Genomic DNA, 49,331 nt, shown 5'->3' with positions numbered 1-49,331 from the left:
ACATGAGTATGTACCATAAAATGGATTATACTCATGTCTTTTTTATTATCTAAAAGGCAGAACACTGAAAAACAAGATGTTTTTCAGTGCCCTCGGTTTCCCTTGTCTTTTTATTATGCCATTTTCTTTTGCAATCTAATATCATTTCCATAAAACTTAAACAAATCAAAATTACCTATAAGCCTTGAAGTTATTCTTTCAGAATACATAGTAGTAAGGCCATCTAAAGCATAGTTAGTAGATACAAGCATCTTCTTTCCTTTTAAAAGTTTACCATTAAGTAAGTTAAATAATTCAGTTTTAGAAAAGTCTGAGGACATTTCTGTACCTAAGTCATCTATAATTAACAAGTCACAGTTAATTAGATGCTCTTCCAATTCTAAATTTCCGTTAAACTTTATTTCTTTTAAACTTTTAATTAAGTCTTCTGAGGTTTTATAAACCACAAAATATCCCTTATCTAATAGCTCTTTAGCAATGCAGTGTGATAAGAAGGTCTTACCAGTACCTGAATTACCATAAAAAAGAAGATTCTCATCACTGGTATTGAAGTTTTTTATAAAACCCCAAGCCTTGCTTACAATATTTTCAATGTTCTCTCTTGGGCTAAACCTTTCAGGACCATTATTTATTGAAGAATAATAATTTAAATTAAAGTTATCGAAGTTGTTTTTTTGTAAAAGACTAGATAAATCTGAGTTTGTGTAGTAAATCTTAACTAGTTTTTGTTTATAGCAGGTGCATTTTTCTTTTCCTAAGAATCCTGTATCTTTGCATTTGCTACAATGATACTTTAATTCTAGATAATCCATAGAATATCCATGGGATACAAGAAGCTCCGACTTTTCCATTCTGAGAGTAGTTATATTTTCTTTAACTTCCCTTAGGTATTCTTCTCTACTTTCTAAATTTCTAAGAGCATTTAAAGACATTTGAATGCAAAGCTTTCCGATTGTACTTTCTATCTCAATAACTTCAGGAAGCTTAGCTTCAATTTCTGCTCTTCTTTTTCTTAAGCTATCTTGCTCTTTAGTTCTAATATCCTCATAAATTTTCATTATTTCAAGGTGATGACTATTAATCATTATTATCCCATCCTAATAGTTTTCTTTCTAATTCATCAAAATCATAAGTACGTTGTTCATAGTTGTTAAAGTTACCTTTAGAAGGAGCTGAATTATTTGAGTTGTTTATAATAGGCTTATGAGTAAGTTTTTTTCTATCCTTCTTCTCAATATCTTCTAAACTTTTAATGTTATCCTTAAACCAACTGTTTAGTATACCATCAATATATTTAAAATCAGCTCTGTTTAATCTTTCAAAACATATATCACAGGCTTTGTAGATAACATCAATAGGAAACTTATAGACACTTAACCATTTCTCAAGAATTTCTTCTTGTGGCTTCATAATATCAGCATTTTTAATTCCTAGGTAGGTGAGTATTTTTCTTATCTTAATCCATTTGTCTTCATGCCTTTTTATAAAGCTTTGGGCACCTTCAATATCCTTTATATTTGAATCATGCCAAGCCATTGCAATTTTTTCTATGTATCTATAATCATTTTTCCCTTTAGATACACAATACTGGATTAATAAAAGAATTAACTCAGGGGAAAAATTAAAATCCTTTTGCCAACCTAAGTAAGAAGTCATTTCCTTAGGGGATAGAGGACGGCCAATAAGCTTTTCTATGTCTTGTAGCATTCCTTTAACCGAGGAGTTATCAAGCTCCCTTAAAAGATTAAGATTTTTTCCACCTTCTTCTTGAATATTAGTTAAGTTTAAAAATTCAATGTAGAAGTTACCCATGTTATCAATAGAAGACATCTTCACAATGCCCTCATCATGCCAATAATTCCAGGCATTCACAACGTCAGTCTCTAAAAGAGAAAGCGTTGAAGCAATTAGGCTTGAGTTTGCACCTAGCTCGCCACTAATGCAGTACTTAAGTCCAAGGAGATATACCTTTACGTATTCACCTCTAGCCTTTGCCATGTACTTATCTATGAACACATTACTTACTGGAGTATAATCTAAAGTTTTATTCTTAAACATAAAAGTGCTCATGGAATCTCTGCCTTTCTCAATGTATTGTTAATACTAAAATATTATAATGTTAAACATTATTAATATCAACAGGAAGTATTTTATAATAAATACTCTCCCAATTAACTTAATCATAGTATACCATATATTTTTTACATAAAACAAAGGTAAAAAATAAGAATATATAACCAATGTTTAAAAATACCTTCCAAGGGGAATATTATCACTAGAGATATGGAGGTATAATATGACAAGTTTTAAATCAATAGGTAAAGAGATTTTTGTAGTATGTATCACTATTATTTTTATCACAGTAATGATTATGTCAAATAGTAATAAAGTATATACAAAAATTGAAACAAATAAAGTTAGTGGAGTTGTGATGAAGTCAGATGGAGTGAATATTGGAGTTGTGCCTAGTGAAGAAATAGGAAATAAGGCAATAGAAATAGTAAAGGAAAGATATTTGGCTAAGACAAAAGTAAAGGGAATAAAAACTGTAGTTGTTAATAATAAAATAACCTATGAAAAAACCACTTGTAATGAAAGTGATGTATATAGTGCTGAAACGTTGAGCAATAAAATTATCGAAAATAATAACAACAAAAACAATGTAATATCCTTTACCATTGTTAAAGAAAGTGAAGCTATGCCAGTAGTAAGTTCTCCAAAGGAAAAGCTGGTAACACTAAATAGTTCTTTGCATACTCCAACGGTAGGATGGTTAACTTCCTATTTTGGTGTTAGAGATGGAATTATGCATAAAGGTATAGATGTAGCAGCAAACTTAGGAACACCAATAGAGGCTGCTCTTGATGGAAGGGTTTCTTTCTCAGGAATACAAAACGGTTATGGAAAAGTGGTAAAGATAGATCATGGCAATGGGATGGAAACAATTTATGCTCATTGTAATAAACTTTATGTAAACACAGGTGAAACTATAAAAAAGGGAACACATATTGCAGATGTTGGAAGCACAGGGGATAGCACGGGACCACACTTACACTTTGAAGTAAAAGTAAATGGAAACCCTGTAGACCCTCTTAAATATGGAAGTAAAAATCAATACTAAATTTACATATTGTAACATAGGTTACGGATAAATTTCTTAATTTAGATTATCATATAACTATAGAAAAAGTTATTACATAGATGTAAATATAAAGAGATAAAACCTTATGAAATGAAGGTTGAAATTTTTATAATGAAAAGGAGAATAGTTATATGAGCGCATTTTTAGCACCAATTCATAGCTGGTTATTTAATAAAGTACTTTTATTTCAAGATATAGAAATGGACTTAAGAAATAAATATCTTGAGATTTATGGTGAAGAGGCAAGAGAAATTATAGAGGAAACTAAAAATTATGGAGAGCTTATTGATAGAACAAAATCTATTGAAGAGTTAATTGATTTAAGCAATATACATGGATGGCTTCAAAATAAAATTCAAAATGGAGAAAGTAGAGTTGCTGTTATTTTATCAATATTTATAGATAAATATGGAAGTGATGCACTAAAGACTGCAGAAGATATATTCTACAATAATGGAATTAAACAAGGCCAAATGGCAAAAGAAAAAGAAAATCCTCAGAATGCTAAGGATATATTTTCAACTTTAAACAATTATATTCTTGAAGGTATGCCTTGTGATAGAGTTCAAAAGTTAATTCAAGCTGATGAACACATTGTAAGATGGATAAACACTTCTTGTGTTCATAGAGGAAACTTTGAAAGAGCAAATGCAGATATAAACTTATTCTACAAGTTAAGATTTTTATATTTAAAGGGTTTTGTGTCCTCAGCTAATGAAGAATATAAGTTCTTTGAAACAAATAATGAGGACGATTATATATACAATATAGAAAAAGCATAATAAAATATAACTCCTTACCCTAACTTTATAATAATAGATCATTGGAAAACTCTAATGATCTATTATTATTTTTTTGATTATGTACAACATGTAAAATAATTACAAAAATATAGTGGAATAATAAATTTTATATTGACATATAGTTTTATAAGTAATATACTTTGATTATCAAAATATTTGATTGTCAAAGTAAAGGGGAAGATTAAAAATGTCATCACCTTCTTCAAATAAAAAGGTAATAAATGAATTATTAGTAGAAATCTTTAATGATATTCTTCAAATTGAGCAAAATGCTCTTAAGGAAGGGGTTCTTAATGATTTATCTATAACAGAAATACACACAATTGAAGCAATAGGAATGTATAATTCAAGAACTATGAGCGAAGTTGCTCAAGATTTAAATATTACAGTAGGCACATTAACTACTGCTATAAATAAACTTGTGAAAAAAGAGTATGTTGAGAGACAAAGAGGGGAAGAAGATAGAAGAGCAGTAATGATAGCTCTTACTAGAAAAGGAAAACTTGCCTATAGAATTCATGATAAGTTTCATCAGACTATGGTAGAAGAAACTATAAATGGATTAAGTAAGGATGAAGAACAAGTTTTAGTTAAGTCTCTTGAGAAGTTAAATACATTTTTCAAATCTAATTATCACTTAGATAGCAAGTAAGGAGGCAACGATGAGAAGCATAGAAATTATCGGAACAGGCTCTTATGCTCCAAATCATATAGTTACTAATGAAATGTTGGAATCCATAATGGAGACATCTAATGAATGGATATTATCAAGAACTGGAATAGAACAAAGACATATTTCACAAGGAGAAGAGACTTCAGACCTAGCAACAAAAGCTGCAATGGAGGCTTTAAAGGACAGTAACCTAAAACCAGAAGAAATTGATCTTATTGTTGTAGGTACCTGTAGTCCGGATTCTTTAGTTCCTTCAGTGGCATGTAAAGTTCAGAAGAACATTGGGGCATGTAATGCCATGGCTTTTGACATCAATGCTGCGTGTAGTGGTTTTGTTTTTGGGCTAGATATTGCTACAGGATTTATAGCTTCAGGAAGACTAAAAACAGCCTTAGTTATTGGAGCTGAAGTTTTATCCAAAATAGTAAACTGGGAAGATAGAAGTACTAGTGTGCTGTTTGGAGATGGAGCAGGTGCTGCAGTATTAAAGGAAAGTACAATTGAAGGGTTATCTTATATTAACTCTAAAAGTGAAGGTGAAAAATGGGAAGCTCTAACTTGTGGCTCAGTAGCATTAAAAAACCCATTTATTATAGATACTATACCAGTGAACAATAAGATATCTATGGAAGGTAAGGAAATATATAAGTTTGCTGTTAAGGTTATGGAAAATGAATTCAATAGAATCTTAGAGGAAGCAAAGCTTACTAAGGAAGAAATAGATTTTATTGTTCCTCATCAAGCTAATATTAGAATGATAGAAACATTTAGCAAAAAAATTGGTGTGTCCTTAGATAAGTTTGTAATAAATTTAAATAAATTTGGTAACACCTCAGGAGCTAGCATACCAATAGCTCTAGATGAGGGAAATAAAAATGGAACTTTTAAAAAAGGAAATAAAATTATAGTTATAGGTTTTGGTGGTGGACTTACTTTTGGAAGTGCACTGATAACATGGAATAAATAATATTTAGTGAATTTTAGGAGGAATTGAAATGGTAGTAGAAAAGGTTAAAAAGGTTATAGCAGATCAATTATCAATGGAGGTAGAGGAAGTTAACTTAGAGTCAACTTTCACAGACGATTTAGGGGTAGATTCTTTAGAGATATTTGAAATAGTTATGAGTTTAGAAGAGGAATTTGAAATTGAAATTCCAAATGAAGATATTGAAAACATAAAAACTATAGGAGATATAGTTAACTACGTAAAGTCTAAGGTTGAAGAGTAAAGCTTAAGGTCAGATGGAAATACTATCTGACCTTAACCATAGGAGGTAAACATGATTAAATCAGATATATGCTCAATACTTGGAATAAAATACCCTATAATTCAAGGGGGAATGGCATGGATTGCTGATAGTAGTTTAGCAAGTGCAGTGTCTAATGCTGGAGGACTAGGAATTATTGCAGCAGGCAATAATATTCCCGAAAATGTAAGAAAAGAAATTAAAAGGGCAAAAGAACTTACGGATAAACCTTTTGGTGTAAATATAATGCTTCTAAGTGAAAATGCAGATGAAGTAGCAAAGATAGTGTGTGAAGAGGGCGTAAAGGTAGTTACAACAGGAGCCGGAAATCCAGGAAAGTATATGGACATGTGGAAGAGTCATAATATTAAGGTAATTCCTGTGGTTGCGTCAGTTGCTTTAGCAAGAAGAATGGAAAGAAGCGGTGCGGATGCTATTATTGCTGAAGGTATGGAAGCAGGAGGTCACATTGGAGAATTAACAACTATGGCACTGGTTCCACAAATAGTGGATAGTGTAAACATTCCAGTAATTGCTGCTGGTGGAGTTGGAGACGGAAGAGGAATGGCAGCTGCTTTTATGTTAGGAGCGCAAGGAGTTCAAGTTGGAACTAGATTTTTAATTGCAAAAGAATGTATTGTTCATGAAAATTACAAGAAAAAAGTTATTGATGCAAAGGACATTGATTCTGTGGTAACGGCAAGAAGCACAGGACATCCAGTAAGAGTTCTTAGAAATAAACTTTCAAGAGAGTTTATTAACCTAGAAAAACAAGCAGCATCCTTTGAAGAAATTGAAAGGTTAGGATCAGGAGCCTTAAGAAAGGCTGTTGTTGAAGGAGACATAGATAATGGTTCAGTTATGGCTGGACAAATAGCTGGGCTTATAAAAAAAGAAGAAAGCTGTGAAGAAATTATAAAGGATTTAGTAGAAGGTGCTAAAGAGGTTATAGAAAAAATTTCTTCAGTTAATTTTGGAGGATAGTATGAGAAAAGTTGGATTTGTATTCCCAGGTCAAGGAGCACAGTATGTAGGCATGGGAAAAGAATTATATGATAATTTTTCTGAAGCAAGGGAAGTATTTAATAAGGCTGATGAGATCTTAGGAAGAAATATATCTAACCTTTGTTTTCAAGGACCAATTGAAGAATTAACTAGTACAGATAATACTCAAGTTGCTATATTAACTACTTCCATAGCAGCTTTAGAAGTTCTAAAAAAACATAACATTAATCCTTCTCTAGTAGCAGGATTAAGTCTTGGTGAATACTCAGCTCTTGTTGCAAGTGGAGCTCTTTCTTTTGAAGATGCCTTAAGCTTAGTAGAAAAAAGAGGAAGATTCATGAGGGAAGATAGTGAGAAGAATAAGGGAGAGATGGCTGCAGTTTTAGGAGTTTCAGAAGAAGTTATTCAACAGGTTTGTAATTTGTGTAAAGATTTAGGGGTAATTTCTATAGCAAACTACAATTGTCCAGGACAAATTGTTATTGCCGGGGAAATGGAACCTTTAAACAAGGCTATAGAACTTTTAAGTGAGAAAGGTGCTAAGAAAATTATAAAACTTCCTGTTAGTGGAGCTTTTCATACAGAATTATTAGAAAATGCTTCTAATAAGTTAAGAAAAGAATTAGATATGGTAGATTTTAAAACTTTTAGTGTAACCTTTATACCAAACTTAACTGGAGATATTCTTGAAAGTGTAGAGAATTTAAAAGATATATTAAAAAATCAAGTTAAAAATTCTGTACAATGGGAAAAATCTATAAATACCATGATAAATGAAGGTGTAGATACTTTTATAGAAGTGGGGCCTGGAAAAGCATTAAGTGGCTTTGTAAAGAAAATAAACAGAAGCTTAAATGTTTATAACGTGGAAGATGTGGCATCCTTAAATAAGGCTTTAGAAGCTTTAGTAGAGAAATAGATTATTTTTGATGATTAAATTTGTTTATGGCTTAATAATTACATTATAGGAGAGTAGATTATGTTAAAAGGGAAAAATGCAGTTATCACAGGAGCAAGTAGAGGAATTGGCAGAGAAATAGCATTAGCTTTTGCTAAAAATGGAGCTAATGTAGTTATTAATTATAGAGGCAATGAAGAACTTGCAGATAGTTTAGCTAAGGAAATTGAAGCCTATGGAGTAAGAGCTATAAAGGTTAAAGGTGATATTAGTAAGTTCGAGGATGCGGAAAAACTTATCAATGTCACTATAGAGGAATTCAATTCTATAGATATTTTAGTTAACAATGCTGGAATAACTAAAGATGGATTATTCATGAGAATGAAGGAAGAAGATTTTGATTCAGTTATAAATACAAACCTTAAAGGAACTTTTAATACTTCTAAAGCGGTAATTTCTAAAATGATAAAGGCTAAGGGAGGAAGAATAATAAATATTTCCTCAGTAGTAGGTGTTATTGGAAATGCTGGGCAGGCAAATTATGCAGCATCCAAAGCTGGAGTAATAGGCTTTACTAAATCCCTTGCTAAAGAAGTTGGTTCCAGAGGCATAACAGTAAATGCTATAGCACCGGGTTTTATTGAAAGTGATATGACAGAGGTTTTAAGTGATAAGGTTAAGGAAACAATGCTTAATAGCATACCACTTAAGGCTTTTGGAAAAGGTGAGGATGTAGCAAATCTTGCTGTGTTTCTAGCCTCAGATATGGCAAGTTATATTACAGGTCAAGTTGTTCATGTTGATGGCGGAATGGTAATGTAGGATTAGGAGGAAGTAAAATGGGAAAAAGAGTTGTAATTACAGGCATGGGAGCTATGACTCCTATAGGTAACGATGTAAATACCTTTTGGGATGGAGTTAAAAATGGAGTTTGCGGAATTGACTTTATTAAAACTATAAATACTGAAAATTTTAAGGTGAAATTAGCTGCTGAAGTTAAAGACTTTAATCCAGAAGTTGCAATAGATAAAAAAGAAATTAAAAGAATGGATAAATACACTCAATATGCCATGGTAGCTAGTGAAGAAGCTATAAAGGATTCAAAGCTCGATGTTAACTCAGTGGAATCAGAAAGATTTGGTATAGTAGTAGGTTCAGGGATTGGAGGATTATACACTCTAGAGAATGAACATAGCAAGCTTTTAACTAAGGGACCTAATAGGGTTTCTCCATTTATGGTACCAATGATGATTGCCAATATTGCTAGTGGACATATTGGAATAAAATATAATGCAAAAGGCCCTTGCCTTTCAGTAGTTACTGCGTGTGCTACAGGAACTAACAGTATTGGTGAAGCTTTTGAAATGATAAAAGCAGATAGAGCAGATATCATGATTGCAGGGGGCTGTGAAGCACCTATTACTGAAACAGCAGTGGCAGGATTTACATCACTAACAGCATTAAGCAGAAGTGAAGATCCTAAAAGAGCTTCTATTCCATTTGACAAAGAAAGAAATGGATTTGTTATGGGAGAAGGTGCAGGAATATTAATTCTTGAAAGCTTAGAACATGCTCAAAAAAGAAATGCAAAAATATATGGTGAAATAGTGGGTTATGGAACTACCTGTGATGCTTACCATATAACTCAGCCAGCTAATGATGGTGAAGGTGCAAGAAAAGCTATGGAGCTTGCTGTAAAGGAAGCAAAAATAAACTTAGAAGAAGTTTCATATATAAATGCTCATGGAACAAGTACTCCATACAATGATAAGTTTGAAACTATAGCAATAAAAAATCTTTTTAAAGAAAAAGCTTATGAAGTTCCAGTGAGTTCTACAAAGTCAATGATTGGCCATCTTTTAGGAGCAGCAGGAGCTGTTGAAGCTATTGTTTGTGTTAAATCACTTCAAGAAGGTTTTATTCCACCAACTATAGGTCTTATTGAGAAGGATGAAGAGTGTGACCTTGATTATGTACCAAATGTAGGAAGAAAGGCTCAGCTTAAGTATGCTATGTCTAACTCCTTAGGATTTGGAGGACATAATGCCACATTACTATTCAAGAAGTGGGAGGAATAATCATGGATTATAAAGCTATAGAAAATCTTATAAAAGCACTAAGTGATTCTACAGTAAAAGAACTTGAAATTGAAACAAATGAAATTAAGATAAAAATGAGCAAAAACTCTGCTAAGGTAGTTTTAAGTGAAACAACCGTAGATAAATCCAGCTATACAGAAGGAAAAGAATTAATTGTGGCTTCAGATAATAGAGCAAGTGTAAGTAATGAAGAAGTAAGTTCTTTTATGCAAGGAGATGGAGAAGCTGTTAAGAAGGAAGTTGAAGATGAAAACTTATATACAGTTAAATCTCCAATGGTTGGAACTTTCTACTCATCACCAAGTGAAAACTCTGAGCCTTATGTAAAGTCTGGTGACAAGGTTAACAAAGGAAATGTACTTTGCATAGTTGAAGCTATGAAGCTTATGAATGAAATAGAAAGCGAAATAGAGGGGACTATAGTAGAGGTATTATGCAAAAATGGCCAAATGGTAGAGTATGGTGAACCTCTATTTAAAGTAAAGCTTTAGGAGATAATTATGAAAAATGTTGCGTTAGATATAAAACAAATACAAGAAATCATACCTCATAGATACCCTTTCTTATTCGTTGACTATATTGAATCTTTAGAAAGTGGTAAGAGTGCAATTGGATATAAAAATGTAACCATGAATGAGTATTTCTTTCAAGGACATTTTCCACAGGAGCCAGTGCTTCCAGGAGTAATAATAGTAGAGGCATTAGCTCAAGTTGGAGCAGTAGCACTGTTACATTCAGAAAAGTTCAGAGGTAAAATAGCTTACTTTGGAGGTATCAAAGAAGCCAGATTTAGAAAGAAAGTAGTTCCAGGAGATACCTTGAAATTGCAGGTTGAAATTATAAAAATGAAAGGTCCTGTTGGAATTGGCAAGGCATTAGCTACAGTAGATGGAGAAGTTGCTTGTGAGTGTGAACTTACTTTTGCTGTGGGAATGTAATTTTAATTTAGGATGGTAATAGTATGTTTAAAAAGATATTAATTGCAAATAGAGGAGAAATAGCCGTTAGAATAATTAGAGCTTGTAGAGAAATGGGAATACAAACCGTTGCTATTTATTCAGAAGCAGATAAAGATGCACTCCATACACAGTTAGCAGATGAAGCAGTTTGTGTAGGTCCTGCACCTTCAAGAGATAGTTATTTAAATGAAAAAAATATATTAAGTGCTACAATTTTAAAAGGTGCTGAAGCTATACATCCCGGCTTTGGATTCTTATCAGAGAACTCAAAGTTTGCAAAGATGTGTGAAGAATGTAATATCAAATTCATTGGGCCATCTTCAGATAATATAGAAAACATGGGAAATAAATCTAAGGCTAAAGAGATAATGGTAGGAGCTAAGGTTCCAGTAGTGCCAGGCTCTAAGGGAATTGTAAAAGATGAAAAAGAGGCCTTAAAAATTGCAAACTCTATAGGTTATCCTATAATGATAAAAGCTTCTGCCGGTGGTGGTGGAAAGGGCATTAGAATTGTAAGAGATGCTGAGAATGTTATAAAGGAATTTAATACTGCAAGAACAGAAGCTAAAGCCTCCTTTAATGATGATTCTATGTATATAGAAAAGTTTGTTGAAAAACCAAGGCATGTAGAAATCCAAATAATTGGAGATAGCTATGGAAATGTGGTTTACCTTGGTGAAAGGGAATGTTCTGTTCAAAGGAAAAATCAAAAGGTATTAGAAGAAGCGCCTTCAGTAGTACTAACTGAAGCCTTAAGAAAAGAAATGGGAGAAACTGCAGTTAGAGCTGCTAAGTCTATAGGATATAAAAATGCAGGAACTATAGAATTTTTAGTAGATAAGGATTTAAAATTCTACTTTATGGAGATGAATACTAGGATACAGGTAGAGCATCCAGTAACTGAAATGGTCACTGGTATTGACCTAATTAAAGAACAAATTAAAGTAGCTTATGGTGAAGCTTTAAGCTTTAAGCAAGAAGATATAGTACTTAGAGGCCATGCTATTGAATGTAGAATTAATGCAGAAAATCCATATAAAAACTTTATGCCATCCCCAGGGGAGATAAAAAATCTTTTAATACCTGGAGGAAATGGAGTAAGGCTAGACTCGGGAGTATATCAAGGGTATAAAATACCACCAGTATATGATTCTATGGTAGGAAAGCTTATTGTTCATGGCAAGGACAGAAATGAAGCTATAAATAAAATGAAAAGAGCTTTAAGCGAATTTATCATAGAAGGAATTCATACTAATATTGACTTACATCTAGAGATCTTATCAAATGAAAAATTTATTAGTGGTGATTTTGATACAAGTTTTATAAGTAGTGAATTAAAGTTATAATCTATAAAAGTTAAGCATAAGAATTTTAAGTATATATTTCTATATGGAATCAAAGCAAGGATTTAATTTATCCAGGAATTTAGTTTAATTCCTTAAGGCTTTCAGTAAGGCATCTTCAGAAAATAAATAAGTCAATCTGCTCATCTATTTTGTGATATACTGCGTCAACAGAACCCTTTGATAGCCCACTATCTGCGGAACCTGTTTCCTTGTCGGCACAAGCTTGCTTGTGAACACAAAATAGCCTTCATATCTTTGACTTGTTATTTATTTTCAGATGCCTAATGAAGAAAAAAGCTATTATAGACTTATAAGATAAAAAATTAACAATTAATATGGAATATATTTTAGGGGAGCTAGGAGATATTAAAAGTTCAAACTTAGTTCCATATCTATAGCCTAAGTGAGGTATTGTTTATGTTAGAGCTTAAGAGGTTATTCAAAAAAAATGTTTATATTGAAGTGAAAAATAATCCACAGCCTGTAGAAAATAAGCCTACCATTCCAGATGGATTGTGGGTAAAATGTGAAGGTTGTGGAAAGATTCTTTATAAAAATGATTTGGAAGAAAATAAAAAGGTATGTAATCTTTGCAACTATCATTTTAGATTGACAGCAAGAGAAAGAATAGAACAAATCATTGATATCGGAACCTTTGTAGAAATTAATAAGGGACTTATCAGTTCCAATCCACTAGATTTTAATGGATATGAGGAAAAGATTGAGAAGCTAAAGAGGACTACGGAATTAGAGGAAGCTGTAATTACTGGTTATGGGAAAGTAAATAATAACCCAGTAGTAATAGCTGTAATGGATAGCAGATTTTTAATGGGAAGCATGGGTAGTGTAGTAGGTGAAAAGATTACCAGGGCAGTGGAGTTTGCTACAGAAAAAAATCTCCCTATTGTTATATTTACATGTTCAGGGGGCGCTAGAATGCAGGAAGGAATATTTTCTTTAATGCAGATGGCAAAAACCTCAGCAGCTATATCAGCCCACAATGAAAAAGGACTTCTTTATATTACAGTACTTACAGACCCAACTACTGGTGGAGTTACGGCAAGTTTTGCTATGCTAGGAGATATAATTTTGTCAGAACCAAATGCACTAATTGGCTTTGCGGGTAGAAGAGTAATAGAGCAGACCATAAAAGAAAGTCTTCCAAAGGACTTTCAAAAGGCAGAGTTTCTTCAAAAGAAGGGATTTGTGGATAGAATAGTAAAAAGAAGTGAGCTTAAAGAAACCTTGGGAAAACTATTAAGGCTTCATAGAAGTTAGTATAGCCTTTGCTATAGGAGTGGTGAATATGGAAAACAACATTAAAATAAAGCTTACAGCCTGGGATAAGGTTAACATTGCAAGAGCAATTTCGAGACCAACAGCCCTAGACTATATAGAAAAAGTATTCGATAATTTCATAGAATTAAAAGGCGATAGAAACTATGGAGATGATACTGCTATAGTAGGTGGAATTGGAGAATTTAAGGGAATACCTGTAACAATTATAGGAATTCAAAAAGGAAATAATACAAAAGAGAATATAGCGAGAAACTTTGGAATGCCTAAGGCAGAAGGATATAGAAAAGCCTTAAGGTTAATGAAACAAGCAGAAAAATTTAAAAGGCCAGTAATAACTTTTATAGATACACCAGGTGCATTTTGTGGAATTGAAGGAGAAGAAAGAGGCGTAGGAGAGGCTATTGCTAAAAACTTAATGGAAATGAGCTCTTTAAAATGTCCAATTATTTCTATAGTAATAGGTGAAGGTGGAAGCGGAGGAGCTTTAGCTCTTGCAGTAGCTGATGAAGTATGGATGCTAGAACATTCGATTTATTCAATTCTTTCCCCAGAGGGCTTTGCAAGTATACTTTACAAAGATGCTACTAGGGCAAAAGAAGCCGCAGAAAAGATGAAGATAACATCAAAGGATTTGTTAAACTTTGAGATAATAGATAGAGTAATTAAGGAACCCTTAGGAGGAGCACAAGCAGATTTAGAAAAAGCTTCTAAGGCAATAAGTAAAAACTTACAGGAGGCTTTAGTAAGACTTAAGGGTGAAACTATAGAATCCTTGCTTACTAAGCGATACTACAAATTTAGAAAAATAGGTAAATTCATTGAAGATAAAATTTAGAATTATCATAAGCTGTTAATTGGAAGTTTAATATATGCATAAATAAGAAACCTAAAAATTAAGCCCCACATTAAGTTTAATAAGTTGTTAATTTTCACCCAGCATTTTACCTTTGTGTTCCTTGCATGAATTAAACTTTCATAAAATTATATTAAGACTTTGAAGATTTATGGATAACCTTCAAGGTCTTTTTATATAATTAATTATTTTTTCAATAGCAAAATAAGCTATATAAATTTTTGATAATACATTATAGGATTACATGATGGAATTTTAACTTATTCAGTATGAATGAAATTCATCTTTATAAAACTATTTAGGTAAGGATATTGAAAAACATTAATTTTACTTAATATGGAAGTTGTGATAAAATAGTAGAAAATGATAAATGAGCAATTTTATAGGAATAAAGGGTAGTTATGATAAAGTTAAGGAGATGGGTTGATATGAACAAGAACATAGTTTTAGTGGTAGATTCAGCTTCTGCCTTACCACTAGATTTTATTAATCAGGAAAATGTTATAGGTGCACCGATAGTATGTCACTTTAAGGGAATGGATTTAGAAGATGATTTTGGTAAGACTTTAGATATTAAGGAATTTTATCAGGGTTTAAGGGAAGGAGAAATGCCTACAACTTCTCAAATTAACGTATTTAAGTTTGAAGAGATTTTTAGACCTTTAGCTCAGGAAAATAAATCAGTTATCTATATCGGACTTTCCTCTGGACTTACAGGAACAGTAGATAGTGCAAGGAGAGCTGCACTTAATATAAGAGAAGAATATCCTAAAGCAGACATTACTATAGTTGACTCTTTATGCGCAAGTTTAGGATTAGGATTATTATGCTATTTGGCTTATGAAAAAATAAAAGAGGGAAAATCAAAAGATGAGATAATATCCTTTGTTGAGGATACAAAACTAAAAATAAATCACTATTTTACTGTAGATGACCTAAATCACCTTAAACGAGGAGGAAGAATTTCTGCATCTGCAGCAGCAGTAGGAACACTGTTAAATGTAAAACCTGTATTACATATGGATAGACAAGGAAAGCTTGCTCCTTTAATGAAAGTAAGAGGTCGTAAAAAAGCAATTGTAACCTTAGCCGAAAAATTTATAGAAAGAACAAATAAAAATGAAATGCAAACGATTGCTATAGTACATGGGGATTGCCTAGAAGATGCACTTCATCTTGAGGAGTTATGTAGAGAAAATGGCAATGTAGAAAAATGCATTATAAACTTCGAGGGTCCAACTGTTGCAAGTCATACGGGAGCAGGATTAGTATCCTTATATTTTATAGCAAAGGAAAGGGAATAAAATTTTAAAAAATCAAGGAAAAATACTAGCAAATCTGATAAATATGCATATATAGTTAGTAACCTACTATTTTTTGTAACTTTATAACGTAATTTTAATATAAAGGACTATAAATAATTGGTATTTTAGGTAGGAGGTAGATTATGAAAAGAAAAAGTTTATTGAAGCGCATAAAGGATGCCATAATTGAACCTCTACTTAATGATGAAATAATCAATAGGCAAATTAATGTATATAATCGAAATGCAGCTAAGGCCTATGCTGAAGCCTATGCAGAATCCCCTAACACAAAGGATTATCCTCTTTTTAAGGATGATGATTGTACTAACTTTATATCTCAGGTGCTTAAAGCAGGCGGCATGATGATGAGGGGGCGAGATTATACAAATTTTAACCATTGGTTTTGCTATACTAAGGATGCTAAAGATTTAACTAAAATATCATTAACTTGGAGAAGTGCTAGGTACTTTAGAAAGTATTGGGGTAATGAAAATGGAATTGGAAGAAATGCAGCAAGAGAATATAGGGAACTTATTGTATTAGATGCTCTTACAAACTTTCAGGAATTATATGATTATCTAGAAGTTGGGGATGTAATTCAATATGGAGATCCTAAAAAAAATAATTATCCCTACCATTCTCAGGTAGTACATGCAAAGGAATTTAATGTAGCTCTTAACAGATATGATTTATTTGTTGCTCAGCATACTGCTAACAGAAAAAATGTGTCATTATATGAATACTTAAAACTATTACAGAATAAAGCTAACAGGTATATTTATATATATCACTTCTAAAATATAAGATGGAGAAAGCTCCATCTTATATTTTTTGTGTTTTACCATATATTGTACTATAATATATTTGTAATAGCAAAGTTTCGGTACTCTAAATATAGTTAATAAAATTAATATATAAGTTTCAATATTATTCTTACATTATAAGAGAATTTTAAGCAACTTATATTAAAGAGAGTGCAAAAGACAATTAAAGATACTTATTCAGTATCTTTACACCATTCTATATATCAATAAGAGTAAATTAATTTTTCATGTTGCAAATATTGATAAATTTAAATTATTGATAATAAGTACATACACTTTTTGCTTAAAAATGTTTTTAGTTGTTAAACAAATTAGCTACATAATAAATTTTTAATATTAAGAAGCGTTAAGAAGAATACTAATAGTATTTAATAGCATAATTACGGAGGAAATAAGATGGATAAGATAAATAGAAATGATTTGTGTTGGTGTGGAAGTGGTAAGAAGTATAAAAAGTGCCATATGGAGCAGGATGAGTTTATCACTAAGTTAGAAGCGAAGGTAGGATATGAAATTCCAAGAGAAAGTATTAAAAGCGAAGAGGATATAGAAGGTATAAGAAAGAGTTGCAAATTAACTCATGAAATATTAGATATGGTGGGAGAAAGAATTAAAGCTGGTATTACCACAGAAGAAATTAATAAGTGGGTTCATGATTACACGGTAGAACATGGAGCTTATCCAGCACCATTAGGATATCATGGTTTTCCTAAAAGCACTTGTGTATCAGTAAATGAAGTAGTTTGCCATGGAATTCCTAGTGAAGACAAAATTTTAAAAGATGGTGACATTGTGAACGTAGATGTAACATGCATCTTAGATGGTTACTATGGAGATTCTAACAGAACTTACATTATAGGAAATGCATCTAAAGAAGCTGAAGATTTAGTTAGGGTAGCTAAGGAATGCTTAGATTTAGGAATAGAGCAAGTAAAACCTTACAATACACTAGGGGATATTGGATATGCAATTCAAAGCCATGCTGAAAGTCATGGATACTCAGTAGTATATGACTATGGTGGACATGGAATTGGAAATGAATTTCATGAAGAGCCCTTTGTACCACATCTGGGTAAAAAAGGAGAAGGAATGATATTGCTTCCAAATATGGTATTTACTATAGAACCGATGATAAACGTAGGAAAACCAGAAACTACTGTATTAGAGGATGAATGGACAGCTATTACAACAGATGGAGCTTTATCCGCACAGTGGGAACACACTATAAGGGTTACAGAAAAGGGATATGAAATTCTAACATAAAAAAGTAAAATAATAGAAAATATGGTAATATAGTTTATTTTTTCAATTATCTATGGTAAAATATTTTTAGGGTATATACATGTGGAGGGGTTGAGTAGGTTGGAGATTATTAACAACAGGTATAGAATTGTAAATAATTTAAAACACAATAGATTATGCTCAGTTTATGAAGCTATAGATATGCAAAAAAGCTTTAATACTGTCAAACTCTATATTCTCAATTCAAAACATGTACCTAAGGAGTTTATTGAATTTTGTACTATAAACTTTGAAAGCTTAGGAAGTATAAATAATCCCTACATGGTAGAAGTTATTGAATTTGGCATAGTAAAACAAGTAGATAATAAAAAATCCTATTATAGAACCTACTACTATACTACAGAATTTATCGAAGAAAAGGAAAAAATATTAAACAGTAGTCATAGAGTAAAAGATATAAGCTTAATATATTATTTTACAAACATTTGTAAAGCTATAAATTACTTTTGGATATCAGGGAATCCTTATAATGAGTTAACTATTGATAATATTTATATAAAAGATAAAGATTTTAATATAAAACTAAAAGATATTATAACTTTAGAACTAGAGAAAAGTGAATTTAGCACTGAAATGGAACTTGTAAACCTATTTAATGCACCTGAGTATATTGAGGATGAAAGTTTAACTCTTTCATCTCAAATATATTCTTTAGGTGTAATTCTCATAATTTTAGCCTTAAAGAGCAAAGAATTATACAAGGATAATAGGCAAATCATTGAAATTATTAATAATTTTCAAAGTGGAGGAGTTAATGAATATAAAGAGGTCTTCTGTAAAAGATTGTGCACTATAATACAAAAAATGGTGGATTTTGAGTCTAAAAATAGATATAAAAATGTAGGAGAAATCATAGAAAGTATAAACTGCATATATGGTACAAACTATAAGTTGTACGAAAAGAATGAGTTAGAAAAACTAAATTTTGATATAAGAATGATTGGAAGAGAAGAAGAAGTATCCTCTATATTAGCTATCAAAGATTCCATATTTAAGTATGACTCAATTAAAAAAGTTACTACAATACACGGAGAAGTTGGTATTGGCAAGACTAGATTATTAAGACATATACAATATATTTTATCCTTGAAAGAAGATTATGTTTTTAGCTCTTTTAACAATGAAAAGATTAATAATAAGTACTCTAATAAGCCTCTTGTGGATATATTAAGGCAGATTATTCCAATAGCCTCAAAGGAATTAGTAAATAAATATGCCTTAGAGCTTGTAAAGTTTGTTCCAGAGGTTGGGGAAAAGAAAAATGTAGCAACAGTTGCCCCCTTAAAGGGAACTAAGGAAAAATATAAAATTATAAATAAAATAGCTTCTTTTATGGGAGAGTTCTTCTATGAAAAACAAGGAGTTATTATAATAGATGATATAGATAAGGCTGATGAATTTACCATAGACTTTTTTCTTTATTTGATCAGCAAGTATAATAAAGGATCTAAAATCATGATTTTGCTATCTTATAGAGATGGTGAGTGCTTGGAAAATAAAAAATTCATGGAATTTCTACAAAGTGTAAGAGATATTGTAAAGCTTGAGTTTTTATTAAAACCACTAAGCAGTGAACAAATAGGAATTATGCTAAAACAAGTTTTAAATACTTTAGATATTTCAATAAAGCTTCCAGAGGTCGTGTATAAGCATACCAAAGGTAATCCTTTATTTATAGAAGAAACTATAAAGGATATCTTTAGTAGAAAGATGATTTATATAAATGAAATTGATGGAAGATGGTATAAGATAGATGATGAAGAGTTTTTCCTTCCTAAAAGTATGTATGAAGCTTATAAAAACCAAGTAGACAAGCTAGATTCAACATCTTGGGAGATTCTTTCAACTATTGCTATCTTTGAAAACCCTACTTCTCTTGAAATTATGAGGGAATTTATTGATGAGGATATACAGAAAATTTCAGTTATAATTGATAATCTTATAATTAAGGGATTGCTATGCAGAAAGATAGAAGATAGAGGTTTTGTTTATGATTTCTATAATAGATTTTTAAAAGCATATATCTATGAAAGTATAGATAAAGAGGAGAAGAAGAAAAAGCACAAATTAGCTTCAGAAATACTAGGGAAATATTATGAAGAAAGTAATAATGGTTTTCTAAATGAATTAATTTATCACTTAGAAAAGTCAGAGCAACATAATAAACTGCTATATTATTATATGGAAAGTGCCGACATAATGATAACCCTAAAGAATAGGGAAGAGGCAATAAGAAGTCTTTCTAAAGCTACAAAACTATTAGATGAAGAGGTTTTAGAGTATGACAATTACTCAAGTACAAATAAGTTAAACCTATTGCTAAGAATAGCAGACCTTTATTTAGAGGAGGGAAATAGAACTGAAGCCTTAAACTATTATCATAAGGGAGAAAAAATAGCAGAGCAATACAGTCTTAAAAAACAACAAATAGATATAATATTTAAGGTATTAGAGATTATTGTTTCTACTAGTAATAAGGACAAGGTAAATTTCTATATAGATAGAGTTAAAGATTTATTAGATCTTGTGAACTATAAGGAGGGAACTCTAAATTATTTAAAAGTTCTTTGCCAGAAGTATTTCTCTGAACAGAGGTATGATGAAGTTTATAAAGCTTGCATGGACGGAATAGCTCTTTGTGCAGGGCAACACATTAAGTATAAGGTGGTATTTAATACATACTTATGTAATCTTTTAATTGTTAATAGTGAGATTGATGATGCGTTGAAAAATATAAATCATTGTCTAGAACAGTGTTATGAAACTAATTACAATAACGGTATAATAAGGTGTATGAATAATTTGGGGGTAATTTATAGTGATTATCTTCAAGATAACAAAGAAGCAATTAATTATTTTAAACAAGTCTACGAGCTAAGCAGAGAAGAAAATGATATATATAATGAAATAATAGCCTTAAGTAATATTGGGTTTACTTATTATATGCTCCAGGAATACGACACTTCTTATAATTATTTTTTGAAAGCCATTAGCAAGGCAAAACAATATGATTATACTAATATGATTTTCTATGATTATACCTACCTAGCTAGTATCTATTATAAGTTTGGAAATTATGGAGAAGCATATAGATACTATATACTTTGTGGTGAACAGTTAGAAAAATGGCCAAACCAAGGGCAGGAGGTTGGACCTTATTATTTATTAGCCTTTAGGATTAATTTCTTGTTTGGTGATAGTGAAAAAGCTGATAAGTATATAGGAAAGGCAAGACAGATATATGAAAACTCAGACTCAATATTAAAGTGGGAACTAGATGTGTTAGAAGTATTTAATGATCTAGCTAACAACAGATGTAAGGGCAAAAATATTTCTAAGAAAATAATAGACATAAGCAAAAATATTACTAATATTGACGAAAAGCTAAGTATCCTATATGAGAGTGTTATGGTTTTATTAGATGCTAATGAGATAAAGGAAGCTAAGAGTGTATGCGAATTTATCGAAAGTGAAGGATTAACTAGCAACAATAGTAGGGTAGTTTGTAATAGGCTATATGTTGAAAGTGCTTTATACAATAAGTTCAATATAGAGAATATGACTAAGGCTATAGATTTATGCAAAAAGCATGAACAAGCTCAAGTCCTATGGAAAATATATTCAGAGATAGGTAACTATTACTTTAATAATAGGGAATATTCCTATGCTGCCACTTATTATTTTGAAGCTTGTGGCTTAGTCTCTGATTTAGTTCTTCAAGTTCCAAAGGAGTATAGAATTAATTTTATAAATAACAATAATATGGCTAAGCCTTTCTTAAGGTTTATTGATATTGAAAACTATTTTGAAACTGGAAAGTTGTTTTCAAAAATAAATGCAAGTTCCATTTCCCTAACTAGTGAAGCTGATATTGAGGTATTATTTAATTACTTAAATAATAATAAAATTTTAAAGAATAAAAGCTTCATAAAATCCTTAAAGAAGCTGTGGTCTTTCTCATTAGGTGAAGATATTCAAGGAATAGAAGGATTAATAAGCAAGCTAGGCTACAACAGCATCAGTAATATGGAACTTATTGTTCAATATATTTGCTATACTACTTTAGCAACAAAAGCTAGCATTATTGTAGAAAAAGATAAGAAGTTTGAAGCTTTAGTAAGTAGTAATGGAGATAATGAGCTACCAAGAGATTTGAGTATAATTCAAAGATGCAGAGATTCTTTAAAACCTATTATAAATAAAGAGAACTTTCTAGAGGGGTTAAATCTTAAAAGCTGTAGAATTTCTAGTAGTAATGTAAGAGGGACTATGTGTATTCCTATAACAATGGATGCTAAAGTAGGAAGTGTTAGTGAATACAAAAGAAATTCAGATGGATACTATTACAATGATAGTGTTCTGGGGTACATTTATGTTGAATCAGAAAGAATACTTAATAATATAAATGAAGACTCTTTGCAGGAGTGTGTTAGAGTTAGCAAGTTGTTAGGGATTGTTATTGATAAGCATAATATTAAGATTAGTTCTACTATTGATAAGTTAACAGGAGCCTTCACTAGAAAGCAGCTTGAAAAATCCATTCAAAATGAGATAGAAAGGGCAAGTGAGCTTAGTTCTCAATTTTCCTTAATTATGGTTGATATAGATAAGTTCAAGGATGTAAATGATACCTTTGGACATAGAATGGGAGATAAAGTTCTTCAAAGAGTCTGTGAGGTAATCATAAACAATATCAGATCAACTGACATGATTGGAAGATATGGTGGAGAAGAGTTTATTGTGATTCTACCAGATACAGGCATAGAAGGTGCTAAAGAGGTAGCAGAAAAGATTAGAATAAAGATTCAGCAAGAAAAAATACTAGGGGATAAAAGAGACGTTACCATAAGTCTTGGAATATCAAATTACCCTTATCATACAGTGGTTTATGAAGAGTTAATTGAAAGGGCAGACCAAGCTCTTTATGCGGCTAAAAATAGTGGCAGAAATATCTTTAAGGTTTGGAATGAAAATTATTCTCTTAAAGGAAATACCACAAATAAGTTAAGTGGTATTCTTACTGGAAGTACTAATGGAGATTTTAGAAATGTTTCCACATTAATTGAGGTTGTAGATTTAGTTAATGAAAGCAAGTCCTTTGAAGATAAGATATATGGAATTTTAGGTAAGATTATAGAAATTGCAGAAGCTGAGAGTATAGGATTATTCTTGGTTGAAGATAACAATATAAGTCAAACCTTTGTAAGAAAACAATTTTCTCCAAATTGGGGTTCTTTAGATAACTTCAATGAAAGTATAATATACAATTCCATAGCTTCTGGAGAAAATGTATGTTCAATAGACTGGGATAATATAAGTGAATACGATTCTTTAGCAGTAATTCCAGAATGGAAATCTCTTATGGTAATTCCACTTAAAAAGGGAGATACGGTTTTAGCCGTGCTATACCTATCAGTATCCTCTGAGATAAAAGAATTTAATGGAGATGAGCTTAACTTTGTAAGTACTTTAGGGAAAATTATTACTACAATACTTTAACGATACCTTGGAAGGAGTTAAATTTTCCTCCAAAGCCATTGAACAAAATGTGCTTGACCATTATTTAATGTAAATGCAAAATAGGACATTTAATGTCCTATTTTTTATAACACTATTCCTATAACTTTGCATAGGTTTAACCTACTTAGGTAATATATAGATATATGATTTAATAAGATATTAATAGGTTAGGCATAGTGAAAAAATAAATAAGTTAATATACTCGTCTATTTTGTGTCTTTAACTTGTTTATTTTTAGATGCCTTAAATTATCAGTTAGGAGGATAATTATGGAGTATAAGATAGGTGGTCTATATCATGGCTTTAATTTAAAGCATGAAGAACACATTGAAGAAATTAATTCAGTAGCTAGAGTATTTGAACATGAAAAAAGTGGTGCAAGACTTTTACATTTAGAAAATGATGATGACAACAAAGTATTTTCTATAGGGTTTAGAACACCACCACAAGACAGTACAGGGGTTGCTCATATCATTGAGCATAGTGTGCTTTGTGGTTCAAGAAAGTTTCCAACTAAGGAGCCTTTTGTGGAACTTATAAAGGGTTCTCTTAATACCTTTTTAAATGCCATGACTTTTGGAGATAAAACTATATATCCACTAGCAAGTAAAAATGAAAAGGACTTTTTCAACTTAATGGATGTGTACTTAGATGCAGTGTTTTATCCAAACATATATAGTCAACCAGAGATACTAATGCAAGAAGGATGGCATTATGAACTAGAGAATAAAGAAGATGACTTAAAATATAAGGGTGTTGTTTATAACGAGATGAAAGGAGCTTTCTCCTCACCAGAGGGTGTGTTAATGAGAAAAATTCAGGAGACTCTTTTTCCAGATAACACCTATGGTTTTGAATCAGGTGGAGATCCAGAATTTATACCAGACTTAAGTCAAGAAGAGTTTATAGGGTTCCATACAAAATATTACCACCCATCCAATAGCTATATCCTATTATATGGAGATTTAGATTTAAATGATGCTTTAACTTTCATTAACGATAACTATTTACGTAATTTTGATGCTAAAACTATAGATTCAGAAATAAAAATTCAAAAGCCGTTCCATCAAATGAAGGAAATTGTGGAGGAGTATTCAATTTCTAAGGAAGACAATGATAAGGAAAAAACTTTCTTAGCTTTAAACTTTGTTACAGGAAAATCTACAGACCCAGAAATTCATCTTGCCCTAGAAATTATAGAGTACTTACTTCTTGAAACTCAAGGAGCACCACTTAAAAAGGCACTTTTAGATGCTGGTATAGGTAAGGACGTTTACGGAAGTTTCGATAATGGAATACTACAACCTGTGTTCAGTGTTGTAGTAAAAAATAGTGAAGAAAATAAAAAAGAAGAGTTTAAAAATATAGTTTTAAATACTTTAAATGACTTAGTTAATAAGGGTATAGACAAAAAGCTAATAGAAGCTTGTATTAATATAACTGAATTCAAGCTAAGAGAAGCTGACCTTCAAGGTTTCCCCAAAGGGTTATTTTACTATATAACAGCTATGGATAGTTGGTTATATGATGAGTGCCCATTAATGCATTTAAAATATGAAGAAACTATAAAGAAAATGAAGACAGCACTTACTTCTAATTACTTTGAAGAGTTAATTAAAAAGTATATTTTAAACAATAGCCATTCTTCTCTTTTAATATTAAAACCTAAAAAGGGTTTAGCAGAAGAAAAAGAAAAGGCTCTTGAGGAAAAGCTTATAAAATATAAAGAAAGCTTAAGTGAAGAAAGTTTAGAAGAAATAGTAAGAAGAACTAAGTCCTTGATTGAAAGACAAACAACTCCAGATTCTGAAGAAATTCTAGAAACTATACCTATGTTATCTTTAGAAGATATTGATAAAAAGGTTGAAAATCTAGATATATTAGAAAAAGAAGAAGAGGGAGTAAAAATTCTTCATCATGAAACTTTCACAAGCAAAATTGCTTATATAAGCTTTATGTTTGATACTAAGGGAATAAAACAAGAGTATATACCTTATATTAGTCTTTTATCTAACCTATTAGGAAAGGTAGATACAAAAGCTCATAACTATATAGATTTGTCTAATGAAATTTTAATTAATACAGGTGGCATATACTTTAAATCAGAGGTTTATGGAGATGATAAGGAAGTTCTTAAGTATCATCCATTCCTAGAGGGACATTGCAAAGCTGTAGTTGATAAGGTTCCTAGAGCTTTAGAGCTAGTAGGAGAAATCATCAGTAGCACAGTGTTTGAAGATAAAAAGAGAATAAAAGAAATAGTACAAATGTTAAAGTCTAGAATAGAGGGAAGATTAATTGACAGAGGGCATCAAGTGGCAGCCTTAAGACTTGCTTCTTACTTCTCACCAGCATCTTTATATCTAGAAAATACTAGTGGCTATGAGTATTATAAATTCCTAAATAACATTGAGGAAAATTTTGATGAGAATATAGATAAAGTTATTTCTAAGTTATATGAAGTGATGAAAATTGTATTTAGTAAAGATAACTTAATTGTAACTGTAACTGGAGAAGAGGAAGAATATAATGCCCTTAAAAATAGTGTAACTACAGTATTAAATTCTGTAAGTAGTAATGTGGTAGTTAAAGAAGACTATAACTTTACTGAAGAACCTAAGAATGAGGGGCTATTAACACCGTCTAATGTTCAATATGTAGCTAAAGGCTATAACTTTAAAAAGCTTGGATACGAATATAGCGGTAAGTTATTAGTGTTAAAAACTATTATGAGTCTTGATTATCTATGGAATAGAGTGCGTGTTCAAGGTGGAGCTTATGGTGGTTTTGCAAACTTAGTAAGAAGTGGTAATCTTGCTTTTGTATCCTATAGAGATCCAAACTTAAAGGAAACCTTGAATGCTTATGATAAGGTGGTAGACTATATAAAAGCCTTTAACACTACTGACAGAGAAATGACTAAATATATCATAGGAACAGTAAGCGAGCTTGATTCACCACTAACACCTTCAATGAAGGGAGAAAAGGCTGTAAGTATGTATATAAGAGGAATTTCTAAGGAAGATAGACTAAAGGAAAGAGAAGAAGTTCTTCAAACTACTGCCGAGGATATTAAAGCTTTTGAACCTCTATTAAGAGATGTTGTAAGCAAAAACTACTTTGCTGTTCTTGGAAATGATGCTAAAATTAAGGAAAATAAAGATTTATTTAACAACTTAGAAAATGTATTTAAATAAAATTATAAGCTCTAATCCTTAAAGGATTAGAGCATTCATTTACGTGGGAGGGGCTATAATGAAGTGTGAAATATTAGCAGTGGGTACTGAAATACTACTTGGAGATATAGTAAATACCAATGCCCAGTACATAGCTAAAAGATTAAGTGATATTGGAATATTTGTATACCACCAATCAGTGGTAGGAGATAATCCAGAAAGACTAAAGGAGGCCTATGACCTTGCATTTACTAGAGCAGATTTAGTAATTACAACAGGAGGACTTGGGCCCACTAAGGATGATTTAACTAAAGAAATTGCTTTTGAGTATTTTGGTAAAACCAGTGTGCTCCATGAGGAATCTTTTAAATATATTGAGGAAGTTTTTAGGAAGTCTAATAGAACAGTTTCTGTAAGTAATAAGAAACAAGCTTTTTTCCCAAGTGACGCTATAGTTTTAAAAAACAATAATGGAACAGCTCCTGGTTGTATAATAGAGGAAGGGGATAAAGTTCTTGTAATGCTTCCAGGACCGCCAAGAGAAATGAAGCCTATGTTTGAGGAAAGTGTAATTCCATACTTAAAAAAGTTTAGTAAAGAAATACTAGTATCTAAAGTTTTAAGAGTTATAGGAATAGGCGAAAGTGCAGCTGCGGATATGCTTGGAGACTTATTGGACAATGAAAATCCAACTGTAGCACCTTATGCAAAAGAAGGAGAAGTAACCTTTAGAGTAACAGCCAAAGCAAGCAATGAAGAGGAAGCAAAAGCTCTAATTGCGCCTATAGAAGCAAAGGTAAGAGAAATTCTTGGAGATAATGTATATGGCGAGGGAAATACCTGTTTAGAGGAAGTATTAGGTCAATTGCTAACCGAAAAAGGTTTAACTATTGCTACAGCAGAATCCTGTACTGGCGGAATGGTAGCTGCAAGGTTAATAAACTACGGTGGTATATCAGCTTCTTTTCTTGAAGGAGCAGTAACCTATAGTAATGATGCCAAGATTTCAAGGTTAGGAGTAAAAGAAGAAACTCTTAAAGAATATGGAGCGGTAAGTCATGAGGTGGCGGAGGAAATGGCCATTGGAATATGCAAAACCTCAGGTGCTCATATTGGGTTATCAACTACTGGAATAGCAGGTCCAGGTGGCGGAACAAAGGAAAAGCCTGTAGGTCTTGTGTATATAGGACTTTGCTATGGTGGAGAAGTAGTTACAAGAGAGTTAAACCTAAGCGGGGATAGGCAAAAAATAAGACAAAGAGCTACTATTACTATTTTAGATATGTTAAGACGTGAGCTGTTAAGCAGTAAATAAGTTTATATAAAAATCAAAAAATATTCTAGGTTTTTAAACTTATATAAAATAGCTAATATTTAGATACTTAAGCGAGGTAATTTTAAAGGGACTCGAAAATTTTATAAAAGCTTATAAAAAATAGCAAGGAAGTTTTCCTTGCTATTTTAGTTTTTTGGGAAGTATGTTATCTAAATTTATATGGCCATTTCCTTGCTTATACTTTTTATCATTAATTAAAGTTGAGCTGTGTTTTAAAAGACCATAAATATCATCTACCTTATATTCCATGTTGTGTTCATAAAGCAAAGCACAGACCCCTGAAACAAAACCACAAGCTAAAGAAGTACCACTACGATCCACATAAAGGTTTTTCAAGTGAGACGGATAAATTTTTAGCCCATTTCTTTCTGAAATATAAGAAGTATCACAAGCTAGTCCTATAATGTTTTCACTTGCAGCAATAAAGTCTGGTTTTTGAAGGGCCTTAGTTGAACCACAGGAAGAATATGAAGCCACAGTATAAACAGAAGTAGTATCCATTCCTCCAACTGTAATTACATTTGTTAAAGTAGCTAAGCCTTTCATAGAGTCCTCATCATTGCCATTGTGGCCGGCAGGAGTAATAGCAACTATATTTCTTTCCTTGAACCTATCAAGAAGTTTATCATATAGAGAAAGAATGAAAGATGACATATTAAAGGTTTCAAAAGGAAGGCATAAAACCTTTATGTTAAATTCATCAATATCATTATACAAAGCTTCCAGAGCAAGCAAAGTAGTTGATATATATGCTCTTCCTAATTTATCAAAAGCTTTTACCATTACTATGTGACTATTTAACGCAATTCCTCTATTTTTATCCTTTGATCCATGACCGCTGCCACAAATTTGACCAGCTATAAGGGTTCCATGACCATTATCATCATAGGGATAATTATAGCCATTCAATAAGTCCATAAACTTTTTAACTTTATTCCTAGGATTTAAAAGATCAGGATGAGGAAAAACCCCACTATCAATGATACCTACACCAACCCCATTACCAGTTAAATTATAATCCCCTTTTAATATGGTGGAGCTACTTTGAAGAGAGATTCCATTAGCAGATAAAAGGGGTCTGCTACAAAGCTGAGCAAAATCATCTAAGGCAACATGGCGAACTTCAGGTAATTCAATTAATCTCTTAATGGAGCTTCCATTCATAACTGCAGTAATGCACTTAACTGAGGGAATGGTAAAAATTATTTTTCCTCTAAGGGATTTTACCTTTTTTTCTATATTGTCTTTAAGTGATTTATATTGAATTATTACTCTATAGCTATTATATAAACTACATGAAATTGCATGTTTTAATGTAGGATCAAGCTTTCTACCAAAAAATAACATGAGAGCCTCCAAATACATTGTTACACTAGTATTAGTATATGATGGAGACTCTCAAATGTTAAACAATTATTTTAAATTATATAAATCCTTGCACATATTAAAAAATGCAGTTCCAATAGGAGATAAGGTTCTCTTAGAGCTAACTACTAGATATATGGCACGTTTTAAGCAAATATCCTCTAAGCAGGTAAGTTTTAATATTCCGCTATTAAAATATTCCTCGCAAAGGCCACGACTCATGATAGAAATTCCCATACCAAGCTTAACAAATTTTAGCTGAGCATCTAAAGTATTAACTTCGCATAAAACCTTCATTTTATTTAAATCAATATGAGAGTTAGAAAGGGAACTCTCTAAGGTTTGCCTTGTAGCAGATTCCTTTTCTCTAATTATGAAGCTATATTTTAAAAGTTCATCAATGGTTATTTTATCTGGCAAGTTAAGTTTAGGATTGGAAACTATAACCAACTCATCTTCCATAATTTTATAACACTTAATCTTAGGGTTATCAATACTTGTCCCAACAAGGCCTATCTCACAATTCAAATCAATAATATCTTTTATTATTCCAACTGAGCCTTGTTCCTTCACATTAAATTTTACGTTACAGTGAAGTTCATTAAATTTATTGATAAGAGTGGGCAAAATGGAATTACAAGGTGTGGTACTAGCTGAGATATTTAATTTTCCTGATATATTGTTATTAAAGTTTGAAAGCTCAGTTATTGCATGATTTCTAGTATTTATTATATCATTTGCATACTGAAGAAAGGATTCTCCAGCAGGGGTAAGGTTTACTTCCTTTGAAGTTCTGTCAAAAAGCTGAATGTTAAGATCTCGTTCTAAGCTAGAAATATGTGAACTTATTGTTGGCTGAGACAAATAAATAGCATTTGCAGCTTTAGAAAAACTTCTAAGCTTAGCAACACTAATAAAAGCTTCTAATTGCTTAAAATCCATGAATGTCACTCCTAATCACTAAGGCATTTTCAAATGCCTAATATAAAATCTAGTATAATTATCTCTTTAAGTATTACAATTTTCAATAGGGAATATTTAAAATTATAATAAAAATATTTTAAAAAGTATAAATATAAAAGTTAAATTTAAATTCTATGTAAAATTGCTTTAAAAATCTAAAATAAAAATGGAAAAGCGCCTGTTAGCTTTTCCATTTAAAAATAAGAATTCCAACTATCATTATTGCAACACCGAGAAGTTGTCTAAAACCACACCTTACGCACTGAGCACCAAATAATCCAAAGTGGTCAATAGCTGCAGCGGCAGTAAGTTGAGCCACTAAAATAATTGCTATTGCTAAGGTAGTTCCTAGAGCACCTATTCCACGCATAACAGTAAAAGTAATAATAGCACCTAGTACACCACCTAATAGGTATAATTTATTGGCATCCTTAATAGCTCTAAAACTACCATCTCCTATAGCAAAGGCCGCAACTAATGAGGATATAAGCGCTATGCCTTGGACAAATACACTAGTTTCCCAAAGTCCAATTTTTTGACCTAATCTTGTGTTAAACACCCCTTGAAGACTCATGGCAGCACCTGCCACAATGGAGAAAATAATACCTAACATAAAATCACCATCCTCAAGGATAGTTTAACCATAAATATTAGTAAATATTTATAATTAAAGGCCTTTGAAAATAAATAACAAGTTAAAGATTTCTAATAACCTTGATTTTGTCTCTCATGGTTAATTTCATTTTTCTGTACATATGCAGCTTCAATGTCACTTTCACTAAAACCTAAAACATCTCCTAAGTTTAAGAAACAATTGAATAGCAGAATATAATTTTCCCTTGTACTGCTGTTTAAAAAGTTTGAAATAAGAGAATTTAACCTTAAAAAGCCATCAGTAGCATCCTTATTAGCATTAGTAGAAGGACTTAGGGAAATATCCGTAAAGCCACTAGTAATTCCAATGCTTAAAATAAAATGGAGGCCATCTACGTACTCCTCTAAGATTACTTCTCTTGAAGAAGGGCCCTTTTTACTCCAAAACTTAAAACATCTTGTTTCATTAGCTAGCTCACCTATTTCTACAAAAAGAGCAAGAACTTTTTTGTGTAATAAGTTTTCATTTTGCAGATTATGTTCAGTCTCAATTCTTTTATCTAAGATTTCTTGCATTGAAAAAAGTTTATTTAAATTCATTTGTTTTTCCTCACTTTTAATAAGGCATCTGAAAATTAATTAAGTTAAAGATGCCTAAAATCTATTTTAAAATTATGATAGGTTATAATTATAAACCACCATATTACCTTCATCCATTGTTGGTCTCCATAGTTCTAAAGTTTCAATCTTGATTTTTATGTTGTAGCACATATTATGGGCAATATCACAAGCACACTGATAGTCAAAGTCACTCCACTTATTTTGTGAAAAATATGCATTAGCAATAGAAATATGGAGTATATAATCGGTTAGATCTTCTCTAACCTTAAACCCCTTTTTCCCTAGGGCAAAATTCAAGCTGTGAGAAAGTTCTTGTAGCTTCCCACCTTGTAATAAGTTTAAATTAACAGATTTATGAGGGGGCTCAAAACAAACTACCCCATTAGTTGCTGTTTCAAAGGGTTTAAAATTTTTTATAATTTCTTTAATAGATAAATCCAAAAGTTTTAAATCAGGCTCATCAATAGTTTCTACAGTGATGTGAAGCTTAGGAAGCTTTTCATCAGTGGTAAACAGTTTGTACTTTGTACAAAGCTCTCTTTGAATAATTTCTACCTGTTTATAAGAAACCGGGTCTAAGTTTGCCACTAAGTAATAAATCATAAAAAAACCCCCAATAACTATATGGATTTTTATGGTGTAGCAACAAAGTCACACTCAACTTGTACAAGAGTATGGGATTACATCTCCAAGGCTTTTAAAAGTTACAAATGAAAAATTCATTAAGAAGTTATAGTAACTCTTAAGAAGCTATAAAAAATAAAATTATAAAACAATAGGATAAATAAACCCTTTAGAGATAAAGGATTTACTAAAAATTTTAGTAATCCTTTAAATTATAGGTTTTAATAATAGAGTCCTTTTTATTGTTTAAGGCCTTCCAAATTTCAATTTTGTTTATTTTTGCAAATTTAAGAAAGTCTCCTTTGCTTTTGGAATTATCAATGATTAGACCATTGTTTGAAGAAGCTTTTCTTATATTATGATTTGCAGTAGAAAGAGGAATATTAAAGGTAATAGAATTAAAATCCCTAACAGAAAAACCATGTAAGTTTAAGGTGTCAAACATATTTCTCCAAATTCTATTTATATATCCCTTATCTTCTACCTTAAGATTTACAGTGTTAAACTCATCACTAAGAATTAGATTATTATCTATACCAACTTTAAATTTTTTATAGGGACTAATTATTTTAGTAATAACTTCATCTAGTTTTTCAAATTCTGCATTATTAACAGTTCCAAGAGGAATATATAAACATGGAGTATTCTTAAACAACTTATATTTTTTACTTATATTCTTTTGTATATCCACAATATCATCAGAAGAATTCTCGTCTAATACTGCAACTAAATAATATTTCATATTTTTCCTCCAAAAATAACATAATATTAACGTATAATATAATAGTGAATGTATTTTACTCATAATACTCTATGGATTTGTTAATTATAGGATACTATAAGTGATTATAAGATATTATAACATATTTGAATTTTATTGTAATACATTAACATAATTACAATAAAAAACATTACTTTTTTATTATTATCTATTAATTAGCAAAAAAAACCTGCTGCATATTTTAAATTTAATGTTAAAATATCAAGAGTATATGATATAATAAAAAATGTATGACCTAGAAACAAGAAGATTATGCAAGTTGATATAGATAATTAGAGAAAAAATAGTGAGGATGATACCTAAATGGAAAAACTGGTAATTAACGGCGGTAAATCTATATTTGGAAAAGTTAATATAAATGGAGCTAAGAATGCAGCTGTGGCCATATTACCTGCAGCAATTATAGCAAGTAAAGGCACTTCCACAGTAGATAACATTCCAAATATTGAAGATATAAATTGTATAGAAAAGATTTTAAAGTACTTAGGATGCAAAGTGGAGAAGGCTTCAAACTCCATTACTATAGATAGCACAGAGATTACAACTACTAATGCAGATATAGAAGAAGTAAGAAAAATGCGAGCTTCTTATTATTTTCTTGGAGCATTACTTGCTAGATTTAAAAAGGCAAGAGTGGAGCTACCAGGAGGCTGCCCTATAGGGGTAAGACCTATAGACCAACATATTAAGGGTTTTGAAGCCCTTGGCGCTAAGGTTGTTATTGAACATGGAGCTGTTAACTTAACGGCAGATGAGTTAATAGGAACCAGTATTTACTTTGATGTAGTAAGTGTAGGAGCTACTATTAATGTTATGCTAGCTGCTACCTTAGCTAAAGGGGTAACTGTTTTAGAAAACTCAGCAAAGGAACCTCATGTAGTTGACGTAGCTAACTTTTTAAATAGCATGGGAGCTAATATTAAGGGCGCAGGAACAGATACTATAAAAATTACAGGAGTAGAAGAACTTACTGGATGTAATTACTCTGCTATTCCGGATCAAATTGAGGCAGGAACTTTTATGATTGCTACTGCTGCTTGTGGTGGAGAGGTAATTATAAACAATGTAATTCCAAAACACCTGGAATCTATTTCAGCAAAGCTTATTGAAATGGGCGCTGAAGTAATAGAACATGATGATGCAGTTACAATAAAGTCTAAGGGAAGATTAAAAGGGGTAAATATAAAAACCCTACCTTATCCAGGATTCCCTACAGATTTACAACAGCCAATGAGTACTCTTTCAACTATTGCAGAGGGAAGAAGTATTATAAACGAAAGTATATATGAAAGCAGATTTAAACACGTAGATGAACTAAAGAAAATGGGTGCAACTATAAAGGTTGAGGGAAGAATTGCAATAATTGATGGTGTGGAAACTTTAACTGGAGCTCAAGTTAGAGCAACAGACTTAAGAGCTGGAGCAGCAATGGTTATTGCAGGGTTAATTGCAAATGGTACTACTATTGTAGAAGGAATCGAACATATTGACAGAGGTTATCCAAACATTGAAAATAAATTCAAAGCTTTAGGGGCAGATATAAAGAGAATATATGAGTAAATGTTTAGTGTTTCTACCAAAGTCAACTAGAAGGAGTATAATATGAAATTTTGTCCGTTATTTAGTGGTAGTAGTGGAAACAGTATTTTTGTAAGCAGTGAAAATGCAAGAGTTTTGATAGATGTGGGAATGCCAGGGAAGTCTATAGAAAATGAGCTCTTAAATATTCAGGAAAATCCAAATGAAATTGATGGAATCTTTGTTACCCATGAGCACTCAGATCATATAAAAGGTATAGGGGTTTTATCAAGAAGGTATGATATACCTATATATGCAAATGAACTAACTTGGAAAGTAATGTTTGATAAGATTGGAAAAGTTAAAGAGCATAATGTTAAAATTATAGAAGGCAATTTCACAGAAATAAAGGATATAACTGTAGAAAATTTTGAAACTGCCCATGATGCAGCAAAACCATCAGGCTATAAAATTCATTCCCCAAAAGGGAAGGCTTGCATTGCTACAGACTTAGGACACTTTTCTCAAAATGTAAAACAAGCACTTAAGGATGCAGATGTGATACTTTTAGAGAGTAATCATGATGTAGAAATGTTAAAGTTTGGCCCTTATCCTTATCCGCTAAAGAAGAGAATCTTAAGTGATATTGGGCACCTTTCTAATGAGGCCTGTGGAAGAGCTATTTTAGATATTCTTGGAGATAATTATAAGACCATTTATTTAGGGCATTTGAGCAAAACTAATAATTATCCTGAGCTTGCCTATGAAACAGTAATTAGTGTGTTAAGAGAAAATTCAGTAAGCCTTGGCAAGGATGTAACTATAAATATGGCAAGTAGAGATAAACACAGCTTAGTGACACAGCTATAAAATAATATAGTGAGGAGCAAGTTATGAATAAAAAGTTAGTAATAATAGTAAGTGTAATATTAACAATTATTACAGCCGGAATAATCTTAAAAGTTACTGATAGTAACAAGGACAAGGTGAGTATTGCAACCAATGAAAAGCTAAAAAGTAGTAAGTTTCCTTCGGAGAAAGATGGATTTATTCAAATCGACCTTTATTTTAACGATGCTAAAGATGAGGACAAAAATCTTTTAAAGGAAGAAAGACTTCTTAATAAAGAAGAACTTGTTGGTGAAATAATAATTCAAGAACTTATAAAGGGACCAGCAGTTGCAAGTAATACGAAACCAGTATTACCTAAAGAAACTAAACTTTTAAGTTTTTCTATTAAAGACGGAATTGCCTATGTAAATTTTAATAGCAGTGCAGAATTTGCAATGAAAGAAGGTCAAGAAAAGACTTTATTATCAGCAGTTGCAAACTCACTGACTCAACTACCCTCAGTAGAAAAAGTAATGATTACTGTGGAGAATAAGAACATAGAAACCTTAGGTGGAAATTATAATATTTCAAAACCTTTTACAAAGGATAACATTGACACGATAAAGATTCAAAAATAAGTAATTGTTGAAAATAGTAGGTATTTTTATTATAATAAACTAACAAAGGTGTAATACATTTAATAATAAAGGAGATAAGAACATGGGTTTATATACTAACTGGACGGATTATGTTGTAAATTTCGTTAAAGAAAATGGTGAGCCAGCATTCTGGAGAGAATATGCACAGGTTGAAACTAACATATACAGCAAGGTATTAGCTAATCATACTGGAGAAGTAAATGGTGTATTAAGTGAATTAGCAAATAGCTATGGTGTAACTGATATACAATTTATGGGATTCTTAGATGGAATCAATGAAAGCTTAGAGCAAGATTTAGATCTTGAAAAGGTAGAAAATGATACAGAAATAGCAATTAAAATTAACTTTGAAAAGTTATATTTCAATATGCTAGATTCTAAAGCAGATTACCTTTACTCATTACCACAATGGGATGGAATATTCTCACCAGAAAAGAGAAAAGAAATCCAAAGAGAATGGAGAGCTTCAAAAGTTATTGTTAATGAAAACAAAGTTGGAAGAAATGAAGCTTGCCCATGTGGAAGTGGAAAAAAATATAAAAAGTGCTGCGGTAAATAGTGTAGCCATGTAATTCTTAAGATTTATACACTCTTATAAGCTTATTTTCTGTAGCTTATAAGAGTGTTTTACTTTTTGAATATATTTAGATTAGAGAATGGTAATTAGGTTTAAATAAATACCATTCTTGATGAATAACTATTTATCAGGAAGTAAGTAATAAGGTTATAGAGGTGTAAAGTTAGGGTGATTTAAACTTAATATACCCAACGTAAAAAACTAAAACAATTACAATGGATAGAAGAATTAGCAACCATTAAATTCAAGTTGAATATGGAAGGTTTTAATTTATAACAAATGTAGATACTTAATTGAGTTAAATCACAAAATATAAATAAAAAGAAAATTCACAAGGAGACATTATGAACATAACAGTAATTTCAGTAGGAAAATTAAAAGAAAAATATCTTAAGGAAGCTATAGATGAATATGCTAAAAGACTTCAAAGATATTGTAAAATATCAATAATTGAGCTTCAAGATGAAAAAACTCCAGACAATGCCTCAGAAAAAGAAGAATTACAAATTAAAAATAAAGAGGGAGAAGCAATACTAAAGTCTATAAAAGATAATAGTTTTGTTATAGCTTTAGACTTAAAAGGAAAAATGCTAACTTCAGAGGAATTTAGTGCATACATACAGGATTTAGGGGTAAGTGGGAAAAGCGACCTAGTATTTGTTATTGGAGGATCCTTAGGGCTTTCTCAGGAGGTACTAAATAGAGCAAACTATAAACTATGCTTTTCTAAAATGACTTTTCCACATCAATTATTTAGAGTAATGCTACTAGAACAGATATATAGAGGATTTAGGATAATGAAGGGTGAACCGTACCATAAGTAAGTGCAGCTTCTCTTTGGAAGCTTGATATACCTGATGGTAGAGTGATTTTATAGACCAATACATCATATAAAAAGTTAAAATAATTATAATATGCTTTTTTATGTTGAAAACTTACAACAGATATCTTATGAATTCATGAAAACCATAAGATAAAAATTTGATATGCTACTGAAATCTTGCTCAGCTTTCCTTGACCTCACTTGTGATTTTAGTAGTAATAGGCCCTAATACAAGGACTTCTTTAAGATACTGTTGTAAGTTCTTCTGTGTCATTGTACCTAGAGAATTTAAATGTTTTATTACCTTCCGCTTTTTCTATAGCATTTTCTATATGCACTAATAGCTTTCTTAAAAGATAATCCTCATTTATATCATTGTCCTTTTTTTCTAACTCAACATAATATCCTTCAGTTGCTATAGTAATTATTTCTGCACTATTTACTAAATAGTTAAAGACAGACATGTCCACGGCATTGATAGCTTTTTTAGTATGGAAGCAATCCAAATCAATATCTAAAATAAATTTCTTATTTATTCTATTGGAGACAAAAAAATCAGGTATAAAATTATTTATCTGATTTAATTTATACAATAGTTCCTCTCCTTCTATTACCTTATCATATACATCAATTTGATACTCATCGTCATGTGAACTGCTAGTGCGGCAAGGATCTATATAGTATATTTTACTATTGGCATAATCTCTGCAAATACCTACATTTAGCATGCTAAATACTGCCGCATCTGATATCATCCCTGTTTGCAATGCAAAATCTATATGTTCATCATTACAAAGCTTGTCCAATGATGAGGCAATCATACTTGAGTCCTTTATATCTACATTTGCTATCAACTGATCTCTTACGGATTTCCATTTTAGGTCAGCAACCTTACGGGAATACCTGGAAAATGCACTACGGGTATCCATATGGTGGTCAAAGGTCAATAATACTGGTGCAGATTCATTGCTAGAAGCATATTCTGACCATGGAATTATAACTTCGTGATGATTCTCTACAATATAAATTTTCTTTCCTCTTATTACTTTTTCAATTACTTTATCTGTTTGCAACGATAATCACTCCTTTAAAAACACCATACAAGTTTCGACGTTATATAGAATATCATATTTTTAATAAAAGGAAAAGTGTCGTTTGGAGTAGGATTATGTTGTAAAAAGTTTTTATCATCACATTTGGGTTTAAATAGCTGTAGAAAACTCTTAAAAAGGCAAATCCATAAGTATCATTGATGTGCCAACTAGGTGAGGACTTGATGTACTAATTTTAAATATGGTATAGTATGATTTATAAAAATATAACTGAATAAGAGGTATAAATTATGATAAAACCTATTATAAAAGATGTATTGTTTTTAGGACAAAAATCAGAAGATGCAACTAAAAATGATATAGTAGTCATTGATGATTTAATAGATACATTAAGAGCAAACCTTGAAAATTGTGTTGGATTGGCTGGTAATATGATTGGAGTAAAAAAGCGTATATTAGTATTTGCTGTAGGCAACCTTATTGTGCCTATGATAAATCCAGTTATATTAAATAAAGAAGGAACTTATGAAACTGAAGAGAGTTGTTTATCTTTAATTGGCCTTAGAAAAACAAAGAGGTATAAAAAGATAGAAGTGGAATATTTTGATAGAAATTTTAAGAAACAAAAACAAGTGTTTACTGGATTTATAGCACAAATAATTCAACACGAAATGGATCATTTTGAAGGTATAATAATTTAAATAAATAATTAAAATATAAAGTAATGTTAGCATAGAAGCCATTGAGAACCATGTGAGGTTTATAAACGGGGTTTTCCTCTGATCATTGATTAATAATGATTAGGGCTACTGTTATTTAGAAACATAGTATATACTTGATTAAAACAGAAACAGGTATTAAAAAAAGAAAGAGAGCGAAAAAATGGAAAAGTTTTTTAAAGCAATAGAGGAAAAAATAAGAAAGTCAGGATATCCTGGAGAAGTCAGTGGTGAAGAAATTTATACTGAAATAAGTGATGAGGCTGAGGATAAAGAAGAAGGAAGCTACTTATTTATGAAGAAACAAACTGATGATATCATGTTTGAGTACAGAGTGGATATTTTAGAGGATAATATTAATTTAGCAACTCTCACCATATATACAGCAGAGAGAAAATACTTTATTGATTTTGATGCTGAATAGATAGAAGTATTATGGCCAATACCACCACCTTAACTATAGTGAAGTAATTCACCAATAATCTAGGAGGATAAAACGTTCAAAACCGACCTATTCATCCATTACGGATTTGAAGATATTAATGTGCTAAACAACTTTGTAGTTTTGTTTTCAGATTTGGAGGAGTGCTTTCGACGGTGACTTCTCCATTTCCTATTTTAACATAAAAATATAGGATAAAGGAGTGTTAAGCTTATTTAGCGCATTCGTTTATCCTCTTTTTATTCTCCAGGAGAATTTAATTCGACAAATAGTTTGACTTTTAGGAGATTTTAAAACGAAAATCTACATTTATTTACAAATATAGGATTTGTGTTATAATTATGTATTAGTGTATAAAGATGGTGTGATAAATGAGTGTTATATGGATTATGATATATGGAATAATATATTCTTTTTCTGAAAAATATTCTAAATTATTTGGAGAAAATCATATACTAACGGTCTTTGCAATAATGCTATATATTGTTGTTTTGTATATGTTTTTGAAAAAACGGAAGAGGTTATCAGTATATGGCATATGTTTTCCTAAATACTGGAGAAAAAAAGACGTTGGTTGGTTGATACCTTTATTGAGTTTTCCTTTTGCAAATATGTATTTGCAAGGAAATCAAACAATGTTACAGAATTCCTGGATAATGTTTTTACTGATGTTATTTACAGTATTTCTAGAAGAATTATTGTTTCGTGGATATTTGTTAGTATATCTCTTCGAAAAGTGTTGGATTGATAACAAATGGATTGGAATGATTATTTCAAGTGTTTTGTTTGGAATGTTTCATATTGTGAATATTTTTCAAGGAGCGGATATCTTATATACTATGATTCAAATGCTTTGTGCTTTTGGGATAGGATTGTGTTTGTGTGTGCTAGTGTCACAATATAAATCCATATTTCCAGGGACAATCGTTCATTATCTAATTAATATTACTTCATTTGATATGGAAAAAAGCAATTATCATGTATTATTCTTCTTTATTATACTATCAGTTTTACATATTTCTTATGCATTTTTATTGAAGTGGAAGTGGCGGACTATTTAATAAACATTATATCCGTTGCTATGCAAAGGGAACAAAAGTTGTGCACTTGAGTATCATGCACAATTTTACTTTAAAAATAATAATAGAAAGAACAACGTAAGGGGTTAAGGGAGATTATGAAATTTTATATTGATCCAGGAACTGGAAGCATGCTTTTTGCTATTTTAATTGGCATTATTGGAGCACTTAAATATGTGATTCGGATGACAATGGTTAAGCTACGGTTTATTCTAAGTGGCGGGAAAAAAGTGGAGACGAATTCTGGAAGAATTCCATACGTAATTTTTTCAGATAACAAAAGATATTGGAATGTTTTTGAACCTATATGTAGGGAATTTGATCGAAGAGGCATTGATATTGTTTATATGACTGCATCGCCAGATGATCCTGTTCTTGAGTGCCAGTATGAACATGTAAAAGGAAAGTTTATTGGTAAAAATAATGTGGCATTCGCAAAGCTTAACTTTTTAAATGCCACCATTGTTTTATCTACCACACCGGGTTTGGATGTTTATCAATGGAAAAGATCAAAAGATGTACAATGCTATGTGCATATTCTGCATGCAGCAAGTGATGTAACATTGTATCGAATGTTTGGAATTGATTACTATGATTCAATGTTATTATCAAGTCAATATCAGCTTGAAGATGTGCGAAAGCTGGAACAGTTAAGGCAATTACCAGAAAAAGATATTCATATAGTTGGATTACCATATATGGATGAAATGGTACAGCGATTGAAGAATAGTGATCCGGTAGAAACTCATGATAGAACAGTACTATTGGCTCCTTCATGGGGACCAAGTGCCATTTTTAGTAAGTTTGGCGGAGACATTATAAAAGTACTCTTAAAGACGGGATATCATGTTATTGTGAGACCACATCCACAATCATTTGAATCAGAACAAGATATGATTGGTAAGATTATGAAAGAATATCCAGAATCCGAGCAATTAGAATGGAATAGGGATGTTGATAATTTTGATGTGTTGAAACGTTCTGATATATTGATTTCGGATTTTTCTGGAGTAACATTCGATTTTGCTTTGGTTTATGACAAACCAATTATTTATGCGGATACAAAATTTGATAAAGCACCATATGATGCATGGTGGTTAGAAGAAGATCTTTGGACTACTACAGCACTTCCAAGAATTGGAGTGAAATTAACAGAAGAGAAAATGGATTCATTAAAAGAAATGATCGATACGTGTTTAGAGGATCCGAAGTTTGCCAAAGGTCGTAAAGAAGTTCGAAATGAAACATGGGAGTATTTTGGAGAAGGAACCAAGAGAACTGTAGACTGGTTACTAAATAAATATAGCCAGTTGACCAAAGAAGAGGAGGATAAATAAAAATGACAATATCTAATATATTATATACAATTTTAATATCTCCACTTCAATTATTTTTTGAGATTATTTATATGATGGCTAATAAGATTATTGATAATCCAGGAATGTCAATTATTGTATTGAGTTTGGCAATGAATTTTTTAGTGTTGCCTCTTTATCGAAGAGCTGATGCTATGCAAGAGGAAGAGCGTGATATGGAAGCAAAACTTCATGATGGAGTAGCTCATATCAAGAAAACATTCAAAGGCGACGAAAAAATGATGATTCTGCAAACCTTTTATAGGCAGAATAATTACAAACCAACGGATGTATTCAAAGGCTCAATTTCATTGTTTTTGGAAATTCCGTTCTTTATTGCTGCGTATCAGTTTTTATCACATTTACAGATATTACAAGGTGTACAATTTGGTGTTATTGCAGATTTGGGGGCACCAGATGCATTGATTGCGATTGGTAATTTTCATATTAATTTGTTACCAATTATTATGACTGCAGTGAATCTTGTGTCTTGTGTAATATTTACAAAGGGATATCCCATGAAAACGAAAGCTCAATTGTATTTAATGGCAATCTTCTTTTTCATCTTTTTATATAGTTCTCCAGCGGGATTAGTTTTTTATTGGACATTGAACAATATTTTTTCTTTAGTAAAAACTATTTTCTACAAATTAAAGAATGCAAAGAAAATCTTAAATATTATGTTCGCATTTGCAGGAGCAGCTTTAATCACTTATGCAGTAAAGTTCTTATATACAGAAGGCCTAACAAGATTTATTAGCGTTGCAGGAATTGGTGTTGCATTTATGACACCACTTATTATTTCTGTAATAAAAAAATATAGTAAGATAGAATTGAAAACATTAAATATTGAATCAAATCGTAAAGTATATTTTGCTGGGGCAATATTTATGGTTATTTTAATTGGTTGCATGATACCCTCAGCAGTTATTAAGGCTTCACCTCAAGAGTTTGTGGATCTACATTATTATGTAAATCCTTTATGGTATATTTCTAGTGCATTGTGCTTCTCTATTGGAACATTTTTTGTATGGATGGGGGTATTTTATTGGTTAACGAATAAGAAGTACAAAGCATATTTCGATGTTGCAGTTTGGATAGTATGCGGAATAATGACGTTGAATTATATGTTCTTTGGAAAAAATTTAGGAATATTAAGTAATTCGCTAAGTTATGAAAATGGCATGTCTTTTGACCGTGTGCAAAAAATGCAAAATTTAGCGGCTATCGTTGGTGTAGCTATTATTATGTTTGTTATTTATCGATTTGGTAGGAAAATAGTTTCGCAGGTTCTAATTATTTGTGCAATTGCATTAGGTGTAATGTCATTTTATAATGTAGTTAAAATAAATGAATCAGTTTCTCAAATAAAGGATGGGGTTACACAGGCCAAGGAAGATGCTCCTTCTTTTTCACTTAGCAAGTCAGGAAAAAATGTTGTGGTATTGATGATGGATAGAGCAATGAATGAATATATTCCTTATTTTTTAAATGAAAAACCGGAATTGAAGGATATGTTTTCAGGATTTACCTATTACCCAAATACACTTTCTTTCGGAGGATTTACCAATTTGGCTACACCTGCTTTATTTGGAGGGTATGAATATACGCCGATGGAGATAAATAAACGTGACGCAGAGACTTTGGTATCTAAACAAAACGAGGCGTTAAAGGTTATGCCAGTGTTGTTTGATAAAAATGATTATAATGTAACAGTGTGTGACCCACCTTATGCAAATTATCAATGGATACCGGATTTATCCATTTATGACGAATATCCAGATATTCATAGGTATAATACGTCGGGGAAATTTGCATCTAAAGAGAGTAGGGTAATTAAGTCTGTCAATAATAAGAGAAATTTTTTTTGTTATAGTATTATGAAAACGGCTCCTTTATTTGGACAAGTTTTATTGTATGATGATGGAAACTATTACCATAAGAGTATCGCAGATGCTGCAGAGGGACAAACATTAGTAAATAATTTTGTTGCAGATGGAATGGATCTAGATTTTATGAATGAGTATTCTACGTTAGAAAATCTATCTAGCATGACAGAAATAAAGAATGATAACACGAATACATTTCTAATGATGACAAATAATACGACTCATGAACCAATACTACTTCAAGAACCAAATTATGTTCCAGCAGAGCATGTAGATAATACTTTATATGAAGCTGAGAATGCAAATCGATATACTATAGATGGAAAAACATTAAAAATGGAAACATCAAAACATTATATTCATTATCAAACGAATATGGCAGCTATGCTAAAGATTGGTGAATGGATGGACTATCTGAAAAAGAATAATGTGTATGATAATACAAGGATAATTATTGTAGCAGATCATGGAAGGGATTTACAACAATTGAACCACATGATATTGGATGATGGTAAGGATAGTCTTTATGATGCAGAACTTTATAATCCGTTGTTATTAGTGAAGGATTTTAATAGTAATAAGTTTTCAACTTCAGAAGAATTTATGACAAATGGTGATGTGCCAACACTTGCAGTGAAGGACCTTATTGAAAATCCCAATAATCCTTTTACAGGAAAAAAAATTAATAATAATAATAAATATGACCAGGAACAGTATATATTAGGTTCATTTGAATTTGATATATCAACAAACAATGGAAATGGTTACCTTCCAGGAACCTGGTTAAAAGTTCATAGTGATATAAGGAATAAAAATAATTGGTCTGTTTCAAATGAAAATTCTACTTTTCCAACACAAAAGTAAAATGCCTGGTCATGAGTTTCAATAGCTGATAAAAAGGCTCGGATGCCCAATCTATAATGGCACCCGAGCTTTCTTTATGCTTTTTGGCTCACCATAGTGATGTTTGAGGTAGAAGAAAAAATACACTAAGAATAACATAGTAAATGTCATCTACAGAGGAGCTTTAGTCACCTTAACAGAAATTTTTGAAAAAAACCTATCTGGATCCTTTGTTATTATCTCATCAGAAATATTTTCTATATAAATATTTCCACAAGGAGAAAGTTTATTACTTCTAATAAACTTTTCTATTTTATAAAAGATATTTATATTATCAGCTAAATAACTATTATCATATGCTATAACATAAAAACCAGAAGGTTTTACTGTTTTTTGTATAAGTTCAAGGTTAGGATGGATTTTGTAAAAGTAATTATAGCTATGATTTTCATTACAAGATAAATCATCATAATCAGCATAAACGCCTAATGGGTAACCATAAACTAAATTTTTACTGCTAGCATAATTTAGAAAGTTAATAAAATCATTTTCCAAATTATCACTATAAAATTTAGCTTCAGGTCCTAAAAATATAAGTTCTTCATCACAATATTCTAAAAAAATTTTATTGCAGTTCATAGTTGATATTATAGAAATGTTATCAGTTCTTTTTTCGATAATATAATTCATTTGATTTAATCTATTAAGTTCCTCTAGTATTTTCTTTTTCTGATTATTGATTAGATTAAGTAAATTATTTGGAGATATATCTTCTATATAGCTTTTTATTTCTTTTAATGGAATGCCTAACTCTTTTAAAGTCATGATTATACTAACTTCATCTAATTGATTATAGGAATAATATCTGTAACCATTATCTTTTATTATTAGAGGTTTCAATATTCCTATGTTATCATAATATATTAAATTTTTTCTGCTTATTCCAGATAATTTAGAAAAAATACCTATAGATAAGTATTTATTTGAATCTATAAAGTTATTCATAAATTAAACCCTCCACAAATGTTAAAATACATAAATTTCAGCCAATTCACTACGCTAAAGTTGCTAGTTTGTTTATTAAATTCTATATAATAATACTTTTTCTTTAAAACATTTTATTTTAAAAAAGTATTGACTGTCAAGTTACTATACAGGCTATTGTTTATTTTATAGATAATAGCCAATTTTTATGTACAAACTACATAAAAAACATACTATTTATAATGAAAAAATATAAATTACTGTGAGGAATAAGGATGAAAGAAATACTTTCATCACGTTTTATGCCTCTAAAGAAAGGAATAAATGTGAGTATGAAGAAAAAAATTCTTAAGATTAGTATATCTTTATTTGTGGTTATGATTATTTTAATAGGTATATTTATAGTTCAGAATGATTTTCAAATGATAGAAAAATCAGTAGATATCAAAACTACAAAGGGTATTCTAAAGGGAACTTTGATTTTGCCAAAAGAGGTGTCAGGTAAGATGGGATTAGTGGTGTTTATTCACGGAGATGGACCAGCAGATGCTTCTTACAATGATCAATACAAACCTATGTGGGAGAAATTGGCTAAACAAGGTTATGCATGTTTATCTTGGAGTAAACCTGGAGTAGGTGGTTCAGATGGGAATTGGCTATTGCAGTCAATGGAGGATAGAGCTATTGAAGCTAATGAGGCTATTGAGTGGGTTAAAACCTTACCAGAAATTGATGATAATAGAATTGGACTATGGGGTGCAAGTCAAGCTGGGTGGGTTATTCCTAAAATAGTCCAAATAAATAAAAATATTGCTTTTAATATTCTAGTGGCGCCTGCAATAAATTGGATTGAGCAAGGAAGATATAATACATTAAAAGAGTTGGAGAAAAAAGGGACTAAAAAGGAAGAAATAGATAAAGAAGAAAAAGACTTTGAATTTGAGTTAGAACTTATAAAAAAAGGATTAAGTTATGAAGAATATGTGGCAGTAGGGAAGAAAGATATAGTTACAGAAGATAGGTGGACATTTATTAAGAAAAATTATAAATCAGATGCAAGAGAGGATATAAAGCATTTTTATAGCCCGGTAAAACTATTTTTAGGAGGCAGAGACATAAATGTGGATAGCTATAATACAAAAGAAGTATATGAAAAGAAAGTATCTCAAGAACTTTTAAATGTTACATTAATACCGGATACGGATCATTTTATGTTGAAAGCGTCTCTAGTAAATTCAAAAGTAAAAGCTTTTTTTACAGCTATATTTGCACCAAGAGAACTTGCACATAAACAATATTATAATGAAGTTGAGCAATTTTTAAAGGAACAAGAAAAGAAGTTAAGGTAATTTATAACCATAATGAGAATAAAAAACTAAGTTAGAAAGGAGAGAATATTAATGAAGATTAAATTGTATGAAAAAAAGCACTATGATGATATCCTATCAGTTATGGCGGAAACTTGGAATTTTCATATGTATTTTCCGCAAGCTAAAGATAGAACTTTAATTTATAAGATGGCATTAGATTCAATTTTAATACTTTATACTTATAATTATGTGGTTGTAGATAAAAGTGAAAAAGCTGTTGGCTTATTAGTAGGAACAGTAAATAGTAAGGTGAGTTTAGGATTAAGATTAAATAAGTTGATACGATCATCATCATTATTTATAAAAGCAACATATTACATCTTAACAAATAGATTAGGAAACAAAGCACAAACTCTAAACACACTTAATGAATTAGGCAAAGTGTTTAAAAGATTACAAAGAGATAAAAAACAATTTGATTCTTCAGTAGAGTTATTTATGTTATTGCCATCTTACAGGGGTATTGGAATAGGAAGAAAACTTATGGATCATTTTATTTATTACTGTAAAAAATATGGCTCAAAATGCATATTTTTATATACTGATAGAAGTTGTAACTTTGAGTTTTATGAAAAGTACGGATTTGTAAAACATGACGCTATTCATAATCAGTTACTTCCTAATTGCGAGTATAATACAAATGGATTTGTGTATAAATATTACATATAAGTAAGGCGTATATGTAAATATTTCACATCATTCGACTTACATCAAGTTCATTACACCAATATAACTCCAACAAAATAATTGTAAGATAGTTTTTATTGTTTATTACAAGAGCAACTTTTAATTTAATCTTTCATCAAAATTTAATTGTACTTTAATACTAAATGAACCTTCAATAATTCCAGATATTTTACTAAATAATTACTAGCTAATTGTATATTATACTAACTCTTTTATCTGTAATTAAGCTATCATGGAGTTGCTGTATTTCTTTTAAATCAGCGATTGATATGCTTTAAATGTTTCTTATAAAAACTAATAGCATCTTGAACTTTTCCACTCATTGAAAGGAGAATAGTTGTTTCTAAGGTTTTACTCATAATATTAATCTTATTTTTGAAATAAATTGCATATCAATGATTATACGATTGATATATAATTTATTATAAAATTTGAATGTACTAAAATACGAAACCTTTATTTAAAATAATTTGAAAGTAGGGGAGATATAAAAAATCAGAAAGATTAAATCATATTATAATATACCTAAAGCATATTGATTCCCATCATAGGTAATAAATGGTTATAGAGTAAAATAGTGAAATTGACAAGTATAAATAATCTTTGTATAATCTTATTAATATATTTTTAGGAGGATTTTTATGAATACGCTTAATATTGTTAAAGCAAATTTAATACATCATCATTACTAGAGACTTGGTCTGTTTGAAAGCAGATACAAGTCTATTTGGAGTTAGGCTTGTATCTCTGGTAATGATAAATTAAGCGCAGTCATAATTTATTTAAACCATGTAGCATACTTGCCTACATGGTTTTTTGTTATCTAAAAAAATATAGGAGTGAGTAAAATGAAAAATGAGATAATTAAACCTAGTATACTACCAGGATTTATGGAGTTATTACCAAGGGAGCAGCAAGTATTTAATGATATAGTATCGAAAATAACAAAGGTATATGAGCGAAATGGGTGCTTAGCAATAGATACCCCAATAATAGAAAAAGCAGAGGTACTACTTGCAAAAGGTGGTGGAGAAACAGAAAAACAAGTATATTCCTTTGAAAAAGGAAAAAATAAGCTAGCCTTGAGATTTGATTTAACAGTACCTTTTGCTAGATATGTAGCACAATATTATAACGATATAAATTTTCCTTTTAAAAGGTATCAAATAGGGAAGGTTTATAGGGGAGAAAGAAATCAAAAAGGAAGATACAGAGAATTTTACCAGTGCGATATAGATGTTATCGGCAAAGATAAATTAAGTATAGATAATGATGCTTGGGTTATAAGTTTAGCGTCTAAAGCTTTTAAATCAATAGGATTAAGCAACTATAAATTTCAAATAAGCAATAGAAAAATTTTAAAAGGGTTATTAAATGAAATAAAAATAGATGAAGTCAATGAGGTTATGTGTTTAATAGATAAATATGATAAGATAGGCAAAGAAAGCTTCTCTAAAGAGTTAGTGGATCTTATAGGATTTGAAAAAGCTCAGTATATTAATAAGGTTTTAGATATAAAAGGAAGTAGCAAAGAAATAGGAGAAAAGCTTTTAAAACTTAATATTGGTAATGAATATTTCATTGAGGGCGTAGAAGAATTAAATAAAGTTTGCTCTATGTTATCAATATTAGGGGTAGAAGATGAAGAGTTTGAAATAAACTTAAAAATTATAAGAGTATTCCTGTAATAAAGAGATTTAGTCTTTGAAGATAACAAAAAAACCTGATATAAATATATTGTGTCACTTGCAAGAAGACAACAATAATTC

At 30.8% G+C, this 49,331-nt stretch carries 42 protein-coding genes and 1 pseudogene; 33 read left to right on the top strand and 10 right to left on the bottom strand.

Annotated elements, in window-relative coordinates; genetic code table 11:
- Positions 1 to 113 precede the first annotated feature (113 nt).
- Both J2Z44_RS16250 and J2Z44_RS16245 read right to left on the bottom strand, forming a co-directional pair.
- Positions 114 to 1,085, bottom strand: coding sequence for an ATP-binding protein (locus J2Z44_RS16250; protein WP_021281719.1), 972 nt, complete (start codon positions 1,083 to 1,085; stop codon positions 114 to 116).
- Positions 1,078 to 2,070 (bottom strand): DnaD domain protein, encoded by a 993-nt coding sequence (locus tag J2Z44_RS16245; RefSeq protein ID WP_021281718.1) that lies wholly within the window; start codon positions 2,068 to 2,070, stop codon positions 1,078 to 1,080. The genes J2Z44_RS16250 and J2Z44_RS16245 overlap by 8 nt, the downstream gene beginning before the upstream one ends.
- 226 nt (positions 2,071 to 2,296) lie before the next feature.
- Between J2Z44_RS16245 and J2Z44_RS16240 the strand changes: the two genes are divergently transcribed.
- The 20 genes from J2Z44_RS16240 to J2Z44_RS16145 all read left to right on the top strand — a co-directional run bounded on the left by J2Z44_RS16240 (position 2,297) and on the right by J2Z44_RS16145 (position 27,765).
- The gene (locus J2Z44_RS16240; protein WP_021281717.1) at positions 2,297 to 3,121 is read left to right on the top strand and encodes a M23 family metallopeptidase; all 825 of its coding nucleotides are present in this window, start codon (positions 2,297 to 2,299) and stop codon (positions 3,119 to 3,121) included.
- Positions 3,122 to 3,273: 152 nt separating this feature from the next.
- The gene (locus J2Z44_RS16235; protein WP_021281716.1) at positions 3,274 to 3,924 is read left to right on the top strand and encodes a hypothetical protein; all 651 of its coding nucleotides are present in this window, start codon (positions 3,274 to 3,276) and stop codon (positions 3,922 to 3,924) included.
- A 208-nt stretch (positions 3,925 to 4,132) separates the two neighbouring features.
- The gene (locus tag J2Z44_RS16230; protein WP_021281715.1) at positions 4,133 to 4,597 is read left to right on the top strand and encodes a MarR family winged helix-turn-helix transcriptional regulator; all 465 of its coding nucleotides are present in this window, start codon (positions 4,133 to 4,135) and stop codon (positions 4,595 to 4,597) included.
- A 10-nt stretch (positions 4,598 to 4,607) separates the two neighbouring features.
- The gene (locus tag J2Z44_RS16225) at positions 4,608 to 5,585 is read left to right on the top strand and encodes a beta-ketoacyl-ACP synthase III (RefSeq protein ID WP_021281714.1); all 978 of its coding nucleotides are present in this window, start codon (positions 4,608 to 4,610) and stop codon (positions 5,583 to 5,585) included.
- A 28-nt stretch (positions 5,586 to 5,613) separates the two neighbouring features.
- Positions 5,614 to 5,847: an acyl carrier protein gene (acpP, locus tag J2Z44_RS16220; RefSeq protein WP_021281713.1), complete on the top strand. Its 234-nt coding sequence runs from the start codon at positions 5,614 to 5,616 to the stop codon at positions 5,845 to 5,847.
- Between the two features lie 51 nt (positions 5,848 to 5,898).
- Entirely contained in the window at positions 5,899 to 6,849 is a 951-nt protein-coding gene (fabK, locus tag J2Z44_RS16215) for an enoyl-[acyl-carrier-protein] reductase FabK (protein ID WP_021281712.1), read from the top strand.
- A 1-nt stretch (position 6,850) separates the two neighbouring features.
- Positions 6,851 to 7,789: an ACP S-malonyltransferase gene (gene fabD, locus J2Z44_RS16210; RefSeq protein ID WP_021281711.1), complete on the top strand. Its 939-nt coding sequence runs from the start codon at positions 6,851 to 6,853 to the stop codon at positions 7,787 to 7,789.
- Between the two features lie 60 nt (positions 7,790 to 7,849).
- On the top strand, positions 7,850 to 8,590 hold the full coding sequence (gene fabG / locus J2Z44_RS16205) for a 3-oxoacyl-[acyl-carrier-protein] reductase (RefSeq protein WP_021281710.1): 741 nt from the start codon (positions 7,850 to 7,852) through the stop codon (positions 8,588 to 8,590).
- A 17-nt stretch (positions 8,591 to 8,607) separates the two neighbouring features.
- Positions 8,608 to 9,846, top strand: coding sequence for a beta-ketoacyl-ACP synthase II (fabF, locus tag J2Z44_RS16200; protein WP_021281709.1), 1,239 nt, complete (start codon positions 8,608 to 8,610; stop codon positions 9,844 to 9,846).
- A gap of 2 nt (positions 9,847 to 9,848) precedes the next feature.
- On the top strand, positions 9,849 to 10,358 hold the full coding sequence (accB, locus tag J2Z44_RS16195; RefSeq protein WP_021281708.1) for an acetyl-CoA carboxylase biotin carboxyl carrier protein: 510 nt from the start codon (positions 9,849 to 9,851) through the stop codon (positions 10,356 to 10,358).
- 9 nt (positions 10,359 to 10,367) lie between these two features.
- Positions 10,368 to 10,805, top strand: a complete 438-nt coding sequence (gene fabZ / locus J2Z44_RS16190; RefSeq protein WP_021281707.1) for a 3-hydroxyacyl-ACP dehydratase FabZ — start codon at positions 10,368 to 10,370, stop codon at positions 10,803 to 10,805.
- 23 nt (positions 10,806 to 10,828) lie between these two features.
- Positions 10,829 to 12,172, top strand: a complete 1,344-nt coding sequence (locus J2Z44_RS16185) for an acetyl-CoA carboxylase biotin carboxylase subunit (RefSeq protein ID WP_021281706.1) — start codon at positions 10,829 to 10,831, stop codon at positions 12,170 to 12,172.
- 417 nt (positions 12,173 to 12,589) lie between these two features.
- Positions 12,590 to 13,450: an acetyl-CoA carboxylase, carboxyltransferase subunit beta gene (gene accD, locus J2Z44_RS16180; RefSeq protein WP_021281705.1), complete on the top strand. Its 861-nt coding sequence runs from the start codon at positions 12,590 to 12,592 to the stop codon at positions 13,448 to 13,450.
- Positions 13,451 to 13,478: 28 nt separating this feature from the next.
- Positions 13,479 to 14,306, top strand: coding sequence for an acetyl-CoA carboxylase carboxyltransferase subunit alpha (locus J2Z44_RS16175; protein WP_021285704.1), 828 nt, complete (start codon positions 13,479 to 13,481; stop codon positions 14,304 to 14,306).
- A 446-nt stretch (positions 14,307 to 14,752) separates the two neighbouring features.
- Positions 14,753 to 15,628: a DegV family protein gene (locus J2Z44_RS16170; RefSeq protein WP_021285705.1), complete on the top strand. Its 876-nt coding sequence runs from the start codon at positions 14,753 to 14,755 to the stop codon at positions 15,626 to 15,628.
- 143 nt (positions 15,629 to 15,771) lie between these two features.
- Complete coding sequence (locus J2Z44_RS16165; protein ID WP_209649813.1) at positions 15,772 to 16,425, top strand: amidase domain-containing protein; 654 nt, start codon at positions 15,772 to 15,774, stop codon at positions 16,423 to 16,425.
- Positions 16,426 to 16,848: 423 nt separating this feature from the next.
- Complete coding sequence (gene map / locus J2Z44_RS16160) at positions 16,849 to 17,715, top strand: type I methionyl aminopeptidase (protein WP_021285707.1); 867 nt, start codon at positions 16,849 to 16,851, stop codon at positions 17,713 to 17,715.
- Between the two features lie 99 nt (positions 17,716 to 17,814).
- A complete protein-coding gene (locus tag J2Z44_RS16155; protein ID WP_209649811.1) occupies positions 17,815 to 23,253 on the top strand; it encodes a diguanylate cyclase in 5,439 nt (1,812 codons plus the stop codon).
- Between the two features lie 290 nt (positions 23,254 to 23,543).
- Positions 23,544 to 26,471: an insulinase family protein gene (locus J2Z44_RS16150; RefSeq protein WP_021285711.1), complete on the top strand. Its 2,928-nt coding sequence runs from the start codon at positions 23,544 to 23,546 to the stop codon at positions 26,469 to 26,471.
- A 58-nt stretch (positions 26,472 to 26,529) separates the two neighbouring features.
- A complete protein-coding gene (locus J2Z44_RS16145; protein WP_021285712.1) occupies positions 26,530 to 27,765 on the top strand; it encodes a competence/damage-inducible protein A in 1,236 nt (411 codons plus the stop codon).
- A gap of 141 nt (positions 27,766 to 27,906) precedes the next feature.
- On the opposite strand, the gene J2Z44_RS16140 is transcribed toward J2Z44_RS16145, so the two are convergent.
- The 6 genes from J2Z44_RS16140 to J2Z44_RS16115 form a co-directional block, all read right to left on the bottom strand.
- The gene (locus tag J2Z44_RS16140; RefSeq protein ID WP_021285713.1) at positions 27,907 to 29,133 is read right to left on the bottom strand and encodes a S8 family serine peptidase; all 1,227 of its coding nucleotides are present in this window, start codon (positions 29,131 to 29,133) and stop codon (positions 27,907 to 27,909) included.
- A 66-nt stretch (positions 29,134 to 29,199) separates the two neighbouring features.
- Positions 29,200 to 30,093 (bottom strand): selenium metabolism-associated LysR family transcriptional regulator, encoded by an 894-nt coding sequence (locus tag J2Z44_RS16135; RefSeq protein WP_209649809.1) that lies wholly within the window; start codon positions 30,091 to 30,093, stop codon positions 29,200 to 29,202.
- A 202-nt stretch (positions 30,094 to 30,295) separates the two neighbouring features.
- On the bottom strand, positions 30,296 to 30,727 hold the full coding sequence (locus tag J2Z44_RS16130) for a DMT family transporter (protein WP_021285715.1): 432 nt from the start codon (positions 30,725 to 30,727) through the stop codon (positions 30,296 to 30,298).
- A 92-nt stretch (positions 30,728 to 30,819) separates the two neighbouring features.
- Complete coding sequence (locus J2Z44_RS16125) at positions 30,820 to 31,308, bottom strand: dUTP diphosphatase (protein WP_021285716.1); 489 nt, start codon at positions 31,306 to 31,308, stop codon at positions 30,820 to 30,822.
- A gap of 72 nt (positions 31,309 to 31,380) precedes the next feature.
- A complete protein-coding gene (locus J2Z44_RS16120) occupies positions 31,381 to 31,932 on the bottom strand; it encodes a 2'-5' RNA ligase family protein (RefSeq protein WP_021285717.1) in 552 nt (183 codons plus the stop codon).
- Between the two features lie 217 nt (positions 31,933 to 32,149).
- Complete coding sequence (locus tag J2Z44_RS16115) at positions 32,150 to 32,695, bottom strand: hypothetical protein (RefSeq protein ID WP_021285718.1); 546 nt, start codon at positions 32,693 to 32,695, stop codon at positions 32,150 to 32,152.
- 342 nt (positions 32,696 to 33,037) lie between these two features.
- Between J2Z44_RS16115 and J2Z44_RS16110 the strand changes: the two genes are divergently transcribed.
- The 5 genes from J2Z44_RS16110 (at position 33,038) to rlmH (ending at position 37,143) form a co-directional block, all read left to right on the top strand.
- Positions 33,038 to 34,294, top strand: coding sequence for a UDP-N-acetylglucosamine 1-carboxyvinyltransferase (locus J2Z44_RS16110; protein WP_021285719.1), 1,257 nt, complete (start codon positions 33,038 to 33,040; stop codon positions 34,292 to 34,294).
- A gap of 42 nt (positions 34,295 to 34,336) precedes the next feature.
- Positions 34,337 to 35,122 carry an MBL fold metallo-hydrolase gene (locus J2Z44_RS16105; RefSeq protein ID WP_021285720.1) on the top strand — a complete coding sequence of 262 codons (786 nt, stop codon included), beginning with the start codon at positions 34,337 to 34,339 and terminating at the stop codon, positions 35,120 to 35,122.
- A 23-nt stretch (positions 35,123 to 35,145) separates the two neighbouring features.
- Positions 35,146 to 35,721, top strand: a complete 576-nt coding sequence (locus J2Z44_RS16100) for a GerMN domain-containing protein (RefSeq protein WP_021285721.1) — start codon at positions 35,146 to 35,148, stop codon at positions 35,719 to 35,721.
- A gap of 82 nt (positions 35,722 to 35,803) precedes the next feature.
- Entirely contained in the window at positions 35,804 to 36,301 is a 498-nt protein-coding gene (locus J2Z44_RS16095) for an SEC-C metal-binding domain-containing protein (protein WP_021285722.1), read from the top strand.
- Positions 36,302 to 36,663: 362 nt separating this feature from the next.
- The gene (gene rlmH, locus J2Z44_RS16090) at positions 36,664 to 37,143 is read left to right on the top strand and encodes a 23S rRNA (pseudouridine(1915)-N(3))-methyltransferase RlmH (RefSeq protein ID WP_021285723.1); all 480 of its coding nucleotides are present in this window, start codon (positions 36,664 to 36,666) and stop codon (positions 37,141 to 37,143) included.
- A gap of 241 nt (positions 37,144 to 37,384) precedes the next feature.
- On the opposite strand, the gene J2Z44_RS16085 is transcribed toward rlmH, so the two are convergent.
- The gene (locus tag J2Z44_RS16085; RefSeq protein ID WP_021285724.1) at positions 37,385 to 38,215 is read right to left on the bottom strand and encodes a UPF0489 family protein; all 831 of its coding nucleotides are present in this window, start codon (positions 38,213 to 38,215) and stop codon (positions 37,385 to 37,387) included.
- Between the two features lie 269 nt (positions 38,216 to 38,484).
- Between J2Z44_RS16085 and J2Z44_RS16080 the strand changes: the two genes are divergently transcribed.
- From J2Z44_RS16080 to J2Z44_RS16060, 5 genes are all read left to right on the top strand, one after another.
- Complete coding sequence (locus J2Z44_RS16080; protein WP_021285725.1) at positions 38,485 to 38,895, top strand: peptide deformylase; 411 nt, start codon at positions 38,485 to 38,487, stop codon at positions 38,893 to 38,895.
- A gap of 181 nt (positions 38,896 to 39,076) precedes the next feature.
- Positions 39,077 to 39,337, top strand: a complete 261-nt coding sequence (locus J2Z44_RS16075; protein ID WP_021285726.1) for a hypothetical protein — start codon at positions 39,077 to 39,079, stop codon at positions 39,335 to 39,337.
- Positions 39,338 to 39,726: 389 nt separating this feature from the next.
- Positions 39,727 to 40,416, top strand: coding sequence for a CPBP family intramembrane glutamic endopeptidase (locus J2Z44_RS22095; RefSeq protein ID WP_021285727.1), 690 nt, complete (start codon positions 39,727 to 39,729; stop codon positions 40,414 to 40,416).
- 116 nt (positions 40,417 to 40,532) lie between these two features.
- Positions 40,533 to 41,771, top strand: coding sequence for a CDP-glycerol glycerophosphotransferase family protein (locus J2Z44_RS16065; protein ID WP_021285728.1), 1,239 nt, complete (start codon positions 40,533 to 40,535; stop codon positions 41,769 to 41,771).
- Between the two features lie 2 nt (positions 41,772 to 41,773).
- A complete protein-coding gene (locus tag J2Z44_RS16060; RefSeq protein ID WP_209649807.1) occupies positions 41,774 to 44,542 on the top strand; it encodes a YidC/Oxa1 family membrane protein insertase in 2,769 nt (922 codons plus the stop codon).
- Between the two features lie 150 nt (positions 44,543 to 44,692).
- Here the strand turns inward: J2Z44_RS16060 and J2Z44_RS16055 are convergent, their stop codons facing one another.
- On the bottom strand, positions 44,693 to 45,526 hold the full coding sequence (locus J2Z44_RS16055; RefSeq protein ID WP_021285731.1) for a MerR family transcriptional regulator: 834 nt from the start codon (positions 45,524 to 45,526) through the stop codon (positions 44,693 to 44,695).
- 254 nt (positions 45,527 to 45,780) lie between these two features.
- On the opposite strand from J2Z44_RS16055, the gene J2Z44_RS16050 reads away from it, so the two are divergent.
- The 3 genes and pseudogenes from J2Z44_RS16050 to J2Z44_RS16040 form a co-directional block, all read left to right on the top strand.
- Positions 45,781 to 46,854: an alpha/beta hydrolase family protein gene (locus J2Z44_RS16050; protein WP_021285732.1), complete on the top strand. Its 1,074-nt coding sequence runs from the start codon at positions 45,781 to 45,783 to the stop codon at positions 46,852 to 46,854.
- Positions 46,855 to 46,905: 51 nt separating this feature from the next.
- Positions 46,906 to 47,544, top strand: coding sequence for a GNAT family N-acetyltransferase (locus J2Z44_RS16045; RefSeq protein ID WP_021285733.1), 639 nt, complete (start codon positions 46,906 to 46,908; stop codon positions 47,542 to 47,544).
- Between the two features lie 866 nt (positions 47,545 to 48,410).
- Positions 48,411 to 49,238, top strand: a pseudogene (locus J2Z44_RS16040) (ATP phosphoribosyltransferase regulatory subunit); the annotation flags it as partial.
- Positions 49,239 to 49,331: the final 93 nt, after the last annotated feature.

The organism is Clostridium punense (genome assembly GCF_017874425.1).
Lineage (GTDB): Bacteria > Bacillota > Clostridia > Clostridiales > Clostridiaceae > Clostridium_J > Clostridium_J punense.
This window is presented reverse-complemented; position numbering and strand designations above follow the sequence as displayed.

Excerpts from the sequence above, each read along its gene's own strand:
- J2Z44_RS16060 (WP_209649807.1), top strand. The coding sequence starts at position 41,774 with ATGACAATATCTAATATATTATATACAATTTTAATATCTCCACTTCAA.
- J2Z44_RS16120 (WP_021285717.1), bottom strand. The coding sequence starts at position 31,932 with ATGATTTATTACTTAGTGGCAAACTTAGACCCGGTTTCTTATAAACAG.
- rlmH (WP_021285723.1), top strand. The coding sequence starts at position 36,664 with ATGAACATAACAGTAATTTCAGTAGGAAAATTAAAAGAAAAATATCTT.
- J2Z44_RS16140 (WP_021285713.1), bottom strand. The coding sequence starts at position 29,133 with ATGTTATTTTTTGGTAGAAAGCTTGATCCTACATTAAAACATGCAATT.
- J2Z44_RS16230 (WP_021281715.1), top strand. The coding sequence starts at position 4,133 with ATGTCATCACCTTCTTCAAATAAAAAGGTAATAAATGAATTATTAGTA.
- J2Z44_RS16115 (WP_021285718.1), bottom strand. The coding sequence starts at position 32,695 with ATGAAATATTATTTAGTTGCAGTATTAGACGAGAATTCTTCTGATGAT.
- J2Z44_RS16145 (WP_021285712.1), top strand. The coding sequence starts at position 26,530 with ATGAAGTGTGAAATATTAGCAGTGGGTACTGAAATACTACTTGGAGAT.
- J2Z44_RS16240 (WP_021281717.1), top strand. The coding sequence starts at position 2,297 with ATGACAAGTTTTAAATCAATAGGTAAAGAGATTTTTGTAGTATGTATC.
- fabZ (WP_021281707.1), top strand. The coding sequence starts at position 10,368 with ATGAAAAATGTTGCGTTAGATATAAAACAAATACAAGAAATCATACCT.
- J2Z44_RS16245 (WP_021281718.1), bottom strand. The coding sequence starts at position 2,070 with ATGAGCACTTTTATGTTTAAGAATAAAACTTTAGATTATACTCCAGTA.
- J2Z44_RS16135 (WP_209649809.1), bottom strand. The coding sequence starts at position 30,093 with ATGGATTTTAAGCAATTAGAAGCTTTTATTAGTGTTGCTAAGCTTAGA.
- acpP (WP_021281713.1), top strand. The coding sequence starts at position 5,614 with ATGGTAGTAGAAAAGGTTAAAAAGGTTATAGCAGATCAATTATCAATG.
- J2Z44_RS16055 (WP_021285731.1), bottom strand. The coding sequence starts at position 45,526 with ATGAATAACTTTATAGATTCAAATAAATACTTATCTATAGGTATTTTT.
- J2Z44_RS16105 (WP_021285720.1), top strand. The coding sequence starts at position 34,337 with ATGAAATTTTGTCCGTTATTTAGTGGTAGTAGTGGAAACAGTATTTTT.
- J2Z44_RS16225 (WP_021281714.1), top strand. The coding sequence starts at position 4,608 with ATGAGAAGCATAGAAATTATCGGAACAGGCTCTTATGCTCCAAATCAT.
- J2Z44_RS16125 (WP_021285716.1), bottom strand. The coding sequence starts at position 31,308 with ATGAATTTAAATAAACTTTTTTCAATGCAAGAAATCTTAGATAAAAGA.
- fabF (WP_021281709.1), top strand. The coding sequence starts at position 8,608 with ATGGGAAAAAGAGTTGTAATTACAGGCATGGGAGCTATGACTCCTATA.
- J2Z44_RS16075 (WP_021285726.1), top strand. The coding sequence starts at position 39,077 with ATGGAAAAGTTTTTTAAAGCAATAGAGGAAAAAATAAGAAAGTCAGGA.
- accD (WP_021281705.1), top strand. The coding sequence starts at position 12,590 with ATGTTAGAGCTTAAGAGGTTATTCAAAAAAAATGTTTATATTGAAGTG.
- J2Z44_RS16150 (WP_021285711.1), top strand. The coding sequence starts at position 23,544 with ATGGAGTATAAGATAGGTGGTCTATATCATGGCTTTAATTTAAAGCAT.
- J2Z44_RS16170 (WP_021285705.1), top strand. The coding sequence starts at position 14,753 with ATGAACAAGAACATAGTTTTAGTGGTAGATTCAGCTTCTGCCTTACCA.
- map (WP_021285707.1), top strand. The coding sequence starts at position 16,849 with ATGGATAAGATAAATAGAAATGATTTGTGTTGGTGTGGAAGTGGTAAG.
- J2Z44_RS16250 (WP_021281719.1), bottom strand. The coding sequence starts at position 1,085 with ATGATTAATAGTCATCACCTTGAAATAATGAAAATTTATGAGGATATT.
- J2Z44_RS16175 (WP_021285704.1), top strand. The coding sequence starts at position 13,479 with ATGGAAAACAACATTAAAATAAAGCTTACAGCCTGGGATAAGGTTAAC.
- J2Z44_RS16050 (WP_021285732.1), top strand. The coding sequence starts at position 45,781 with ATGAAAGAAATACTTTCATCACGTTTTATGCCTCTAAAGAAAGGAATA.
- J2Z44_RS16235 (WP_021281716.1), top strand. The coding sequence starts at position 3,274 with ATGAGCGCATTTTTAGCACCAATTCATAGCTGGTTATTTAATAAAGTA.
- fabK (WP_021281712.1), top strand. The coding sequence starts at position 5,899 with ATGATTAAATCAGATATATGCTCAATACTTGGAATAAAATACCCTATA.
- J2Z44_RS16165 (WP_209649813.1), top strand. The coding sequence starts at position 15,772 with ATGAAAAGAAAAAGTTTATTGAAGCGCATAAAGGATGCCATAATTGAA.
- J2Z44_RS22095 (WP_021285727.1), top strand. The coding sequence starts at position 39,727 with ATGAGTGTTATATGGATTATGATATATGGAATAATATATTCTTTTTCT.
- J2Z44_RS16130 (WP_021285715.1), bottom strand. The coding sequence starts at position 30,727 with ATGTTAGGTATTATTTTCTCCATTGTGGCAGGTGCTGCCATGAGTCTT.
- fabD (WP_021281711.1), top strand. The coding sequence starts at position 6,851 with ATGAGAAAAGTTGGATTTGTATTCCCAGGTCAAGGAGCACAGTATGTA.
- fabG (WP_021281710.1), top strand. The coding sequence starts at position 7,850 with ATGTTAAAAGGGAAAAATGCAGTTATCACAGGAGCAAGTAGAGGAATT.
- J2Z44_RS16095 (WP_021285722.1), top strand. The coding sequence starts at position 35,804 with ATGGGTTTATATACTAACTGGACGGATTATGTTGTAAATTTCGTTAAA.
- J2Z44_RS16080 (WP_021285725.1), top strand. The coding sequence starts at position 38,485 with ATGATAAAACCTATTATAAAAGATGTATTGTTTTTAGGACAAAAATCA.
- J2Z44_RS16110 (WP_021285719.1), top strand. The coding sequence starts at position 33,038 with ATGGAAAAACTGGTAATTAACGGCGGTAAATCTATATTTGGAAAAGTT.
- J2Z44_RS16100 (WP_021285721.1), top strand. The coding sequence starts at position 35,146 with ATGAATAAAAAGTTAGTAATAATAGTAAGTGTAATATTAACAATTATT.
- accB (WP_021281708.1), top strand. The coding sequence starts at position 9,849 with ATGGATTATAAAGCTATAGAAAATCTTATAAAAGCACTAAGTGATTCT.
- J2Z44_RS16045 (WP_021285733.1), top strand. The coding sequence starts at position 46,906 with ATGAAGATTAAATTGTATGAAAAAAAGCACTATGATGATATCCTATCA.
- J2Z44_RS16185 (WP_021281706.1), top strand. The coding sequence starts at position 10,829 with ATGTTTAAAAAGATATTAATTGCAAATAGAGGAGAAATAGCCGTTAGA.
- J2Z44_RS16065 (WP_021285728.1), top strand. The coding sequence starts at position 40,533 with ATGAAATTTTATATTGATCCAGGAACTGGAAGCATGCTTTTTGCTATT.